The 57,257-nt window shown below is 68.0% G+C and carries 50 protein-coding genes and 1 pseudogene (1 of these 51 only partly in view); 14 read left to right on the top strand and 37 right to left on the bottom strand.

The window, feature by feature from the left end:
* From OR600_RS00530 to OR600_RS00515, 4 genes are all read right to left on the bottom strand, one after another.
* Positions 1–301, bottom strand: the beginning of a protein-coding gene (locus tag OR600_RS00530; RefSeq protein WP_135977957.1) for a transaldolase family protein. It extends 368 nt beyond the left edge of the window; the window shows 301 of its 669 coding nt (coding positions 1–301); it begins with the start codon at positions 299–301; its stop codon lies off the left edge, out of view.
* Positions 302–404: 103 nt separating this feature from the next.
* Positions 405–1,265, bottom strand: coding sequence for a radical SAM protein (locus OR600_RS00525; RefSeq protein WP_265590441.1), 861 nt, complete (start codon positions 1,263–1,265; stop codon positions 405–407).
* Positions 1,255–3,549, bottom strand: a complete 2,295-nt coding sequence (locus OR600_RS00520) for a formate C-acetyltransferase/glycerol dehydratase family glycyl radical enzyme (protein WP_265590440.1) — start codon at positions 3,547–3,549, stop codon at positions 1,255–1,257. Before OR600_RS00520 ends, OR600_RS00525 begins: the two co-directional genes overlap by 11 nt.
* Positions 3,550–3,725: 176 nt before the next feature.
* Complete coding sequence (locus OR600_RS00515; RefSeq protein ID WP_265590439.1) at positions 3,726–4,481, bottom strand: DeoR/GlpR family DNA-binding transcription regulator; 756 nt, start codon at positions 4,479–4,481, stop codon at positions 3,726–3,728.
* 331 nt (positions 4,482–4,812) lie between these two features.
* Between OR600_RS00515 and OR600_RS00510 the strand changes: the two genes are divergently transcribed.
* A complete protein-coding gene (locus OR600_RS00510) occupies positions 4,813–6,642 on the top strand; it encodes a magnesium transporter MgtE N-terminal domain-containing protein (RefSeq protein WP_265590438.1) in 1,830 nt (609 codons plus the stop codon).
* A gap of 81 nt (positions 6,643–6,723) precedes the next feature.
* A complete protein-coding gene (locus OR600_RS00505; RefSeq protein ID WP_135978065.1) occupies positions 6,724–7,941 on the top strand; it encodes an Nramp family divalent metal transporter in 1,218 nt (405 codons plus the stop codon).
* Positions 7,942–8,226: 285 nt separating this feature from the next.
* On the opposite strand, the gene OR600_RS00500 is transcribed toward OR600_RS00505, so the two are convergent.
* The 7 genes from OR600_RS00500 to OR600_RS00470 form a co-directional block, all read right to left on the bottom strand.
* Positions 8,227–8,895: a transaldolase family protein gene (locus tag OR600_RS00500; protein ID WP_135977952.1), complete on the bottom strand. Its 669-nt coding sequence runs from the start codon at positions 8,893–8,895 to the stop codon at positions 8,227–8,229.
* Between the two features lie 105 nt (positions 8,896–9,000).
* Positions 9,001–9,642 carry a deoxyribose-phosphate aldolase gene (gene deoC / locus OR600_RS00495; RefSeq protein ID WP_135977951.1) on the bottom strand — a complete coding sequence of 214 codons (642 nt, stop codon included), beginning with the start codon at positions 9,640–9,642 and terminating at the stop codon, positions 9,001–9,003.
* Between the two features lie 106 nt (positions 9,643–9,748).
* Positions 9,749–10,711: a transketolase family protein gene (locus OR600_RS00490; RefSeq protein ID WP_265590437.1), complete on the bottom strand. Its 963-nt coding sequence runs from the start codon at positions 10,709–10,711 to the stop codon at positions 9,749–9,751.
* Positions 10,711–11,562: a transketolase gene (locus OR600_RS00485; RefSeq protein WP_251173374.1), complete on the bottom strand. Its 852-nt coding sequence runs from the start codon at positions 11,560–11,562 to the stop codon at positions 10,711–10,713. The genes OR600_RS00490 and OR600_RS00485 overlap by 1 nt, the downstream gene beginning before the upstream one ends.
* Before the next feature lie 132 nt (positions 11,563–11,694).
* Positions 11,695–11,982 carry a PTS sugar transporter subunit IIB gene (locus OR600_RS00480; RefSeq protein WP_135977948.1) on the bottom strand — a complete coding sequence of 96 codons (288 nt, stop codon included), beginning with the start codon at positions 11,980–11,982 and terminating at the stop codon, positions 11,695–11,697.
* Positions 11,983–12,147: 165 nt separating this feature from the next.
* Complete coding sequence (ulaA, locus tag OR600_RS00475; protein WP_251164214.1) at positions 12,148–13,563, bottom strand: PTS ascorbate transporter subunit IIC; 1,416 nt, start codon at positions 13,561–13,563, stop codon at positions 12,148–12,150.
* A gap of 78 nt (positions 13,564–13,641) precedes the next feature.
* A complete protein-coding gene (locus OR600_RS00470) occupies positions 13,642–14,106 on the bottom strand; it encodes a PTS sugar transporter subunit IIA (protein WP_204406857.1) in 465 nt (154 codons plus the stop codon).
* Between the two features lie 243 nt (positions 14,107–14,349).
* On the opposite strand from OR600_RS00470, the gene OR600_RS00465 reads away from it, so the two are divergent.
* The 3 genes from OR600_RS00465 to OR600_RS00455 all read left to right on the top strand — a co-directional run bounded on the left by OR600_RS00465 (position 14,350) and on the right by OR600_RS00455 (position 16,233).
* Positions 14,350–15,141 (top strand): DeoR/GlpR family DNA-binding transcription regulator, encoded by a 792-nt coding sequence (locus OR600_RS00465; RefSeq protein WP_265590436.1) that lies wholly within the window; start codon positions 14,350–14,352, stop codon positions 15,139–15,141.
* Positions 15,142–15,310: 169 nt separating this feature from the next.
* Positions 15,311–15,718: a hypothetical protein gene (locus OR600_RS00460; protein ID WP_265590435.1), complete on the top strand. Its 408-nt coding sequence runs from the start codon at positions 15,311–15,313 to the stop codon at positions 15,716–15,718.
* Positions 15,719–15,813: 95 nt separating this feature from the next.
* A complete protein-coding gene (locus tag OR600_RS00455) occupies positions 15,814–16,233 on the top strand; it encodes a hypothetical protein (RefSeq protein ID WP_265590434.1) in 420 nt (139 codons plus the stop codon).
* Positions 16,234–16,404: 171 nt separating this feature from the next.
* On the opposite strand, the gene OR600_RS00450 is transcribed toward OR600_RS00455, so the two are convergent.
* Positions 16,405–16,947: an ArsR/SmtB family transcription factor gene (locus OR600_RS00450; protein ID WP_204406855.1), complete on the bottom strand. Its 543-nt coding sequence runs from the start codon at positions 16,945–16,947 to the stop codon at positions 16,405–16,407.
* Here OR600_RS00450 and OR600_RS00445 point away from each other — a divergent pair.
* Positions 16,946–18,253 (top strand): MFS transporter, encoded by a 1,308-nt coding sequence (locus OR600_RS00445; RefSeq protein WP_309295231.1) that lies wholly within the window; start codon positions 16,946–16,948, stop codon positions 18,251–18,253. The genes OR600_RS00450 and OR600_RS00445 overlap by 2 nt on opposite strands.
* Positions 18,254–18,341: 88 nt before the next feature.
* Here the strand turns inward: OR600_RS00445 and OR600_RS00440 are convergent, their stop codons facing one another.
* From OR600_RS00440 to OR600_RS00425, 4 genes are all read right to left on the bottom strand, one after another.
* Complete coding sequence (locus OR600_RS00440) at positions 18,342–18,779, bottom strand: HIT family protein (RefSeq protein WP_135977941.1); 438 nt, start codon at positions 18,777–18,779, stop codon at positions 18,342–18,344.
* Positions 18,780–18,858: 79 nt separating this feature from the next.
* Entirely contained in the window at positions 18,859–20,121 is a 1,263-nt protein-coding gene (locus OR600_RS00435) for an MFS transporter (protein WP_265590433.1), read from the bottom strand.
* Positions 20,122–20,136: 15 nt separating this feature from the next.
* A complete protein-coding gene (locus OR600_RS00430; protein WP_135977939.1) occupies positions 20,137–21,087 on the bottom strand; it encodes a C-terminal binding protein in 951 nt (316 codons plus the stop codon).
* A 38-nt stretch (positions 21,088–21,125) separates the two neighbouring features.
* On the bottom strand, positions 21,126–21,887 hold the full coding sequence (locus OR600_RS00425) for an SDR family NAD(P)-dependent oxidoreductase (RefSeq protein WP_135977938.1): 762 nt from the start codon (positions 21,885–21,887) through the stop codon (positions 21,126–21,128).
* Between the two features lie 367 nt (positions 21,888–22,254).
* On the opposite strand from OR600_RS00425, the gene OR600_RS00420 reads away from it, so the two are divergent.
* Together OR600_RS00420 and eda are read left to right on the top strand one after the other, a co-directional pair.
* Positions 22,255–23,220 carry a sugar kinase gene (locus OR600_RS00420; protein WP_265590432.1) on the top strand — a complete coding sequence of 322 codons (966 nt, stop codon included), beginning with the start codon at positions 22,255–22,257 and terminating at the stop codon, positions 23,218–23,220.
* A gap of 2 nt (positions 23,221–23,222) precedes the next feature.
* The gene (gene eda, locus OR600_RS00415; protein ID WP_265590431.1) at positions 23,223–23,870 is read left to right on the top strand and encodes a bifunctional 4-hydroxy-2-oxoglutarate aldolase/2-dehydro-3-deoxy-phosphogluconate aldolase; all 648 of its coding nucleotides are present in this window, start codon (positions 23,223–23,225) and stop codon (positions 23,868–23,870) included.
* 231 nt (positions 23,871–24,101) lie between these two features.
* On the opposite strand, the gene OR600_RS00410 is transcribed toward eda, so the two are convergent.
* The 7 genes from OR600_RS00410 to OR600_RS00380 form a co-directional block, all read right to left on the bottom strand.
* Positions 24,102–24,833, bottom strand: a complete 732-nt coding sequence (locus tag OR600_RS00410) for a GntR family transcriptional regulator (protein WP_135977935.1) — start codon at positions 24,831–24,833, stop codon at positions 24,102–24,104.
* 7 nt (positions 24,834–24,840) lie between these two features.
* A complete protein-coding gene (locus OR600_RS00405) occupies positions 24,841–26,403 on the bottom strand; it encodes a polysaccharide deacetylase family protein (protein ID WP_265590429.1) in 1,563 nt (520 codons plus the stop codon).
* Between the two features lie 55 nt (positions 26,404–26,458).
* The gene (locus tag OR600_RS00400; protein ID WP_135977934.1) at positions 26,459–27,466 is read right to left on the bottom strand and encodes a PRC-barrel domain-containing protein; all 1,008 of its coding nucleotides are present in this window, start codon (positions 27,464–27,466) and stop codon (positions 26,459–26,461) included.
* Positions 27,467–27,648: 182 nt separating this feature from the next.
* Complete coding sequence (locus OR600_RS00395) at positions 27,649–28,074, bottom strand: YtxH domain-containing protein (RefSeq protein WP_135977933.1); 426 nt, start codon at positions 28,072–28,074, stop codon at positions 27,649–27,651.
* Between the two features lie 153 nt (positions 28,075–28,227).
* A complete protein-coding gene (locus tag OR600_RS00390) occupies positions 28,228–28,830 on the bottom strand; it encodes a cyanophycin synthetase family protein (RefSeq protein WP_135977932.1) in 603 nt (200 codons plus the stop codon).
* A gap of 190 nt (positions 28,831–29,020) precedes the next feature.
* On the bottom strand, positions 29,021–30,718 hold the full coding sequence (pgi, locus tag OR600_RS00385; RefSeq protein WP_135977931.1) for a glucose-6-phosphate isomerase: 1,698 nt from the start codon (positions 30,716–30,718) through the stop codon (positions 29,021–29,023).
* A gap of 134 nt (positions 30,719–30,852) precedes the next feature.
* A complete protein-coding gene (locus OR600_RS00380) occupies positions 30,853–31,407 on the bottom strand; it encodes a hypothetical protein (RefSeq protein WP_135977930.1) in 555 nt (184 codons plus the stop codon).
* A gap of 160 nt (positions 31,408–31,567) precedes the next feature.
* On the opposite strand from OR600_RS00380, the gene trxA reads away from it, so the two are divergent.
* A complete protein-coding gene (trxA, locus tag OR600_RS00375; protein WP_135977929.1) occupies positions 31,568–31,888 on the top strand; it encodes a thioredoxin in 321 nt (106 codons plus the stop codon).
* A gap of 174 nt (positions 31,889–32,062) precedes the next feature.
* Positions 32,063–32,875 carry a phosphatase PAP2 family protein gene (locus OR600_RS00370; protein ID WP_251164209.1) on the top strand — a complete coding sequence of 271 codons (813 nt, stop codon included), beginning with the start codon at positions 32,063–32,065 and terminating at the stop codon, positions 32,873–32,875.
* Between the two features lie 51 nt (positions 32,876–32,926).
* Here OR600_RS00370 and OR600_RS00365 read toward each other — a convergent pair whose 3' ends face one another.
* The 6 genes from OR600_RS00365 to OR600_RS00340 all read right to left on the bottom strand — a co-directional run bounded on the left by OR600_RS00365 (position 32,927) and on the right by OR600_RS00340 (position 40,128).
* Positions 32,927–33,550 carry a metallophosphoesterase family protein gene (locus OR600_RS00365; RefSeq protein WP_204407603.1) on the bottom strand — a complete coding sequence of 208 codons (624 nt, stop codon included), beginning with the start codon at positions 33,548–33,550 and terminating at the stop codon, positions 32,927–32,929.
* 27 nt (positions 33,551–33,577) lie between these two features.
* Positions 33,578–34,300 (bottom strand): LytR/AlgR family response regulator transcription factor, encoded by a 723-nt coding sequence (locus tag OR600_RS00360; RefSeq protein ID WP_265590428.1) that lies wholly within the window; start codon positions 34,298–34,300, stop codon positions 33,578–33,580.
* 51 nt (positions 34,301–34,351) lie between these two features.
* A complete protein-coding gene (locus OR600_RS00355) occupies positions 34,352–35,746 on the bottom strand; it encodes a histidine kinase (RefSeq protein WP_135977926.1) in 1,395 nt (464 codons plus the stop codon).
* Positions 35,746–37,020 carry a glycosyltransferase gene (locus tag OR600_RS00350; protein ID WP_265590427.1) on the bottom strand — a complete coding sequence of 425 codons (1,275 nt, stop codon included), beginning with the start codon at positions 37,018–37,020 and terminating at the stop codon, positions 35,746–35,748. The genes OR600_RS00355 and OR600_RS00350 overlap by 1 nt, the downstream gene beginning before the upstream one ends.
* Positions 37,017–37,610, bottom strand: a complete 594-nt coding sequence (locus OR600_RS00345) for a QueT transporter family protein (protein ID WP_168354020.1) — start codon at positions 37,608–37,610, stop codon at positions 37,017–37,019. The genes OR600_RS00350 and OR600_RS00345 overlap by 4 nt, the downstream gene beginning before the upstream one ends.
* A gap of 280 nt (positions 37,611–37,890) precedes the next feature.
* On the bottom strand, positions 37,891–40,128 hold the full coding sequence (locus OR600_RS00340; protein WP_265590426.1) for a C69 family dipeptidase: 2,238 nt from the start codon (positions 40,126–40,128) through the stop codon (positions 37,891–37,893).
* A 362-nt stretch (positions 40,129–40,490) separates the two neighbouring features.
* Here OR600_RS00340 and OR600_RS00335 point away from each other — a divergent pair, with 362 nt between their 5' ends.
* Positions 40,491–42,089: a C69 family dipeptidase gene (locus tag OR600_RS00335; RefSeq protein ID WP_265590425.1), complete on the top strand. Its 1,599-nt coding sequence runs from the start codon at positions 40,491–40,493 to the stop codon at positions 42,087–42,089.
* A gap of 255 nt (positions 42,090–42,344) precedes the next feature.
* Here the strand turns inward: OR600_RS00335 and OR600_RS00330 are convergent, their stop codons facing one another.
* Together OR600_RS00330 and OR600_RS00325 are read right to left on the bottom strand one after the other, a co-directional pair.
* Positions 42,345–43,295: a class I mannose-6-phosphate isomerase gene (locus tag OR600_RS00330; protein WP_204407259.1), complete on the bottom strand. Its 951-nt coding sequence runs from the start codon at positions 43,293–43,295 to the stop codon at positions 42,345–42,347.
* A gap of 42 nt (positions 43,296–43,337) precedes the next feature.
* Positions 43,338–44,057 (bottom strand): GntR family transcriptional regulator, encoded by a 720-nt coding sequence (locus OR600_RS00325; protein ID WP_251164205.1) that lies wholly within the window; start codon positions 44,055–44,057, stop codon positions 43,338–43,340.
* 124 nt (positions 44,058–44,181) lie between these two features.
* Here OR600_RS00325 and deoC (OR600_RS00320) point away from each other — a divergent pair.
* The 3 genes and pseudogenes from deoC (OR600_RS00320) to OR600_RS00310 all read left to right on the top strand — a co-directional run.
* Positions 44,182–44,856, top strand: a pseudogene (gene deoC / locus OR600_RS00320) (deoxyribose-phosphate aldolase); the annotation flags it as partial.
* 114 nt (positions 44,857–44,970) lie between these two features.
* A complete protein-coding gene (locus OR600_RS00315; RefSeq protein WP_265590424.1) occupies positions 44,971–45,876 on the top strand; it encodes a YitT family protein in 906 nt (301 codons plus the stop codon).
* A 113-nt stretch (positions 45,877–45,989) separates the two neighbouring features.
* Positions 45,990–46,169 carry a hypothetical protein gene (locus OR600_RS00310; RefSeq protein ID WP_204828952.1) on the top strand — a complete coding sequence of 60 codons (180 nt, stop codon included), beginning with the start codon at positions 45,990–45,992 and terminating at the stop codon, positions 46,167–46,169.
* Positions 46,170–46,298: 129 nt separating this feature from the next.
* Here OR600_RS00310 and nifJ read toward each other — a convergent pair whose 3' ends face one another.
* The 6 genes from nifJ to ptcA all read right to left on the bottom strand — a co-directional run bounded on the left by nifJ (position 46,299) and on the right by ptcA (position 56,936).
* Entirely contained in the window at positions 46,299–49,868 is a 3,570-nt protein-coding gene (gene nifJ / locus OR600_RS00305; RefSeq protein WP_251164204.1) for a pyruvate:ferredoxin (flavodoxin) oxidoreductase, read from the bottom strand.
* 369 nt (positions 49,869–50,237) lie between these two features.
* Positions 50,238–51,569: a PTS sugar transporter subunit IIA gene (locus OR600_RS00300; protein ID WP_265590423.1), complete on the bottom strand. Its 1,332-nt coding sequence runs from the start codon at positions 51,567–51,569 to the stop codon at positions 50,238–50,240.
* An 85-nt stretch (positions 51,570–51,654) separates the two neighbouring features.
* A complete protein-coding gene (locus OR600_RS00295; protein ID WP_265590422.1) occupies positions 51,655–53,052 on the bottom strand; it encodes an APC family permease in 1,398 nt (465 codons plus the stop codon).
* 86 nt (positions 53,053–53,138) lie between these two features.
* Positions 53,139–54,281 carry an agmatine deiminase gene (aguA, locus tag OR600_RS00290; protein ID WP_204406328.1) on the bottom strand — a complete coding sequence of 381 codons (1,143 nt, stop codon included), beginning with the start codon at positions 54,279–54,281 and terminating at the stop codon, positions 53,139–53,141.
* 55 nt (positions 54,282–54,336) lie between these two features.
* Positions 54,337–55,776 (bottom strand): APC family permease, encoded by a 1,440-nt coding sequence (locus OR600_RS00285; RefSeq protein WP_135977913.1) that lies wholly within the window; start codon positions 55,774–55,776, stop codon positions 54,337–54,339.
* 74 nt (positions 55,777–55,850) lie between these two features.
* Entirely contained in the window at positions 55,851–56,936 is a 1,086-nt protein-coding gene (gene ptcA / locus OR600_RS00280; protein WP_204406329.1) for a putrescine carbamoyltransferase, read from the bottom strand.
* Between the last annotated feature and the right edge of the window lie 321 nt (positions 56,937–57,257).

The raw sequence follows: 57,257 nt of genomic DNA, 5'->3' as shown, positions 1-57,257 counted from the left end.
TGCAGGCCTTGATGGCGCGCATGCCCTCGTGGGTCACCGGGATCTTGACGTAGGTGTTCTCGGGGCGCAGGGCGCAGATGTAGCGGGCCTCGGCCATGATGCCGTCGAAGTCCGTGGATACCACCTGGATGAACAGCTTCTGCTCGGGCGCCAGCACCTCGAGCATGCCGTCGCGGACCTCCTCGAAGGTCTTACCGCTCCGGGTGATGATGGTGGGGTTGGTGGTCACGCCGTCGACGGTGTAGACCTCGTTGAGCTCGCGGATGGCGTCGATGTCGGCGGTGTCGAGGATGAGTTCCATGGTCTTCCCTTTCTGGTCCCGGCCTGGGTTTTCTACACTGGCCTTATGATAGCTGTTTACGAACGAAACGATTATATGCTACGAACAGATATATATACCAGCCTCACTCCCCACGGACGCGGGCGTCCAGGCCGCGGGCGCGGGCCTCGTCGACCACCCAGGCGACGTCGGCCTCGGAGAGCTGTGAGACGTTCCCCATGGCGTAGTCGAGCCCCAGGGAGTCGTACTTGGCGCTGCCGAGCTGGTGGAACGGCAGCACGTCCACGCGGGTGAGACCGGCGGCCCCCACAGCGTCGAGGTTGGCGGCCACGTTCTCCGGGGAGTCCGTGTGGCCGGGGACGATGGGCATCCGGGCCACGACGTCGGCGCCGAGCCCCCGGAGGTGCGCCAGGTTGCGGTCGCGCACCTCCGGGTCGATGCGGCAGACCCCGACGGAGCGGTCGCGGTCGGCCACCTTGAAGTCCACGAGCCAGCGGTCGCACACGGCGGCCAGCCCCGCGGGGTCCGCCATGGGCAGGGCCAGGGTGGTCTCGACGGCGGTCCCGAGGCCCTCGGCCTTGGCCCGCCCGAGGAGCGCCCGCACGAAGGGCTGCCAGAGCAGCGCCTCGCCGCCGGAGACCGTGAGCCCTCCCCCGCTCTCCTCGTAGAAGGCCGCGTCGCGCAGCACCCGGTCCATGACGTCGTCCACGGAGAGCTCCTCGCCGAGGAGCGTCTTGGCGCCGGTGGGGCAGTCCTCGGGCGCCATGGCGCAGAGGCCGCCCGGCTCGCGGCGGGAGCACCCCATGCACAGCCGCTCCTTGAAGGAGACCTCCGGGGCGGCCGAGAGGTTCTCGGGGTTGCAGCACCATGGGCACGTGAAGGGGCAGCCCTTGAGGAACACGGTGGTGCGGATGCCGCCGCCGTCGTGGAGCGAGTAGCGCTGCACGTTGGTGACGCAGGCCGTCTGCCCGGCCCTAGAGGACATGCTCGCTCCGGTTGATGATGTCGTCCTGGATGCCGCGGGCGAGCTCCACGAACATGGCCGAGTAGCCGGCCACGCGCACCACGAGGTCCCCGTGGTCCTCGGGGTGCTCCTGGGCGTCGAGGAGCGTGGCCCTGTCCACCACGTTGAACTGGATGTGCTGGACCTTGAGGCGGTTGAAGGCGCGCAGGTAGGCGCAGAGCCTCTCGACGCCGTCGTCGCCGGCCAGCGTGGCGGGCGAGAACTTGACGTTCAGGAGGCTGCCGTTGGAGTCGAGGGTGTTGTCGAGCTTGGCCACGGAGCGCAGCGACGCGGTGGGGCCCTCCTTGTCGCGGCCCACCATGGGCGAGAGACCGCCGTCGGCCAGCTGCTCGTGGGCGCAACGGCCGTCGGGGGTGGCGCCGCAGGCCTCGCCCAGCGGGATGTGGGCCGAGACGGTGTAGCTGCCGGGCTGGAAGCGGCCGCCGCGGGGGTTGTCGTACCGCACGACCTCGTGGCCGTAGTGGGAGAGCAGGCGCTCGCCGATGAGGTCGACCTCGTCGACATCGTTGCCGTACTTGGCGAAGCGGTTGACGAAGCGCTGGCGCCAGACCTCGTCGCCCTCGCCGGACCAGTCGCGGTCGAGCATGGCGTAGAGATCGCCCCAGGAGAGCAGGCCCTGCTCGATGACGGCCTGCTTCATGACCAGCAGGGAGTCGGCCAGGTTGGCGGTGCCCACGCCCTGCACGCCGGAGGGGTTGTAGCGCGCGCCGCCGGCGGTGATGTCGGCGCCCTTCTCCATGGCGTCGCGGACGGCGCAGGACAAAAGCGGGGTGGGGCTGGTCTCTCGGTGGGCGAGGTCGCAGACGTTGCACCCCTCCACCATGAGGGCCACGTAGCGGTCGATGACGGCCTCCACGGCGGAGACGAGCCCCTCGAAGGTGTCGAAGCCCTCCGGGTGCTCGGCCAGGGCGATCTCCATGCAGCGCACCATGTTGAACATCGAGATGTCGTGCAGGCCGTACATGCGGCCGGGGATGGACAGCTCCACGCAGCCCACCACGCCGTAGTCGCGGGCGTCCTCGAGGGAGACGCCGCGGTTGACGAACGACAGGATGTTGGCGTCGTCGGAGAAGACCTGCGGCATGCCGTCGCCCAGACGGATCACCTCGGCGGCGGTGCGGAGCAGGCGCGCCGGGGTGGTGGAGTGGATGCGCAGTGAGAGGTTGGGCTGGGGCAGGCGGGTGTCGTTCTGTACGTCCAACAGCAGCTCGGAGAGCTCGTTGGAGCAGTCGCGGCCGGTCTCGTCGACGCCGCCTACCACGATGTTGAAGCCGGAGGGGAAGCCGGCGAAGAACTTGGCGCTCTCGGTGCTGCGCACGAACACGACGGTGTTGCACTTGAGGTAGAAGTCCTGGATGAGCTCGCGGATGAACGCGGGGTCGGCGCCGGCGTCCCGGGAGGCGCGGTAGAGGGGCCAGAGGTACTGGTCCACGCGGCCCAGCGAGATGGAGCTGGCGTTGGACTCGTGCTCGAATACGAGCTCGGCGAGCCACAGCGCCTGCAGGCCCTCGTAGAAGTCGCGGGCCGGGCCCTCGGCCAGGTGGTCGAGCATGGCGGCCATGCGGGAAAGTTCCCCGGCTCGGGCGGGCCCGGCCGTGGCGGCCAGGGCCCGGCAGGCCTCGGCGTAGCGGCGGATGTAGGCCACGGTGCCCTCGAGCACAATCACGGCCGCCTGGTAGAACCCGTTCCCCGGATCGGCGGCCAGGTGCCCGCGGGCCTCGGCGAGGAGCGCGCCCCAGCCGCGGGTGATGACGGCCTCGAAGTCAGGGATGATGTGGCCCTGGCCCTTGTCGGTCTGGGCCACGGCGAACACGCGGGTCCTCTGGGCCTCGACCACCTCGGCGGGCACATGGGCGCGGTACCAGTCGTTGAGGCTGCGGCCACACCAGAAGGGATAGAGGACGTCGCGGTAGTAGGCCTTGTCCTCCTCGGTGATGGAGAAGCGGTCCTGCGGGCGGGTGCCGAACTCGTCGAGCTCGTCGAGGATCCAGTAGGGGCTCATCTCGGGCGAGACCACGCCGGCGCGGGGCACGCGGGTGCGGTTGCCGGCGAGCAGGTCGTGGTCGTCGATCACGACCTCATGGTTCTCCAGCAGATGGACGAGGGCGCGGGCGCGGCGCAGGATGGCGGGCTGGCCCTCGGTCTCGCCGTAGCTCTCCATATAGAGGGTGGCGCGCTCGAGGTCGATGGGGCGCTCCTGTGCGAAGAGACTGTCCTTGATGGCCTGGGTGCGCTGGGTGAGCATGGCGTCCTCCCTGATGGGGTTATTACTTGCTATTACTTTATCCTATTCTGTCGTGGTATCTACAAGAACAAGACAGACTGAATGACTCCACAGCACCTCCACCGATGGAGGCCCATCTGGGGGCCGGGTCGGCGCCGCGGGCCCCGGCCCGGCAACGGGCCCGCATCCGGCGCCGCTCAGAGCACCGTCGCCCCGGCCTCCTCCAGCGACTCCACCAGCGCCGGGGTCGCGGGGGCCGTGATCACCGCGGCGAAGTCGCGGACGTTGCCGTAGGCGTACGTGCCCCAGGCGCCGAACTTCTCGGCATCGGCCACCAGGTAGGCCTCGCGCGAGCGCTCGAGGGCGCACCGCTTCACGATGCCGTCGTCGGCGTCGAACGTGAGGACGTCGCCCGACGCCGCGTCCACGCCCAGCGCGGCGATGAACGCGCGGTCGAACCGCAGCGGCCCCAGCGCCTCCACGGTGCGCGCCCCCACGAAGCCGTTGAGCTCCCGGTTGACCGTGCCCCCGGTGCCCACGGCCGTGACCAGCGGATTCGCGGCGAGGATCTGGAGGATGTCGATCATGGTCGACACCACCTGGCAGCGGGTGTCCCCGGCCGCCAGGAGCTGCGCCAGGTAGTGGTTGGTGGACGAGACGTCGAGGAACACCGTGTCGCCGGGCTCGATGAGGCCGTAGGCCCGCTCGGCGATGGCGCGCTTGGCGTCCGCGTTGATGTCCACGCGGTTGAGCACCACACGCTCGAGGGGCGCCTCCGGGCGTATGGCACCGCCGTAGACCTTCTTGGCACGCCCCTCCTCCACCAGCTGCTTGAGGTCCTTGCGGATGCAGTCCTCGCTCACGTCGAAGCGCGCCGCGAGGTCGGCCACGGCCACGCGGCCCTGCTCGGCGATGAGGTCGGCGATGGCGTTCTGCCGCTCCTGGAGAAACACCGGGCACCCCCTTTGCCGTTGTTCACGTATTGTTTTGTCCGACTTTATCGTATTTGGACCGCAGCGACCCGGACTCCCCGCAAACGGTGGGCCCGCGGCGGGAAAACCGGCCTCTGACCCGTGGCCGGGGCGGCTATACTACGAACCGTCTGCGCCGGCGACGGGCCGGCAGCCTCACTACATGAGAAGGGACATCGATGAAACCCCGACCTCGCAGTCGATGACCCCTCCCGCGTGACTCCGAGACCGTTCGGACACCGGGCGAGGGGTGTCCGGCCGCCCACGGGCGGCACCGTGACAGGGCGAGACCCTGGACCACGAAGGAGCACGCATGATCTACCTGTCCCAGATGCTGGGCCTTCCCGTCGTCGACTCCGAGGGCGAGCAGGTCGGCACCGTCAACGACCTGGGCATCGCCACCGGCGAGGTCTTCCCCCGGGTCACCTCCCTGGCCTTCGTGGGCCCGGGCAAGACGCCGTTCATGATCAGCTGGCGCAAGTACGTGGAGGACTTCGACGGCGACGCCGTGCGCCTCAAGGTGCCCGCCACCGACATCCGCTTCTCCTACCTGCAGCCCGAGGAGGTCCTCATCAACCGGGACCTCATGAACAAGCAGATCGTGGACACCCGCGGCCTGCGCGTGGTGCGCGTGAACGACCTCAAGCTCTCAGACTCCGGCTCGTCGCAGCTGCGCCTCCTCGGCGCCGAGGTGGGCGCCCGCGGCGTGCTGCGCGGCCTCTCCCCGCACCTGGAGTCGCTGGCGGTCAAGGTGGGGCGCGTCTTCGGCCACGAGCTCCCCGAGAAAATCATCGCCTGGAGCTACATGGACCTCCTTGACCGCGAGCTCTCCGACGTGCAGCTCAACGTGAGCCACAAGACCCTCGACGACATGCACCCCGCCGACATCGCCGACATCCTCGAGCAGCTCGACCCACGCCTCCGCGGCCAGGTCTTCGCGCAGCTCGACGACGTCCAGGCGGCCGAGGCCATGGCCGAGCTCGACGACGACGAGATGGCCGCCGAGATCATGGACGAGATGAACGCGGCCGACGCGTCCCGCATGCTCTCGGAGATGGACCCCGACGACGCCGCCGAGCTCGTGAGCGAGCTCGACTACGAGCGCGCCGAGACGCTCCTGCGCCTCATGGGCGTGAAGGAGGAGCGGGCCATCCGCCAGCTCCTGGGCTACCGGGAGGACACCGCCGGACGCATCATGACCTCGGAGTTCATCGACCTGAGGCCCTCCGCCACGGTGGCCGACGCCATTGGGGCCATCCGCACCGTGGACGAGGACGAGATCGAGACGGTCAACTACATCTACGTGACCGACGACGACCGCCGCCTCCTGGGCGTGCTGTCCCTGCGCACCCTGCTCATCGAGCCCATGGGCGCGACCCTCTCCTCCATCATGGAGACCGACGTCATCTGCGCCGACCCCGACGACGACCAGGAGGACGTGGCCGAGGCGATCTCCAAGTACAACCTGCTGGCCATCCCCGTGGTCACCGACGAGCGCCGCATCGTGGGCATCGTCACGGTGGACGACGCCCTCGACGTCCTCGAGGAGGAGCACGAGGAGGACCTGCAGCTCGCCGGCGGCCGCACCGACTCCGACCCCGACCGGCCCACCCACGACCTCCGGTGGCTCCTGGGTAGCCAGCTCTGGTTCTTCTTCTGGGTGGTGGGCGCCGCCGTGATGAGCGCCGTAGGAAGCGCCCTGGGCCTCGGCGCCGGCACCCTGGCCGCCGCGGTGGCCCTGCCGGTGTGCCTGCTCATGGCCGACGACATGGTGGGCTACGTGGTGGGCTTCTTCATCGAGTTCGACCCCGACGACGAGGGCGCCCCGTCCAGCGGCGCCTTCGTCGTGCGCGGCGTGGCCATCGCCTGCGTCTACCTCGCCCTCGTGGTGCTGGCCGCCGCCGGGTTCGCCGAGATCGTACCCGAGATGCCGGTCACCCAGGCCCTCGTCGACGGCTTCTGGGCCGCAGCGGCGGCGGCCCTGGTGAGCTACGTGTCGGCGCCGGCCTACCTCAAGGCCCTGCGCGTCAAGGACGGGCGCGGCGAGGACGTGTCGCGCCTCTCCCTGCGCATGGTGGCCCTCGCTGTGGCCATCGCGGTGTTCTGCGCCGTGGCCCTCGCCCTCCTCGGGATGCAGGGATAGCCCGTGGCGGCCCTCAAGCGGGATCGGACCCCGCAGAACCCCACCGGCCAGAGGCGCCCGGCACCGGCGGCCCCCAAGGCCATGCGCGTGGGCACCGTGCTCGCGGCCATGGGCCCGGGCCTCATCGCCGCCCTCTCCGGCACCGACGCCGGCGGCATCGCCACCTACTCCAACGCCGGCGCGCTCTTTGGCTTCGGCCAGCTCTGGACCGTGCCCATCATGGGGTTCCTCATGATCGTGGTCCAGGAGACCGCCGCCCGCATGGGCTGCGTCACCGGCAAGGGCTTCGCGAGCCTCATCCGGGAGCAGTTCGGCGTGCGCATGAGCGCGTTCGCCATGCTGGCGCTGCTCGTCTCCAACACCATGGTCACGCTGTCCGAGTTCGCCGGCATCGCGAGCGGCATGGCCCTCTTTGGCATCCCGGCGGCCGTGAGCGTGCCGACGGCGGCCATCGTCATCTGGCTGCTCACCATGAGCGGCAGCTACAAGCGCATCGAGAAGGTGCTGCTGGCCATCTGCTGCGTCTTCATCACCTATGTGATCGCCGGCTTCATGGTGGGCCCCGACTGGGGCGACGCCCTCAACGCCACCTTGGTGCCCCGGCTCCAGGCCACACCCGAGTACCTGAGCCTGCTCGTGGCCAACATCGGCACCACTATCGCGCCGTGGATGATCTTCCTCGCCCAGTCCAACGTGGTGGACAAGAACGTGGGGGCCGCCGAGATCCCGTTCCAGCGCATCGACACCGCCACCGGGGCCATCCTGGCCTCCGCCATCTCCTGGTTCATCATCATGGCCACCGGCGTGACCCTGCACCCGGCGGGCATCGCCGTGGACGACGCGGCCCAGGCGGCCCAGGCCCTGGTCCCCATCGCCGGCGCCTATGCAGAGAGGCTCTTCGGCCTGGGGCTCGTGGGGGCCTCGGTGCTCGCCGCCTCGGTGCTGCCCGGCATCACCTCGAGCGCCGTGTGCGAGGCCTTTGGCTGGGAGCACGGGGCCGACCGCACCTGGGGCGAGGCCCCGGCGTACCGCGGCATCATCACCGCCATCATCGCCCTCTCGGCCGGCGTGGTGCTCGTCCCCAACGTGGACCTCTTCGGCATCATGATGGCGGCCCAGGTGGTCAACGGCGTGCTGCTGCCGGTGCTCATGGTCTACATGGTGCGCATCGCCAGCGACCGGCGGATCATGGGCCGCTACGTCAACGGCCGCGTGTGGACGGCCATCACGTGGGCCACCATCGGCGTCATCGCGGCCCTCACCGTGGTGATGTTCGTGCTGCAGGCCCTGGGCTACTGAGTCCCCGTCCCAATGGTCGGACACTTTTGTCCCACATTGGCCGGTCGCCCCGGCCGGTCGCACCCCCAGGTGCACCGGGCGGTCCCGCGGCCCTTCGCCCCCTCAGCACCTGAACACGGTTGAGGGCGCCTCTCTCCGCGCCTGAACGCACCTGAGGGCGGATTCCGCCTCCCTGAACGTCGATGAGGGCGACTCCGGCACGTTTCCGCGCTGGAAGTCGCCCTCAATCGCATTCAGGTGCCGATGGGGGGGTGCCGGAGGGCGGCAACGATAAGGGGTAGCGCCCTACTCCGCGGCGGACACCTTGGCCCAGTCGGCCTCGAAGGCGGCCAGACCGGCGTCGGTCAGCGGGTGGTGCAGGCACTTCTCCATGGCGGCGAAGGGCACGGTGGCGATGTCGGCACCGAGGAGGGCGGCCTGGGTCACGTGGTTGGGGGTGCGCAGGCTCGCCGCGATGATCTCGGTGTGCTCGGGGCCGTAGTAGTTCTTGACGGCGGTCACGATGGCGGAGAGCTGGTCGATGCCGTCCTCGGCGATGTCGTCGAAGCGACCCACGAACGGAGAGACGTAGCGGGCACCGGCAGAGCAGGCCATGAGGGCCTGGGGCACGGTGAAGATGAGCGTCATGTTGACGTCGACGCCGTGCTTCTTGAGCTCCTTGGTGGCGGCAAGGCTCTCGGCGCAGATGGGCAGCTTCACCACGATGTTGGGGGCGAGGGCGGCCAGGCGCAGGCCCTCGGCCACCATCTCCTCGGTGGTGGTGGCGGTGGACTCGGCGGACACCGGCACGTCGGGACAGGCCTCGGCGATCTTGACCATGTGGGCCTCGAAGTCGGCGAGCTTGCCGCCGGTCTTGGCGTAGAGGGAGGGGTTGGTGGTCACGCCGGCGACGCAGCCCCAGCTGTAGGCGGTCTTGATCTGATCGAGGTCTGCGGTGTCGATGAAGAACTTCATGATGTGTCCCTTCTCGGAAGTGCCGGGTCACGACGTTGGTACCCAGCCTGATTGGTTGAAGAACCCACCCGGGTCGGCTGACGGCCGACCGGTCGTGACCGCGGGTTACCCCGCGACGATGGCGATGCCGGAGCTGGTGCCGATGCGGTCGGCGCCTGCCTCAACCATGGCGGCGGCCTCCTCGGCGGTGTGGATGCCGCCCGAGGCCTTGACCTTGCAGGCGTCGCCCACGGTGGCGCGCATGAGCGCCACGTCGCCCACGGTGGCGCCACCGGTGCCGAAACCGGTGCTCGTCTTCACGAACGCGGCCCCAGCCTCCACAGAGAGGCGGCAGGCGCGTGCGATCTGGGAGTCGTCGAGGTAGCAGGTCTCGAGGATGACCTTGACGCAGCGGCCCTGGGAGGCACGCACCACCGCGGCGATGTCCTCGCGCACGGCGTCGTCCGCGCCCTCGAGCAGCCAGCCCACGTTGAGGACCATGTCCACCTCGTCGGCGCCGTTGTCCACGGCCCACTTGGCCTCGTAGGCCTTGGGGTCGGTGGCCATGGCGCCCAGGGGGAAGCCCACCACGCAGCAGGTCTTTACGGGGGTGCCGGCGAGGCGCTCGGCCACCATGGGCACCCAGCAGGTGTTCACGCACACCGAGGCGAAGCCGTGCTCGACGGCCTCGTCGCAGAGGCGGGCAACGTCGTCGCGGGTGGCGGTGGCCTTGAGGACGGTGTGGTCGATCAACGCGTTCAGGTTCACGGGACCTACCCCTTTCCACAGTTGGTGTCAGTGGTTATCAGTACTTGAATAGGCGAAGTGACAGATGGGCCAGGCACCTCTGTCACGCGTGTCGCGCGGCGGGCGGCTAGGCCAGCGCCTCGGCGACCGTGGCCGCGAGGGCGTCGGCGGTCAGGCCGTACTCCTCCTGCAGGAAGGAGGCGGGGCCCACCTGGCCGAAGCGCTCCTCCACGCCGTGGCGCACGAGCGGCACGGCGATGGCGCGCTCCGCCATGACCTCGGCCACGGCAGAGCCCAGGCCGCCGATGACGTTGTGGTTCTCAAAGGCCACCACGGCCTTCTTGCCGGCGGCCTCGGAGACGAGCAGGTCCACATCCAGCGGCTTGATGCAGAACATGTCCACCACCTCGACGGAGACGCCCTTCTCAGCCAGGGCCTCGGCGGCGTCCAGCGCGTCGGAGACCAGCTGGCCGGCGGTCACCACGAGGATGTCGGTGCCCTCGCGCACCACGTTGCCGCGGCCGATCTCGAAGGTGGAGCCGGGGGCGTAGACGTCGCGGACGGTCTTGCGGTTGCCGCGCACGTAGTGCACACCGGTGCCCAGGCCGGCGAACTCCCGCACGATCCAGGCCATCTGGGTGGCGTCGGCGGCGTCGGCCACCACGGCCCCGGGGATGGTGCGCATGAGCGCCACGTCCTCGTAGGTGGTGTGGGTGCCGCCGTTGGTGGCCACGGTGAAGCCGGGGTCGGAGCCGTAGATGTTGAGGGTGTTGCCGGCATAGGCGCCGGAGAGGAACACCTGGTCGAAGGCGCGGCGCGTGGCGAAGGGCCCGAAGGTGTGGCAGAACGGCACGAAGCCCTCGGAGGACATGCCGGCGGCGATGCCCATCATGTCGGCCTCGGCGATGCCGCACTGCACGAAGCGGTCGGGGTTGGTCTTGGCGATCTTGGTGAAGCCGCTGGCGCCGCCGAGGTCGGCCTCGAGGGCCACCACGTCGTCGCGCTCGGCCATGAGCTCCTGGAGGGTGGAGACCACCACGGCGCGGAGCTCGGTCCCCATCTGGGAACGGTCCTTGGCGAGGGTGAACATCAGGCTCGGCTCCCTTCGATAACGGCCTCGAGCTCGGCGATGGCGGCCTCGGCGGCCGCCTTGGCCTCGGCGTTGAACTTCACGGAGTGGTTGTCCATCAGCTGCTCGAAGTAGGGGACGCCGGCGCCCTTGACGGTGTCCATGACGATGGCCACGGCGCTGTCCTCGGTGTGCTTGGCGCAGGTGATGGCGGCGTCCAGGGCCACGACGTCCTGGCCGTTCACGCGCTGGGTGGCAAAGCCGAAGGCCCGCATCTTCCCGGCGATGTCGAAGGGGTTCATGACGTCGGCGGTGTAGCCGTCGAGCTGCTTCTTGTTGTCGTCGATGATGACGATGCAGCGGTTGAGGCGGTTGTGGGCAATGAACTGGAACGCCTCCCAGCACTGGCCCTCGTTGAGCTCGCCGTCTCCCACGATGAGGTAGGTGTAGGCGTCGGAGCCCTTGAGGCGGTTGGCGTAGGCGATGCCCGCGGCGGTGGAGCAGCCCTGGCCGAGAGACCCGGTGGTCATGTCCACACCCGGGGTCTTGAGGCGGTCGGGGTGGCTCGGCAGGTCGGTGTGGCCCTGGTTGAGCGTGAGCAGCATGTCACGACCGAAGAACCCGCTCTCGGCGAGGGCCGCATACCAGGCGGGGCCGGCGTGACCCTTGGAGAGGACCACGCGGTCGCGGCCCTCCCAGCGGGGGTTCTCGGGGTCGTAGGCCAGGACCTTGCCGTAGAGCAGGGCCATGAGGTCGGCTATGGAGAAGGACCCTCCCAGATGGCCGGACCCCAGGGGAAGCAGCATCTCGAGCACGTCGCGGCGGATCTTGGCCGCGAGGGTGGTCACGCGCTCCAACTCTTCTGCCTGCATCGTATCTCCTTTCTTTAGATAGCAAAGGCGGGCGGTCCTGGAGGGCCGCCCGCCTGGGGCTCTCATCAGGTAGTCGCGGCCCAGATCAGGGGCCGCACTGATCCTGCGTTGTGGTCGGTGGGGCGCCCGCGCCTACTCGGCGTCGAACTTCGCCTTGAGCTTGTCGCGCAGCTCGTTCTTGTCGACGATGTTCACGAGGACGACCTTCTGCTCCTCGGGGATGTCGTTGACGAAGTTCTCGAGGTCGCGGCCGATGACGAAGAGGTCGGCGGCACCGGGCTGGACGTCGGAGATGGTGGTGTGGTCCACCGTGACGTCGGTGCGGCCGAGCTCGGCCAGGACGTCGTCGATGTTCATCTGGACCATCAGACTGGAGCCGAGGCCGGAGCCGCAGGCGCACATGATCTTGGAGATAGCCATGGTGGTGACTTCCTTTCCATTGCTTGCGCCCTGGGGCGCCGGGTTGTAGGTACGGGTTCCATCGTGGAACTTTGATGCGTCCACGGTGTGGAGAAATCGGCGGGGGCGCCTTCCGGGCCGGTGAGGCTCAGGGCGCCCCCGCCGGGAGTGCACGGGCAAGGAGCCTTACTTGGCCTCCTCGGCCTTCTTGGGCGCCACGAAGTTGTAGACGATGGGCGCCAGGTAGCAGACCACGCAGATGATGAGCAGCGGCATGCCGGGGACAATCTGGGCGAGGTTGCCGAAGGCGATGCCCAGGATGGAGAAGTCGAAGTCGGAGAAGGTGGCGCTAGTGAAGCCGAGGGCGGTGAAGACGGGCATGCACAGAGCCGGCAGGAAGGTGATCAGCAGGCCGTGCACGAAGGAGCCGGCCACGCAGCCCTTGATGCCGCCGCGGGCGTTGCCGAAGACGCCGGCAGTGGCGCCGCAGAAGAAGTGGGGGACGACGCCGGGGAGGATCAGAGCGACGGGCACCAGGGAGGCGTTGATGGCGCCGAGGATCACGAGGCCCACGATGCCGGCCACGAAGGAGACCAGGAAGCCGATGATGACGGCGTTGGGGGCATAGGGGAACGCGACGGGGCAGTCGATGGCGGGCACGGCGCCGGGCACGAGCTTGGTGGCGATGCCCTTGAAGGCGGGGACGATCTCGCCCACGACGAGACGCACGCCGGAGAGGATGATGTACACGCCGCCGGCGAAGGCCATGCCGGAAGTGAGGGCCCAGACGAGCCAGTTGGTGTGGGTCTCGGTGCCCACGTTGAGGAGATCGTTCAGGTACTGGAACTGGGTGGGGTCGGCGTCGAGGATGCCGCGGCCCACGGCCACACCGGTGACGACGATGAAGAACACCATCATGGTGATGGAGATGGAGACCACGGTGTCACGCAGGAAGGTGAGTCGCTTGGGGAAGTTGATGTCCTCGGTGGAGGTGCCGCCCTCGAAGAACTTGCCCACCCAGCCGGAGATGGCGTAGCCGATGCCGCCAAAGTGGCCGAGGGCGATGGCGTCGGTGCCGGTGACCTTGCGGAAGGTGAACTGGCAGAAGAACGGCGAGAGCACCATGATCAGGCCGAGCACGCAGCCGCCGGCCACGTAGAGGCCCCAGCCCTCGAGGCCGCCGATGGAGAGCACGACGGCGAGCATGCAGGCCATGTACAGGGTGTGGTGGCCGGTGAGGAAGATGTAGGGCATGCGGGAGAAGCGGGCGAGCACGATGTTGAGCACCATGCCCAGGCACATGATGATGGCCGTGGCCTGACCGAAGTCCTTGAGGGCCATGGACACGACGGCCTCGTTGTTGGGGACGACGCCCTGCATGTTGAAGGCGTAGTTGAAGACCTCGCCGAAGGCGAGCAGGGAGCCGCTCTGGAGGTAGGCGGCGCCGGCGGAGAGCACCAGGAAGCCCACGATGGTCTTGATGGTGCCGCTCACGACGTCCTCGACGGGCTTCTTCTGAAGCACGAGGCCGATGAGCGAGAGGAGGCCGACGAGGATCGCCGGAGTGGACAGGATGTTGACGAAGAAGTCGAGCACTGCCATCATCCGTCTCCTTTCTTGTCGCGTTGGTTCCTTACACGTTTCCTATGGCTGCCGGCCCGGAGGCCGGATGATGCCCTGTCAGGCAGACGCCTCAGCGTCGTCGACGAACAGGCGGTAGGCCTCGTCGGCGTCGGCGGCGCAGGCCACGGCCTCGATGGTGGCCGGGTCGGAGAACATCGTGGCGAGCTCGCGCATGACCTCGATGTGGGAGTTGGAGTCGGTGGCGGCCAGCGTCACCAGAACGCGCACGCCGGGACCCTCGGGCTTGAAGAAGACCGGCTCGCGCATGACCGTGACGGCCAGCTGGGTCTTGAGGGCGCCCTGCTCGGGACGGGCGTGGAGAAGGGCGAGGTCGGGGCAAATCACGAAGTACGGGCCGAACTCGGCGGCGTTGTCGATGATGCCCTGGATGTAGCGGTCCTCCACGAAGCCACCGTCCACCAGGGGGGTGACGGCCACCTTCACGGCCTCCTCCCAGGAGTCTGCCCCCTCCCAGATCTGGACGTTCTCGCGCTTGAGCATGGACTCGATAGCGTTGGCCATGGCGCCCCTTTCCTCTTCAGACAACTTAATGATGCTTGGACAGCCCTGACAATGACAGGACTTCCTAGATTTTTCCTGTTTCTTCCGGTTTTCTCCCGCGAACGGTTGGTATTTGACGATGAACGGTAGATGAATCAGGAAGAAGCTGGAAAAAACGGCATGCAGAGACTAAATTGAGTCTCGAAACAGTCTGCTTTTCCCGGTTTCTCACCCCAACCCGCCGCCAACCGCCTGAGGAGCCCCGTGTTTCCCAAAGAGCGCCGCCGCGCCATGGCCGCATACATCGACGCCGAGGGCCACGCCACCGTGGAGGAGCTGGCCCAGCGGTTCTCCGTCTCGGTGGATAGCATCCGCAAGGACCTCAAGGTCCTGGCGGCGGAGGGGCTCTGCCGCCGCGAGTACGGCGGCGCCACCCGGATCGACCGGCCCGAGCCCGAGCCCGCCAGCGAGGCGGCCCTGCTCCACGGGGCCCTCGACCTCGCCGAGGAGGACTCCGCCGAGCACAGTCGCAGGGCCGTGGCCGCCCGCGCCTACATGGAGATCGCCGACGGCGACGCCATCTTCCTGGACGTCTCCAAGACCTGCCTCTACATCGCCGAGCTTCTGGCCGCGGGCGACAAGCGCTGCATCGTGACCACCAACATGATCGACATCCCCACGGTCCTGGCCAAGAACCCCAAGGTAACGGCCTTGGCCACCGGCGGGTACCTCTCCCCCGACATGCGCGGCTTCACCGGCCCCACCACCATCAGCCTGCTCGAGCCGCTCCTCTTTGAGAAGGCCTTCGTCTCGTGCTCGAGCATCTCGCTGCAAAAGCACGCCGTCATGGCCGACGTCATGGACGACGGCCTGGTGAAGCAGCGCGCCATAGAGAACACCACCTACAGGTTCCTGCTGGCCGAGGACTGGAAGTTCTCCAACCGGGCCGGCTACCGCTTTGCCTCCATCGGGGACTTCACGGCCGTGGTCACCAACGAGAGCGACGTGGCGGTGCTGGGCCAGATCGCCTCCATGGGGATCCCCACGCTCTGCTAGGGGTGGGCGGGACGCCGCGCTCCTGCCGCGACTCCGCTGCCGCCATCGCCGCTATCCCGCTGTCCCCGGGCCTGCCACTGCGCGTGCCCCCCTGCGCCAACTCATGTAGAGTGAAATAGAGCACGTGACAGATGGCACCGTCCCCCGTCACACGAAAGAGGGAGGCAACGTGGTGGCCATTTCCCGGCGGCACCTCATGGCAATTGCCGGCCTGTTGGCTGGCGGCGCCCTAGCCTCATGCGGGCAGGGCGCCCAAACCGAGACAGCGCGCTCGCCGAACGCGGGCGACGGCGACGCCTCCCAGGCGCAGACCGGCGGCGAGGGTGCAGCGGCCGGAACATCCGAGGGCGAGGCGGTCTTCTCGCAAAGGGAAGGAGAGCAGCTCCTCGTGATCGCCAAGGTGCTCGACAGCCCCCGGCTCGTGGTTGGCTCCTACGTGCTCGTGACGTTTCGCAATGCCGTAGCTGACGCAACCGTATCGCCCGGCACCCTCATCACCTGGATGAGCACCCTCGCACCCGAAACCCTGGGCTACATATCTGCGTGGGACCTGCGCGTCAAACCGACAAGCGAGTAACTCCCCGCGCCTGAAAGCCGTTGAGGGCGCCCTCAACGGCTTTCAGGCACGGGGGCAGACCCCGGGCTATCGCACGGAGGAGGGAGACTGCACCCATGGCATCGTTTTCCAAGAAGCGCCTTCTTGTCGCAGCCGGCCTTGTGATCCTCCTGATGCTTGCGCTCTTCTCGCCACCGCCCAGCTGCTCGTCCAGCCCGAGCATCGACAGCATGGTCAAGATTGCATCCACCGGCGAGGTCGTAATGAAGGGCGTGCAGGACGAAAAGTACCTGGTAGTTGCGAGAGTGCTGGACAGCCACTCCCTCAACAAAGGCATCTGCGTGCTCGTGACATTCAAAACCGACGAGCCGTCAGTTCAAGACGTCATGGCGACCCTGGAGAAGGGCGACATCATCACATGGACACACCTCTATCCCTCGGACACCTCCGGTTACGTAAGCGGCTGGGAGCTCGCCAAAGGCTACGACGAAGCCGGGGCGCTGCTCGGCACGCCCTTGGAACGCTTTGACAGCTAGAGCCTCGGCAGCAAGCGATAGCCCAACAACAAGCGGCGAGACCATCGGATGGGACCTGCGCGTTGAGCCAACGAGCGAGTAACCCGCTCCCGTCATGCCCCCTGCGCCTGATTGGGAGTGCCCTCAATCGCTTTCAGGCGCAGGGGGTGGGCGGGGCGCAGGTAGAGCGCCCTACGGGATCCAGCGGAACGCCCTCACCACAAGGGCGACCTGCCCACGCTCCTCTCCTTGGGCCGCAGCCGTCTTTTTGTTCGCCTCAATCCATCGCCGCACAAAGGACTCCAGCTCCTCCTTGAGCAAGGCAGCCTCATCAACTGTGAGGGCAAGAACCGTGTCCACCCCCACCTCGGCCTCGATCCAGGCGTCGGACAAGTTGTCTTTGCTTGCCAGATACCGGTCGTAGGCGTCTCCATAGGCGCTGTTTGCGGCCTGGAACAAAGAGGCCTCCTCGTGCCCTTCCAACCGGCTCTCCCCATCAACCGCTCGCCACCAGCTTTTTCTCTTATCGCCATCAGGGCGCTCGGCCCTCTCCACAAGCCCCCCGTCGACCAGGCAGCCAATGTGGTAACTCGCGCTTCCCGGAGCGATGGAGAGCGCCTTTGCCACATCGCCGACAGTGGCCTCCCCCGCGTTTCGCAAAAACGCCAGCACGCGCAACCGCTCCGCATTGCCGAGCGCCCTGAGTCGCAGATGGACGTCCCTCTTTCCTTCCATGGAGCCCCTCCGAGAAGTATATGTGCAACACATATTGTCTTTATTTGAAAGACACCCTACCATGAGGATACGGCACCCGAGAGAGACGCTCGCAAAAACCCGCACAAGGGAAAGACCGATGACCCTACCCAAGAACACGGCCCGATGGCTCGGGTCCTATGCGGTCGGACTGCTGGCGGACCAAGCCTATTACCTCAGCCTGTCGTGGTATGCGGCCGCATTGACCCCGGACCCGATGGTCGTGGGTACGGTCATGGGCATCGGCAGCCTCCCAAGAGCCCTGCTCCTGCTCCCCGGAGGAATGCTCGCAGACCGCTTTGGGACAAAAAGGGTCGCGACCATATCCAGCGCTCTCAAGGCGGCGGTGATTTTCATCGCGTGTCTTAGCGCAGCTCGCTCTGGCGCCGAGACCGTGACGGGCCTCGCGATGACCGCAGTCCTTGTCGGCGCCTTCGACGCGATCTTTCTTCCCGCCATCCAATCCATGCCGTGGGCAGTGGCGGAGCCCTCCCGGGTTCCCATGGTCCAGAAGCAGTTCTCGGTGGTGCAGCGGTGCGGCGTGGTGCTTGGCCCGGCACTTGCCGGCCTTATGCTCGCCCAATGGCCCGTGGCGCTCGTATATGGGGCCATCGGCGCCTGCTTTGCGCTGTCCGCCGTCGCCTTGAACTCGGTGACGACCAGAACCGGACCCGACGACATCGACGCCCACCCTCAAAAGGGAACCCTGCGAACGCTCGTCGAACTCATGCAAAAAAGGCCGTGCCGAGCCATGCTCGCACTTGTGGCCGTATCCGAGCTCGTCTGCTCCGGGGCCTTCTCCACGGGCATAACGCTCCTCGTGGACTACCGTGGATGGGGGGCGGCGACCATGGGGTTGCTTGTGACGGCCTATGGCGCCGGGTCCGTGGCAGGGGCCGCCGCCTCCCTCACGTCGAGAGGCCGCCACCCCCTGGGCCTCGTTGTGGCGGCTTCCATGACGGTCATGGGGATCGCCCTCTGCCTCGTTGCCGCATCCCCCTCCGCCGAGCTGGCAGCCGCAGGGGTCGCCCTGTCGGGGGCCGCCGCCGGAGAAGCCTCCGCGTTTCTCACCGCCAGCTACCTCGGGTCGGTCGAATCGGGGGAAGGAGGTCGGTCCATGGCCGTCCTAAGCCTCGCCTCTTTTGGGACGGCCTCCCTGTCCTCGTTCCTCTGCGGGGCCATCGCCCAGGCGTGGGGTGCCGCCGCCGTCTTCACCGTGTTCGGGTTCGCCCTTGTCGCCATCGCGGTATGGGCCGCCCGCTGCGCCGCCCTTCGAATCCCCGTCTGACGGCAGGTGGGCCCGCGGCCCCGATCAAAGAAGGGGTGCCCCGTCACCAGGGGCACCCCTACGGCCGTGCTTCATGTCTCGGAGCGCCCTAGTCCTCCAGGGCGGCGAGGATCTTCTTGCCCAGCTCGTCGCACTCCTCGGGGGTGAGGGCCACGCGGCCGGGGTTCATGGCAAAGACGTCGCCCCACTCGTACTCGTCGTTCTCGTACTTGGGCACCAGGTGGAAGTGCAGGTGGTGCATCAGGTCGCCGTAGGCGCCGAAGTTGATCTTCTGCGGGGCGAAGGCCTTGTGGAGGGCGGCGGCCACGCGGCGGACGTCGGCCATGTAGGCCAGGGCCTCGTCCTCGGTGAGGTCGGAGATGTCGTCCACATGCTGCTTGGCGGCCACGATCACGCGGCCCGGGTGGCTCTGCTCCTTGAACAGGATGAGGTTGGAGTTCTCGAGCTCGGCCAGGGGGATGCCGTAGGCGTCCATGAGGCTGGGGTCGTCCCAGGCCATGCAGTAGGCGCACTTCTCGTCTTTCATGGGGACCTCCTTACGGGGTTGGTTGCGAGGGGTCGAACGTGGGCGGGACGGGGACGGCGGCACGGGGCCGGGGCCTCCCCTACTCCGCCCGGGCGCCGGCGTGGGCGGCCTTGAGGCGGGCCACCTTGGAGCGGTGGGCGTTGAGGACCAGGGCGTCCACCAGGCCCACGACGCCGAAGCAGGCCATGACCACGAGCACCGTGGCCAGGGAGCCCACGGCCTGGAGCAGCACGCCGGAGCCGATGGAGCCCACGAGGGCGGCGAAGATGCCGTAGGAGTTCACGACGGCCAGGTTCTCGGCGAAGTTGGCCTGGCCCCACACCTTGCGCACCACGAAGGCCATGGTGACGATGACCGCGCCCCAGGCGAGGCCGGTGACCAGGCATCCCGCCACCTGGACGGCGATGGAGCCGGCGACCTGGGCCGCCAGCATGATCAGCGCGCCGGCGATGGAGAGGCAGGCAGTGCCCACCATGAACGGGGCGCGGCCGATGCGGTCGAGCGGGGTGCCGCCGATGAGGCGCCCGAGGCCGCTGCCAATGTTGACGAAGCCGATGACGAAGGCGGCGGTCACGGCGTCGGCGCCCAGGCTCGTGGGAAACTCGCGGCCGATGCCGGTGGTGGCCATGCCCACGGCGCCGAGCAGGAACATCCACAGGTAGAAGAGGTAGAACGTGGGGTCGCGGAAGAGCCCCGACGTGGGCACGTCCTGGGTGCCGGCGGCGTTGCCGGCGTTGTCGCCCTCAGCCTTGGAGGCGGGCAGCGCGGCGGCCTCCTCGGGGGTGGGCATGTGGATCACGATGGAGCTCGCGAACACGAGGGCCGAGAAGATCACGGCCATGGCCACGAACACGATGCGCCAGTCGGTCACGGCGTAGAGCTGGGTGAGCACGGGGCCGAGGACGAAGCCGCCCAAGCCGTAACCCATGAGGCAGATGCCCTGGGCCATGCCGGTCTTGTCGGGGAACCAGGCCGTGACGGTGGGGACGATGACGTTGTAGACGAAGCCGATGCCCACCGAGGCCACGATGCCGTAGGTGAGCCACACCATCGGCAGGCTGGAGGCACCGTCGGCGAAGGCGGAGCCCACGAAGCCCACGAGCAGGAACGCGATGGCCACGGTCATGACGAACCGCACGTTATGGCGCTTGAGGAGCTTGCCGGCCACGAGGTTGCCCACGGTGAAGGCGATCATGGACAGGGCGAAGATGGTGGTCATGCCCGAGACCGACCAATCGAACTGGGCCTTGAGCGGTGCCATGACCACGGAGTAGCCGTAGATGAGGCCGAGGAACAGCAGGGTCACCGTGCCCACGACCAGGATGGGGATGCGCTTGCGCATGGGTCCTCCTCGGGGTTAGTCCAGGTGGTTGACGGGGTAGCGGATGGGCTCGCCGCAGGCGAAGGCCACGGCCTCCTCGGCCACCTTGGTGTTGAGCTCGTCGGCGGCCTCCTCGGAGTACCAGGCCATGTGGGGCGTGACGAGGAGGTTCTCGTGGGCGAACAGGGGGTTGCCCGGGGCCGCGGGCTCGTTCTCCATGCAGTCGAGGGCGGCGCCGGCGATCTGCCCCTCGGTGAGGGCCACCTCGAGGTCGGCCTCGTTGACGATGCCGCCGCGGGCCACGTTGATGAGGTAGGCGGTGTCCTTCATGCGGGCGAAGGCGTCCTTGTTGAACATGTCCATGGCGTGCTCGGGCGGGCAGTGCACGGAGATGACGTCGGAGCGGCCCATGAGGTCGTCGAGGTCCACCTGCTCCACGAAGGAGAACTCCTCGCCGGGGGTGAAGTAGGGGTCGTAGCCGATCACCTTCATGCCCAGAGCGTGGGCGCGCTTGGCGAACTCGCGGCCGATGCGGCCGAGGCCAATGACGCCGCAGGTGAGCTCGGAGAGGCGGTGCACGGGCACCGAGCGGGTGTAGTCCCAGCCCTCGGTCTTGGTACGGTCGTTCATGAGGACCACCTTGCGCAGGAGGGCCATCATGAGGGCGATGGCCTGGTCGGCCACCTCGTTCATGCCGTAGTCGGGCACGTTCTCCACCTGCACGCCGTGCTCGGTGCAGGCCTCGACGTCCACGTTGTTGACGCCCACGCCGTAGCGCACCACGAGCTTGAGGTTGGGCAGGGCCTCCACGACGCGGCGCGTGATGGGGGCGTACTGGTTGAGGAAGATCTCGCCGTCGGCGCAGCGCTCGATGACGTCGTCCTCGGTGGCGCACTGCTCGAGGCGGAAGGGCACGTCGGCCTCCTCCAGGATGCGGCGCTCGGTGTCGATGTCGGCGTGATCGTTGTCGGTGATGATGACCTGCATGGTCCAGGGGCTCCTTCCGGGGGCTTGTTCAGGGGGGCCTACTTGACGAGGTAGCCGCCGTCGACGGGGATGACCGCGCCGTTGAGGTAGTCGGAGGCGGCGGAGGCCAGGAAGATCGCGGCGCCCTTCATGTCGTCGCCGGTGCCCCAGCGGTGGGCCGGGATGCGGTCGGTGATCTCCTTGTAGCGGGGGTTCTCGGGGTCGGTGAGGGCGGCGTTCATGTCGGTGGCCATGTACCCGGGGGCGATGGCGTTGACATTGATGCCCTTGGAGGCCCACTCGTTGCAGAGGGCCTTGGTGAGCTGCGCGACGGCGCCCTTGGAGGCGGCGTAGGCCGGGACGGTGAAGCCGCCGAAGAAGGAGAGCATGGAGGCGAGGTTGATGATCTTGCCGTGACCCTGGGCGATGAAGGTGTTGCCGGCCAGCTGGCAGAGCTCGAACGTGGCGTTGAGGTTCACGTTGATGACCCAGTCCCAGTCCTCGAAGGGGAACTCCTCGGAGGGGTGGCGGGACTGCACGCCGGCGCAGTTGACGAGGATGTCGAGGCCGTCCATGGCAGCCACGGCCTCGTCGTAGGCCTCCTTGCACGCCACGCGGTCGCCGATGTCCACGATGATGCCGCGGCAGTCGAAGCCCTTCTTGCAGAACTCGTCGGCCACGGTCTTGGCGGACTCGCCGGTGCCGAAGATGGTGACGGAGGCGCCGGCCTCCATGAGGCCCTCGGCGATGCCGCGGCCGAGACCGCGGGTGCCTCCGGTGACGATGGCCTTCTTGCCGGTGAGGTCGAAAAGGGAAGTCATCTGTTCCTCCTCTGGGGTCGCGGGCCTGTGTCGGCCAGGCCCGGTGTCTGGTTATATATTTCTATGCATGTCCCCTTAGGTGTGGTTCAGACGGCAGACGGTATATTTCCCTCCGTGGACGGTAGTTCGAGCTCTTTTTCAATATCATTTATAGATGCTGGACAGTTCCTAGCATCTACGTCATTTCAACTGTGGTTTTATGGGCTTCTCAGCTCGCTTCTTTTCAGGTTGTTCTCACGCGATAACGTTCACAGAAAAATGAGGGGCCTTTGGCAAAAAACCGCGATTCTCGTCCCCATCGCTCCCCATGAGTGGAAATATATAAGCGCTGAGCCCAGAGGGGCACCTATGCGAAAGGAGTCGCACCATGTCCGACAAGGTCCTGCTCGTGGGTGAGCCCATGGGCCTGTTCATCGCCGACAACCCCGGCCCGCTCGACTCGGTGGGCAGCTACACGTTTGCCGTGGCCGGGGCCGAGTTCAACGTTGCCGTGGGCCTCACCCGCCTGGGGCACGAGGCGGCCTTCCTCACCAAGCTCGGCCCCGACCCCTTCGGGGCCCGCATCGTCAAGTCCATGGACGAGATCGGCATCGACACCAAGATGGTGATCAAGACCGACGAGCGCAACACGGGCTTCATGCTCAAGAGCCAGGTGACCGAGGGCGACCCCGAGATCTACTACTTCCGCGCAGGCTCCGCCGCCAGCACCCTCTCCCCCGAGGACCTCGCCGGCATCGACCTGTCCGAGTGCGCCATGGTGCACCTCACCGGCATCCTGCCGGCCCTCTCCGACCTCTGCCGCGCCGCCACCCTCGACCTCATGGGCAAGGCCCGAGACGCCGGCGTGACCGTGTCGTTCGACTGCAACCTGCGCCCGCAGCTCTGGCCCGACACTCGGACCATGGTCGAGACCACCAACACTCTGGCGGCGCTGTCCGACATCTTCCTGCCCGGCATCAACGAGTGCGAGGTGCTCCTCGGCACCCGCGACGAGCGCGAGGCCGCGGCCCGCTACCTCGAGGCCGGCTCCAAGCTCGTGGTGGTGAAACTGGGGGCCGACGGCGCCTACTACGCCTGCGAGGACGGGCGCGAGGGCTATGTGCCCGGCTTCCAGGTAGACGAGATCGTGGACACCGTGGGCGCCGGCGACGGCTTCGCGGCCGGCGTCATCTCGGCCCTGCTCGAGGGCCAGGACGTTGAGCAGGCCGTCACGCGCGGCTGCGCCATCGGCGCCATCCAGCTCACCAGCCGCGGCGACAACGAGGGGCTGCCCACCCGCGAGCAGCTCGACGCCTTCATGGCCGACCCGGCCCACACCCCCGTCAAGGAGTAAGCATGTACAAGGACAACCCCGCAGTCACCGCCGTGCTCGACCGGTTCGAGCAGATCGGCATCATCCCCGTCATCACCATCGACAACCCGGAGTTCGCCGTGCCCCTGGGCCGCGCCCTCGTGGCCGGCGGACTGCCCGCGGCCGAGGTCACGTTCCGCACGCCCTGCGCCGCCGAGTGCATCCGCCGCATGGCAGAGGAGGTGCCCGACCTGCTCGTGGGCGCCGGCACCGTCATCGACGTGCCCACCACCGAGGCCGCCGTGGAGACCGGCGCCAAGTTCATCGTGAGCCCGGGCATCGCCGAGGACTCCGTGCGCTGGTGCGTGCGCCACGAGGTCCCCGTGGTTCCGGGCCTCGCCACCCCGAGCGAGGTCGTGCGCGCCATCGACCTGGGCGTGGACCATGTGAAGCTCTTCCCCGCCTCCGTGGTGGGCGGCACCGCCATGCTGCACGCCATGAACGGCCCCTTCCCCGGCGTCAAGTTCATGTGCACCGGCGGCGTGAAGCCGGGCAACGCCCACGAGTACCTGGACGCCCCCAACGTCTTCTGCGTGGGCGGCACCTGGGTGGCCCCGGCCGACGTGGTGGCCGCCGGCGACTTCGCCACCGTGGAGCGCCTGGTGCGCGAGGCGGCGGCCCTGGTGCGGTAGGCGCTCGCTGCCGGGAACGACGCGCCACGGCGGCGTGTGACACCCGAGGTGTCCGACCAACGGGACGAAGGTTCGACATCTCCCAGGTGGAGCAACGGGGTCACAGCTCAGGCCGCGGCGCCCGCATCATAAGGAGGCATCTGAGAACGGGGGTGTGTATCGCCAGATACACACCCCCGTTCGAATTGCCTCCGCCGATGCGGGCGCCGCGGCCCCGGGAAACGAAGGCCCCTAGGCGAAGTAGTCGGGGTGGTCCGCCGTCAGGCGGTCGATGAAGCGGCGATAACCCTTGAGATGGGCGTCCACCATGTCGTAGATATCCACCACGGGCACGTCGCCGGTCTCGAGGATGTCGAGGAGGAAGTCGTGCTCCCCCACCATGAGGTGCTCGTAGCCCAGGACCAGGCCCATGTAGCGCACACGGTCGAACTGCGCCGACACCATGCGGTTGGCCTCCCACACCAGCTCGTTACCGGTGTGGGTGTAGAGCAGGTGGTGGAACTCGTCGTCCACGGTCACCACGTCGCGCGGGTTGGCGCCCAGGCGGGCCATCTCCGCCTGCCGGGCGATGTTGGCCTCGTAGTCGGCATGCTGCCCAGGCGTGAGCCGGCCCTGCAGCTTGGCGATGAGCAGGGGTTCCACCGCCGTGCGGGCGAAGCGCCCCTGGGCGTGGACGTCCATGTCGATGAGGGAGACGAACGTGGCCCGCTTGGGCGCCACGAAGACCAGGTGCGCCTCGACGAGCCGCTTGACCGCCTCGTGCACCGGCGTCCGGGAGACCCCCATGCGCGCGGCGAGGTCCGGTTCCCGCAGGATGGAGCCCGGCGGCATGTACAGCATCTGGATGTTGTGGAGCAGCACCCGGTAGCACCAGTCGGCCGCCTGCTCCCGCGGCTCGCGGTCGAGCAGGTGCATGCACGAGGCGGCGTCGATGCTCGCCTCTATGCGCTGAGCGATACCCACGGGGCCCCTAGGCGTCGCCGAGCTCGGTGGGCCACACGCAGCCCTCGGGCACCGTGGCGTCGCCGGTGGCAATGTCCTCGGGCACGTTGGGGTCGCTGGCCAGGAGCTCGTCGACGGTCACGAGCTTGTAGCCGTCGGCCTGGAGGCGCTGGATGATGGTGGGCAGGGCCTCCACGTCCTGGTCGCGGTTCCCGCCGCCGTCGTGCATGAGGATGATGGACCCCGGCGTGATGTTGACCAGCGAGTTGTCCACGATGGTGGAGGCGCCGGGCCGCTTCCAGTCGAGGGAGTCCTGGTTCCAGAGCACCGAGAGGCTCATGAGCCCGCCGCTCTCCAGCCAGGTGCGCTCCTTGAAGTCGCCGTAGGGCGGGCGGATGACCGTGGTCTTGACGCCCGTGGCCTTCTCGATCTCGTCGAACGTGGCCTTGAGCTCGGACTGGAGCTTCTCGGCGCCCAGGGTGGGCAGCTGCTGGTGCGTCTGGGTGTGGCTGGCCAGCTGGCAGCCGGCGTCGACGATGGCCTTGGCCTGGTCGGGGTAGTTGGCGATGTTCTCGCCGAGGTTGAAGAAGGTGGCCTTGGCGTCGTACTGCTTGAGGATGTCCAGGTACTTCTGGGTGTACTCGGAGGGGCCGTCGTCGAAGGTGAGGGCCACGAGCTTCTCGCCGTCCTTGGGCTCCACGTTGCGGACGGTGATGACGCAGTTCTGGACCTCCTGGATGACGTCGCCCTGGGCGGTCTCGCCGGAGATGGAGCCGGTGCGCATCTCCACCTTGCCCACCTGGCCCCACTGGCTCACGTAGCTCACGGCGCCCCAGGTGCCGTCCATGACGAGCTTGGGCTGCTCCTCCTGCACCTGGGTGGTGTAGGGCTCGGTGGTGTCGGTGCCGTCGCCCAGCTCGATGGTCTCGCCGCCCTGGATGCGGTAGGCGCGGGCGTCGTCCACGGAAAGGTCGCTGTCGCCCACCTTGGCCGAGAAGGGGTTGCCCTCGCCCTGCTTGAGCACCTCGCCCTTGACGCTGAGCATGTCGCCGGGGGTGTAGGAGAGGCCCTTGTCGGCCATGAGCTGCTTGATGGTGGTGCCCACCTTCACGGTGGCGTCGGACCCGTTGAGGCTGAACGTGACGCTGCGGTTGAGCCACGAGACGAGCGCCATGGCGCCGATGAGCGCGAACACCAGCACGATCACGAGGATGGCGCGGTTGCGCTTCTTGGGATCGAGGCGGCGGCGGCCCGAGCCGGGCTGCTCGCGCACGGGCTTGAAGCCGAGGTCGGTGTGGCCGATGGGGGCGTCGCTCGAGAGCACGGGGTTGGGCTCAGGGGCGCGGTAGCCGGTCTGGGCGCCGGCGGAGGCCTCCGCGGGCGGGATGTAGGGGTTCTCGGCCGCGGGGCGGGTGACGGGCTCCGAGGCCGCGGCGGCCTGCGCCTTGCCGGCGGCGGCCCCGGCGGGGTGGGTGGCCTTCCCCTGCCCGGCCGACGCGGCGTGGGCAGGCGCGGGGGCGTCGCTGCGACGCGATGCCTTGCGGGCCATGTGACTCGCCACGCGCCGGTCGTTGTCTTTGCTGTGCTTCATGGTGCGCACCGTTTCCGATCCCGTGGCCTCACGCCACGTCTATGGCGTAGGCCCGCTACTTGCTGGCCTCTTCGAACTCCTTGAGAAAGGACTTGAACATCCCCTGGGTCTTGCCGAGCTGGCGTCCCACGGCCTTGGCGGCCCGGGCGGCGGTGTCGTTCCCGGCGGACCCGGATCCGGGCTCCTCCTTGGGGGCCGGGCCGGCCCCTGCGGCCTCGGGGGCGTCCCCCGTGCCCGCAGGGGCGTAGAGCGGCGGCTCGCCGGCCTCGCCGGGCACGGCCTTGGGCTCGGCGGGGGCCTCCACGCGCACGGCCTCGGCGGCCGCGCTGGGAAGCGGGTCGTCGGAGCCGTCGTCGGCCATGGCCTCGGCGATGGAGCGCCTGGCCGAGCCCAGGGCGCGGCCGAGGGCGAACGAGCCCTTGTCTACGGCCTTGCCCGCCGCGGCGCCGGCCTTGCTCGCGGCCTCCTTGCCGGCGATCCTGGCATGGGCGAGGCCCTCCCCCGCCTTGGCGGCCAGGCCGCCGGTGAGCGCGAGGTCGGCGGCCTCGTCGGCCACCACCATGAAGCCCTTGGAGTACCCCACGAGCATGGCGCCCGGCACCGGCACCGAGCCCACCATGGAGGCGGCCACGGCGCCGTCGGTCACGTAGACCGTGTCCACCGCACCGGTGCCGTAGTCAAACTGCACATCGGTCACGTAACCGAGCTGGCGGCCCGAGCGGGTGGCGACGTCCATGCCGCCCCAGATGATGCAGCGGTCGAGGTCCAGGCCCCGCACCTCGGCGGCGCCGTCGCCCGTGCCGGCCTCGTCCACGAGCATGCCGCCCTCGAACGTGCCCACGGCGTCGAGCGCCACGAACAGGTCGTCGCGCTTGACCATGCCGGCCACGTCGGGGCGCTTGACCATGAGGCCCACCACGGAGGTGCCCTCCGGGGAGAAGACGAGGTTGTGCACCTTGCCGATGCGCTTGGGGGGAGCCGGGGTGCCGTCCGCCTTGGTGCGTCTGCCATCGGGGCGGGGCACGAACACCTTCTGGCCCACGAGCTGCTCCATGGTTAGCATCAACAATCCCATCGTTCGAGCCGTTGCGACTAGGGCCATCATAACCCGGCCGGACGCTATGCGCGACACTGCCACCATGGCGTTCCGGCAAGAAAAACCCCGCCGGGCCCACAGGTCCGGCGGGGTGTCTCGGACATGCCCGGTCGCCCGGCACCCTCGGGCCGGGCACCCTTGGGGCGTCCTTAGGCCTCGACGTTCTCCACCTTGACGTCGGCGGCAGCGGCCTCGGCCCTCTCGGCGGCGTCGTCGGCCTTGCTGGCCACCGTGTTGATGGCGTCCTGCACGTTGGCAGAGGCCTGGTTCACGGAGTCGGACAGGGTGGAGCGGAGCTGGTCAACACGCTCGCGGGCCAGGTCCACCTTGGCGCGGAGCTCGTCGGTCTTGGCGTTGACCGTGGGGGTCACGGAGTTGATCTTGCTGGCCACCTGATTGGCGCCCTTCTCGTAGGCGTCGACCGCCTTGTCCCACACGTCGCTCATGGAGTCCGCGGCCATGGCGCGGGTCTCCTCGCCGGAACGGGGGGCCAGAAGCAGGCCGGCCACCGCACCGATGCCGGCGCCGATGACCGCGCCGAAGACGAACCCGAGACCACCGTTAGCGTTGCTCATGACACTTCCTCCTTTGGCGCCCGAGCGCCTTCCGAATGCTGCTTCGAGGGCACAGAGGCCCGTGTTCGAGTTGGTGCTATACCCCAGTTTAGGCGCGGTTTACCGGAAGACGGCCAGGGCCGCGCGTTTCCCCGACAATAAACAGCCGGGACGTCAGGCGAGGGGCCCCTCGGCCTCCTCCGCCACGGCGTCTGGGACGGCGTCGCCCCCGGCGGGCTCACCCTCGGGCTCGGGGTCGCCCTCGGCGTCCTCGGCGGGCCCCGCCCCGTCGCCGGCCGTGGCGTAGGCGGCCTGCACGAGCTGGGCCAGACCCTCCACGATGGCGTCCACATCGGGCTCGGTGGCGGGGTTGGCCCCCGCGAAGGCCCACTGGAGGATCCACGCGGCGCTCGAGAGGGCGCCGGTCACCAGCACGTCGTCGGGGCACGGGAACGAGACCTCCCAGGTACGCCCGTCGTCCGTGGCGCGGGTGCGGCCGCAGGCGATGTCGCCCGCCATGTTCGTGCGGGCGAGGAGCTCCACCGTCACGTGCTCGAGCAGGTGGGCGAGCTCGGTGTCGCCCATGACGTCCTGGAAGGTGGGGGCGGCGTCGCCGAGGCAGGCGTGGGACGCGACCTGGGGCATGAGCCAGTAGACATGGGCCGTGGCCTCGACGTCCTCGCTCGTCATGAGGGGTGCGCCCTCGGCGACGCGCACCGTGGCCGTGAGGTCTTTGGGTCCGACGACCACCTTCTGGATGTCGATGAGCTGTGCCACGGGGCCTCCTTGGTCGACTGCGCGCCGGGTCCGGCGCTCCCGGATTCCTCCCATTCTACCCGCCACGGCCGGCGACCCGCCCGGTGCGGGATGGTTCCCACCGCGGCCCCACGGCCCCCTGCACAAAAGGACCCCGCCGCAGGGAGGTGCGGCGGGGTCCCGAGGTTGCTGCGGTGCCCGGGGCAGGCCCCTACCAGGTGCGGTTCTCGCGGTAGAACTCGATGAGGCTCCGGGTGGAGGCGTCCTGCTCGGCGAGGGCCGCATCGGACTCCGAGAGGGCCGGGGTGATCTGCTTGGCGAGCTGCTTGCCCAGCTCGACGCCCCACTGGTCGTAGGAGTCGATGCCCCAGACGGTGCCCTCGACGAAGGTGATGTGCTCATAGAGCGCGATGAGCTCGCCCAGGGAGAAGGGCGTGAGGGCCACGCCGAAGATGGACGTGGAGGGACGGTTGCCCTCGAAGACGCGGGCGGGCACGATCTCTTCGGGCGTGCCCTCGGCGCGCACCTCGTCGGCCGTCTTGCCGAAGGCCAGGGCCTTGGTCTGGGCCAGGAAGTTGCCGAGGAAGAGCTCCTGGACGTCCTGCTCTCCGTCGCGGGTGGGGTTGGGCGTGTTGACGAAGGCGATGAAGTCGGCCGGGATCATCGAGGTGCCCTGGTGCAGCAGCTGGTAGAAGGCGTGCTGGCCGTTGGTGCCGGGCTCGCCCCAGAAGACCTCGCCGGTGTGGCAGTCCACAGGCGTGCCGTCCCAGCGCACGGACTTGCCGTTGGACTCCATGGTGAGCTGCTGAAGGTAGGCCGGGAAGCGGGAGAGGTACTGGTTGTAGGGCAGCACGGCGTGGCTGTAGCTCTTGAAGAAGTCCACGTACCACACGTTGATGAGGCCCATGAGCGCGACGGCGTTCTCCTCGAGGGGCGTGTGGGCGAAGTAGTGGTCCATGGCGTGCATGCCGGCCAGGAAGTCCTGGAAGCGCTCGGGGCCGAGCGCCACGGCGAGGACGGTGCCCACGGCGGAGTCAACGGAGTAGCGGCCGCCGACCCAGTTCCAGAAGCCGAAGGCGTTCTTGGGGTCGATGCCGAACTCCTCCACCAACTCGAGGTTGGTGGAGACGGCCACGAAGTGGCGCGACACCGCCTCCTTGGCGGCGTCCTCGGAGCCGTCGATGGCGCCGGCGTCGCGCAGGGCCTCGAGCAGCCACGTGCGGGCCTCGCGGGCGTTGGTGATGGTCTCGAGGGTGGTGAAGGTCTTGGAGACCACGATGAACAGCGTGGTCTCGGGGTCGAGGCCGCGGGTCTTCTCGGCCATGTCGTTGGGGTCGATGTTGCTCACGAAACGGGCGGTGAGACCGGCGTCGGCATAGACCTTGAGGGCCTCGTAGGCCATGGCCGGGCCGAGGTCGGATCCGCCGATGCCGATGTTCACCACGGTCTCGATGGGGCGGCCGGTGACGCCGGTCCAGGCACCGGAGCGCACCTTGTCGGCGAAGTCGTAGATGGAGGCGAGGGTCTCGTGGACGTCGGCCACGACGTCCTGGCCGTCCACCACGAAGGAGCCGGACTGCTCCTTGGGGCGGCGCAGGGCGGTGTGGAGCACGGCACGGTCCTCGGTGGTGTTGATGTGCTCGCCGCAGACCATGGAGCGGAAGCGCCCCTCGAGGTCGACAGCGCGGCCGAGCTTGACGAGGAGGTCGAGGGTCTCCCCGGTCACAAGGTTCTTGGAGAGGTCGAACCGCAGGTCCTCGACATCGAAGGTCATGGACGCCACGCGGCCGGGGTCGTCGGCGAACCATCTCTTGAGGGAGACGCCCTCCTCCTGGAGGCGGTCGAAGTGTTCCTGGAGGGCGGCCCACTCGGGGATCTCGGTGACGTCGACGGGCTTGGGCAAGGCCATGGCTGTTCCCTTCTCTTCGCGGGTCGCAGGGCCCCCGCGCAATCATTTTCTTCAGCCTACTCCAAAGGTGGAGCGCCGGACGGCCTGTGGGTACTCATATGCTTTTTACAAAGCCACGGGCCTCGGGCCGGGCCTCAGAACGGCTGGTCGAGCGGGGGGAGCTGCTTGAGGCGCTCCCACATGACGCGCTTGCGGCCGGGGTCGTCGAGGGCGGCCTCGAAACCGCCGAGGGCCATGACGCGCATGCCCCGGGTATGCACCGGCCAACCCGGGCTGAGCATGGCCTCCTCGATGGAGGCGAGGCCCACGAGGTCGGCGGCCAGGGCGTCGCGTACCGCCGCACATGCCGCCTCGTCGAGCACCACCACGGTGAGCGGGGAGAGGGTCGAGACCACGAGGTTCATGAGCCCCGCCGTCACCGCGGCGCCCGTGCGGTCCCACGCGGCCGCCGCGCACCAGTCCTCCGGGGCGTAGCCCAGGGCCGCGAGGGCGCTCCTCAGCGCCGTGCCGTCGGGGCCGGACAGGAGCGGTCCGCCGGAGCGCTCGGCCGGGCCGGGTTCGCCCTTGACGAGCAGGACGCTCGAGTAGGCGTTGCCCGCCAACACAGCGCCGGCGGCCTCGAGGGCCGCGAGCTCCTCGCGCGCCTTGGCCCCGTATTGGGAGCGAACCTTGCCCCGGGTGTCTTCCATGGCCCCTCCTCGCCCCGTGCCGGCCGCCGATTCGTGGAGAGCCGGAGATGGGCCGGCGTCCCCGGCACGTCCACGGTATCGCAAGAGGGCGGTACGGGGTAGACACCCCAAGAACACAGCGCGACGGGCCCGGGGGCCCGTCCTTACCGAGGAGGTTGTCATGGCAGCCAAAGAGCTCAACGCCGCGAACTTCGACGAGACCATCAACAACGCCCAGAAGCCCGTCCTCGTGGACTTCTGGGCCAGCTGGTGCGGCCCCTGCCGCATGCTCTCCCCCATCGTCGAGGACCTCGCCGACCAGATGGCCGACGTCCTGGACGTTTGCAAGGTGAACGTCGAGGAGAACCAGGACCTGGCCGTGCGCTTCCAGGTCATGTCCATCCCCACGCTCATCCTGTTCAAGGACGGCAAGCCGGTGCACACCATGGTGGGCGCCCAGCCCCGCGACGTCCTCGCCCAGGAGATCGCCAAGTACCTGTAAGGCCCGCGCCCCATAGAGGCCGAGGCGCCCCGCCGGCGGCGGGGCGCCTTTTTCATGGCCCGGCACCGGTGGGAGATGACATCTCTGAAAGACAGGGGAAACCCCGGGGCCACCCGGGGGCCACAGGGCCATAATCACCACGATCCGGAACGGCACGCAAGGAAGGAGCCACCGTTGCCCCAGAGCCACCGCACCCCGTGGACCGCCAGGTTCGCCAGGCTGTGCCGCAACCACTGGCGCACCATCGTGGTGTGCCTCGCCCTCATCGTCCTCATCGCCATCCTGGAGGAAGTGCTCTTCTCGGACATCGTGCGCATGGACCAGCTGGCCTACTGGCTCGTGGTGCTCCACATGCGCACCGACTGGCTCACGCCCGTCATGACCAGCGTCACCAACCTGGCCGCGCCGGTCCCGCTGCTGGTGATGCTGGTCATCGTGGCGGCCTTCGCCCCGGGGCGGCGCCCCGGCTGGTGCTGCGCCCTCAACCTCGTGCTCGTGGTGGCCCTGAACGAGCTGCTCAAGTACATCGTGCACCGGCCCCGCCCCGACGGCTTCCGCCTCATCTCCGAGGTGGGCTACAGCTTCCCGAGCGGCCACTCCATGGTGTCCATGGCGTTCTTCGGGCTCTTGGTGTGGATGATCTGGCGCTACGAGCGCGACCGCACCATGCGCGTGCTCTGGAGCCTGTTCTTTGGCGCCGTCATCTTCATGGTGGGCTTCTCCCGTATCTACCTGGGTGTCCACTACGCGAGCGACGTGGTGGCCGGCTTCTGCGTCTCGCTCGTGTGGCTGGCGTTCTACACCCGCGTCGTGGCCCCGCTCTTCCTGCCCAAGCCCGCCAACCCGCGCCACAGCTCGGCCTTGACCGCGCGCATCGCACCCGAGAAGGCCACACGCCCCGACCCCGCCATGGACACAGCCATGTGGAACACCACGCCCGACGTGCCACCCGCGCCAAAGCACCGGCGCACGGAGAGGGGCCGCTGAGCGGGCTGCCCGCCCGGCGGCCCCTCGGGTCCGTCGTGTTCCTGCAGCCGCCTACACCCCCATGAAGAACCAGGGGCTCGACGCCTGGGCCTCGCTCAGGGGGAGCTGGATGACCTGGGGGTCCTCCACGAGGCCGTCGCGCACCCAGAGCCTTGCCATGGTGGGGCCCAGGCTCGTGCGGGGCAGCGTGGGGCTGCCGGGGTTGATGAGCCACGCGCCGGGCTCGTCGTCCACGGCCTGGGGCCGGGAGAGCAGCTCCGAGCCGTCTTGGAGCGCCGTGACGTTCACGTGGTCGCCCACGGTGCGGCCGCATCGGCGGCGGAGCACCTGGCCGCCCTCGGGCGAGCGCTCGATGGAGGGACGGTGGGTGTGACCGAAGACGCAGACGTCGGCCGCAGCCGGCGTGAGCTTGTCTCGGTAGTGGGCCACCTCGAAGCGGACCCCGTCCACCGAGAAGCGCATCTTGCGCTTGATGTCGGGACCGTACTGGCCCGTGCAGTCGTTGTTGCCCAGGCACAGGTGCACCGTGGCGATGGATTTGAGCAGGGCGTAGTCGGAGGACGACGTGATGTCGCCGGCATGGACGATGACGTCGGCCCCCGCGAGCTCATGACGCAGCTCGTCGGTGATCAGGCCGTGGGTGTCGCTGACGATGTCGACGCGGATCTCGCGCAAGGGGGTGCCTCCTTCTCGGTGCCGGTCCTAGATGCCCAGGGCGCGCTTGAGCTGGACCACACGGCGGCGCGAGACGGAGATCTTCTTGTCGGGGATGCCGTCGAGACCCAGCTGCAGGGTACCGCTGGACACCACCTCGACGTCCTCCACGTGCTCGAGGTTGACGATGTAGCCCCGGTGCACGCGGAAGAACCCGTGGGGGGCCAGGCGGTTCTCGAGCTGGGCGAGGGAGATGGTGGAGAGGAACCGGTCGTTGTCGGTGTAGATGCAGGAGTAGTCGTCCTTGGCCTCGATGTAGCGGATCTGGTCCACCGGGACGAGCACCTTGCGGCCGCCCTTCTCGACGGGGATGCGCTCCTGGGGGGTGTGGGAGGCGGGGGCGGCCGGGACGGCGCGGGCTTCCACCTTGTCGAGAGCCGTGCCCAAGCGCTCGGTCTCCACGGGCTTCATGAGGTAGTCCACGGCATCGACGTCGAAGGCGTTGACGGCGTACTCGCTGTAGGCGGTGACGAACACCACCGCGGGCGGGTTCTTGAGCTTGTGGAGGGCCTCCGCCAGCTGCATGCCGGTGGTCTTGGGCATGGAGATGTCCAGGAACAGGACGTCGGGACGGTTCTCGATGATCTTCTCCACGGCCTCGCGGGCACTGGCGGCCTCGTCGATGCCGTCGACGCGCCCGGTCTCCTCCAAGATGTAGCGGAGCTCGGAACGGGCCGGGGCCTCGTCGTCTACGATCATCGCACTGAGCATGGAATCACCTCGCGGTACAAGGGGCAGGGTCTCCGCCCCCGAGTTTAGGGGTTATTGCACCCCGTTGCCAATTCCGGCGGCCTCCGGGACGTCGGCGCCGTCGGGATCGGGACCCTCCACCGCGGCGAGGCGCAGCGTGACGACGGTGCCCTCGTCGGGGCGGCTCACGATGTCCACGCCCGAGCCCACGCCGAAGAAGCGCTCCAGCCGCTCCGCGACGTTGCGCAGGGCGATGCCGGTACCCTTCTCCTCGGTGGAGAAGCCCTCGGCCTTGGCGAGCATGGCGTCCACGGCCGCCTGCTCCATGCCCACCCCGTCGTCGGCCACGGCGATGAGCACGTCGCCGTCCTCGCGGGTGACGTGGATGTCGATGTGCAGCACCCCCTCCTCGCGCATGGCGTGACGCACCGCGTTCTCCACGATGGGCTGGACGATGAAGGCGGGCACCATCACGGCCCGGCAGTCGGGGTCGACGTGCTCCACCTCCACGATGCGGTCCTCGCCGAACCGGGCGTGCTCGAACGTGAGGTAGCGGCGTGTCTGCTCGATCTCGCGCCCGAGCGGGATGAGGGAGTCGGAATTCTCCAGCGTCTGCCGGTAGAACGTGGCGAACTCCCTGAGCAGCGAGCGGGCCCGCATGGGGTCGGTGCGCGTGAAGGCGGCGATGGTGTTGAGGGTGTTGAACAGGAAATGCGGGTTGATCTGGGCCTGGAGCGCCTTGACCTCGGCCTGGGCCGTGAGCTGGGCCTGGCGCTCCAGCTCGTAGAAGGACAGCTGGGTGCCCAGCAGCTCGCCGAAGCCCTCGGCAACGGCGTACTGGGTGTGATCGATGTCCTTGTAGTCGCGGTAGTAGAACTTGAGGGTGCCGATGGTCTGGTCTCGCACCGAGAGGGGCACCACGATGCCGGCCGGCATGAAGCCCATGAGGCGCAGGCGGCTGCCGGCGTCGAGGTTGGCCATGGCGTCCTCGTCGATGCGCCGCACGAGCGAGAAGGTCTGCATGCGGCCGCTGGCCAGCACGTCGCGGGTGGCCTGGGTGGAGATGAGACTGCCCGGCGGGAAGTCCTCCTCGTACTCACCCACGTAGGCCACGACACGCTCGTGGTCGGTGATGGCCACGGCCATGGCGCAGGTCTCGGGGAGCAGGAGCTGGCACACGGCGCGGCATCCCTCCATGGTGAGGCCCCCGCGCAGATACTCGAGGGTGGTTGACGCCGTGCGCAAGGTGCGCTCGGTGGCCTGGGAGCGCAGAGAGTCGGGCGCGCCTGAGGCGCCGGCGCCGGCGAAGATCACCACGACGATGCCCACGCCCGAGATAGCCGCCACCACAGGCTCGCCCTTGGCGAGGCCCCACACCAGGAGGATCAGCATGGTGAACACGCAGAGGGCGAGGATGATGGTGATGAAGTTGTCCAGGTAGTGGTGCTGGCCGTCGCGTCGCGCCATCAGGAGGGCGCCCCCTCGCCGGCACCAACCGGGCCTGTGGCGGCCGCGGTGGAGGGGCCGTCGCCGACATAGGGGTTGTAGGCCGCCACGCCGGGGGGCGTGGCGTGGTCCACGAGCCACGCCGCGAGGTCGCGCTCGCCCCACAGGCGCTGGACGATGGCGGGCCACCACGACATGAACGAGAGGTACGAGCGGGCGTTGCGCTCGGCGTTCTGGAGGGCCTCCCGGTAGCCGGAAGCCCAGACGGCCAGGTACTCGGCATGGTCGCGGGTACCGACGGCGCGTCGCAGGGCGGTGCTGCGGATGCGGCGGTTGAGGTCATCGGAGACCCACGGCCCCGGGTAGGGCATGAGCGACTCCGGGGTGACCTGACTGAGGTCCTGCTTGGTGGCCGCATGGGCCAGCTTGGCGCGCTCGTAGAGCCACCGGAAGACGTTCTGTTTGAAGCGGTTGGCCGGCCGCGGCGTCGACGGCGGCAGGTGGCGCACGCACCATTTGTTGTCGAACCACATGTCCATGCCGTAGAGCCGCAGGCTGAAGAGGTAGTCCATGTCCTCGCCGCGGGTGATGTAGGGGTCGAAGGCCACCTGAGAGAAGGCCTCGGCGTGGATGGCCATGCACCCGCCGCAGGCGAAGTTGGAGCGCGAGATGCGCGTGCCCTCCTGGGCCGCCCTCATCCAGCGGTTGAAGCCGATGTTCTTGTCCCAGTCGCGGTCGTACCAAGGGAGCCTCTCGTTGGCGAGGCAGGACCCCTCGGCGTCGACGAAGAAACCGCTCTTGGCCGCCACCGGGAGGTTCTGGCGGGTGAGCTGACCCAGGCCGTAGACCGCCTCCACGAGGAAGTCGGGGCCGAGGGCCACCTCGTCATCGTCGAGAAAGACCACGACGTCGTGGGCGAGGATGGCGGCCACCATGAGGCCGAGGTTGCGGATGGCTCCGTAGCCGCGCAGGCTCACGGTCTCGCCGCTCAGGCGGGGCGCGGCGGCGATGACGGCGTTCTGCACCGTACGGGCCTCGGGCGCACCCACCACGAGCGGCGTGAGGTTGGGGTGCTCGGCACAGATGGCGTCCACGCGCGCACGGGCGGCCTCCGCGGCCTCGGGCGGGGCCACAAGCAGGACCACGGTCCGCATGACGCCGCGCACCTGCTCCAGGGACTCCAGGCAGCGTGCGAGCTCGGGCTCGGGGGCGTCCACGGGGGTGGCGTGGTCGTAGGTGCCCACGACCTCCTCGGAGGTGGTCCAGTAGCTCGGGATGACGATGACGGGGTTCACCGGGTTCCTCCCATCGGGCGCGGGTCGGTGCCGCCGGCGAGCATGGCCGGAAGCGGCGTGCGCTCAAGGGCACGATACAGGGGCAGGCCCAGGGCATACATCACCACGGCCTCGCCCACACCGGTGCACACCAGGCCAAAGAGGTACATGGCCGGCCACGCCCCTTCGAGCGAGATCGAGGTGAACGGAACGGTATAGAAGCCCAGCCCCGCCAAAAGCAGAGGCAGGTACGCGGGAACGATAAGGCCATTGGCCACCACAGGGCCGAGCACCGCGACGGAAGGGTGCGCCCGCCATCGCCACATGACCCAGGCGCCGATGGCCGTGGCTGCCGAGCCGAAGACCACGTCGAGAAGCCCGAGGGTGCCCGTGCCGCCCAGCACGATGTTGGCGCCGTTGGCCACGGCGCAGCCCAAGGCGAGGCCCGGTATGGCGTCGGGGGTGAAGAGCGCCAGGACGCAGAGGGCCTCGGAGAGGCGCAGCTGCACCGGCCCCCAGGCAAGGCCGCCCATGAACATCAGGCAGAACAACGTAGCCGCCCCATAGAGGGCGGCGATCATGGCTATGCGGGCCATGGTGGACGGACTCATGGCTGCTTTGTCTTTTGAACCCATGGAGCCCCTTTCGCAGCGCGGCCTGGCGAGCCGGTTTCAACCTCCTGTTTTCCTTTCCATAGTAGCCGCTGAAAAACCCGTCGCTCTCACAAAAGCTGGACCCTCCCGCCCCTTCCCTCCCTCTCTCTTCTTTCTCGCCTGAAAGCGATTGAGGGTACCCTCAATCGCTTTCAGGCGCAGATGGTGACGAGGTGAGGTAAGGGGGCGGGAGAGCCCAGCTTCGTCTTACGTCAGGGCAGGCGATGTGCCGGCCGGCCTACCGGGTGCGGTCCCACGCGCCCGAGCCGTCCACATGGTAGCGGCCGACCCACGTGTCGGCGGCCATGGAGCCGTCGCCGTTGAGGTAGTACCACTTACCGCCGGTCTGCAGCCAGCCGACGCCCATGGAGCCCTCGGGACCCCAGGCAGAGCCGGACCTGCGCAGCCAGTACCACTTGCCGCCGGTCTGCAGCCAGCCGGAGCCCATGGAGCCCTCAGGACCGTAGGCAGAGCCGGACTTGCGCAGCCAGTACCACTGACCGTCCTTCTGCAGCCAGCCGGATCCCATGGAGCCCTTGGGGCCGTAGGCGTTGTCGTCGTCGCGCAGCCAGTACCAGTGGCCGCCGTCGAGGAGCCAGCCGCTCTTCATGGCGCCGTCGCCGGCATTGCCAAAGTGGTACCACTTGCCGTCGATGGACTGCCAGCCGGTGTGCATGTAGCCGTCCTCGTCAAAGTGATAACGGCTGCCGTCAACGTCCTTCCACTCGTTGGAGAGGGTGTTGCCGTCCTCGTCCACAAGCTGCCAGCCCTTGGCGTCCTTCTTCCAAGCGTAGACAGGCTCCACCACAGGGTCCTCGCCGAGAGTGAGCTCGGCATAGCCCAGAGGCGTCACGAGGGCGTCGTTCTTGGCGTCGTAGTCGGAGGGCGCAAAGGGCTTGGAGCGGTCGGTGTTGAGCCACTCGCGGGCCTCCTGCAGCACCTTGTAGCAGCGCTCCCAAGTCTTCTCGGCGGCCTTGTCGGCGGCACGGGTGGCAAGCGCCTCGCGGGCCTCGGCGCCTTGGGTCTTGAGGAGCTCGGCCTCCACGAGGTCGTTGTCGGCGATGAGGGCCTTCTGGAGGACGTCAAGGTAGGAGCGCATGACAGGCGCCAGATCGGCACGGTTGGCGTTGGCCAGGGTGTTGATGTCCATCATCACGTAGGGCAGGTACTGGTCCCACTCGCCGGCGGCGCGGGCCGTGGCCACGGAGTCGTTGTTGTAGCGGTCGCCCTGGTGCACGGTGCTGAGCTCCTGGGTGCCGTAGCGCCAGTTGACCTCGGTGACAAGGGCGCCGAAGGACGGGATGGCCACGGAGTACTCGTCGCGGTTGAGGGCGAGCCACTCCACGGTGCCCACCTGGGGGTCGGTGTTGCGCTTGATCTCAAAGATGTGGCTCTCGAGGGAGTCCTGGCGCCCCACGCCGGTGACCGTGGTGGCGACACCATCCTTGAGGCCGGTGACGTTGTCGGCCCGGGCGGCCAGGGAGCGGATCATGTCGAAGGTGGTCCAGTCACTGCGGCCCGGGGTGAAGAAGAGGGAGCCGTCGGTGACGCCGGTGATGCGGCCCTGGTCGTCGACGGTGTACTTATCCTCAGAGAGCGGGGCGTCGAAGTAGGCGCGGCCGATGACATAGCGGGAGAACTGGCCGTTGCCCTCGTTGGTGCGGCTGTAGGAGCGGGCGATGTCGGGGGTGTCGTCGTCGAACTTCTTGAGGAAGCTGCCGTCCTCGGCCGTCTTCACGAGGTTCTCGGAGTGGATGCACTTCTCCTCGTCGTCGAGGTCCACCTTGTACCAGAGGCTGCCCATGTTGGGGTTGACGCTGGCCTGGTCCTCCGGCAGCTGGAAGGCCACCCACTGGTGACCGGAGACCACGTCGAGCAGCCAGCTCTCGGTGTTGTCGGAGATGATGATCTGGTCGCAGCTGCAGGCGCCGTGCTCGTCCACGAGCTTGCCGAGGAGCTCCACGGCCTCGCGGGCGGTCTTGGACTGGCCCAGGGCGATGGAGACGTAGTTGTACTCGCCGATGCCGGAGTCGACGTTGGGGTCGACGGCCTTGACCTCGGTGCTGGGATAGATACTCAGCGTGGCCGAGCAGGAGACGCCCCACTCATTGACGCCGGCGGCGGAGTAGGCGTTGTCAAAACCCTCCCAGCCGTTGTTGCCGTGGTCGCGCACGTAGGTGTAGCGGTAGGTGTCGGTGGGAGCCTTCCATTGGAAGTTGTCGCCCTCGGCGCCGCCACCGTTCTCGTTGGACTGGTAGACAAAGCCGGCCTCATGGCGCGGCTCGACGCCGAAGATCTTGACGGCGCGGGTGTAGGAGTCCTCGGCACGCCCGGCGTACCAGGTGTTCTCCTCGGCCGTGAGCGTGTCGGGCATCCACACCTGGGTGCATGCCAGCGCGTTCACGGGCACGGCCATGACGGTGGCGGCCGCAAAGGCCAGGCCGGTCATGGCCCTCTTGAACCATCGGGTCTTCATAGGCTCTCCCCTTCTCTCGCGGGCCAGGTCGGGCCCGTTCCTCATGGGATACGGGCGACTTTCGGTTCATCCACAACCTGAAAGATGTCTGTATCCCTTTATGCATACTATCAGAGGACCCAACCCCGCGCCGAAATTCTGCGTGAACGGCGCCTATTTATCCGCGAATGGTCCCCTCTAAAACATTGCTCTGCGAATATAAACCGCCGACAATTGCATACAACGAGCTACTGTCCCTTGCTTTTGTCCTGCCTGGGCAGCACGCCGTCACCGGCCTATGCATTGCCGACGTCCCGTCCCGCGGCGGGTATAGACCCCGCCAAACCCGTCGGCGGCCCCGGCCGCCAGGAGAGGAGGGCCCCATGGCCTGCACCACCCTGCTCGTAGGAAAGGGAGCCACCTACGATGGCTCCACCATGATCGCCCGCAACGAGGACGACGGCGACGGCTCGTTCTGCGCCAAGAAGATGGTGGTGGTGGAGCCGGCCGACCAGCCGCGCACCTACCGCTGCGTCATCTCGCACCTCACCATCAACCTGCCGGAGAACCCCTTGCGCTACACGGCGATGCCCAACGTCGACCCCGTCGAGGGTGTGTGGGCCGAGGCCGGCGTCAACAGCGTCAACGTGGGCATGAGCGCCACCGAGACCATCACCACCAACTCCCGGGTGCTAGGGGCCGACCCCCTGGTGGCCTATCGCCCCGCCACGGGCACCGAAGGGCAGCCCGGCTATGCGCCCGAGCAGGCAGGCGGCATCGGCGAAGAGGACCTCGTCACCATCTGCCTGCCCTACATCACGAGCGCCAGGCAGGGTGTGGAGCGCCTGGGGGCCCTGCACGAGAGATACGGCACCTACGAGTCCAACGGCATCGCCGTGAGCGACCCCGACGAGGTCTGGTACTTCGAGACCGTGGGCGGCCACCACTGGATCGCCCGCCGCGTGCCCGACGACGCCTACGTGACCCAGCCCAACCAGCTGGGTATCGACCGCCTAGACCTCGTGGACGCCCTCGGCGAAGGCAAGGACTACCGCTGCAGCGCCGACCTCGCCGACTTTATTGTGGACAACAACCTCTACCTGGGGATGCCCAAGGAGTCTGTGGCTAAGACCGTGCTCGGGGCCGCCGCTGCCGCCGTGGGCATGGCAGGGGCCTCCTCAGACGAGCGCCTGCGCGGCCTTCCCCGCGTCATCGACCCGCGTCCGATCTTTGGCAGCCACGACTACGCCGACCACGTGTACAACACGCCGCGCGCCTGGTACATGCAGCGCTACCTCAACCCGTCCGACTCCTACGACGGCCCCGACGCCGCCTACCGCCCCGACAGCGACGACCTGCCCTGGTGCCGCATTCCCGAGCGCAAGGTGACCGTGGAGGACGTCAAGACCGTGCTCTCGAGCCACTACCAGGACACCGTCTACGACCCCTACGGCACCCTCGGCACCAAGGAGCAGGGCAAGCTCTACCGGCCCATCGGCATCAACCGCAACAACGAGACCTCTCTCATCCAGATTCGCCCCTCGGTGGCCGCCAGCCACCGCGCCGTGCAGTGGGTGGCCATGGGCGACATGACCTACTCCACCTTCATCCCGATGTTCACCAACGTGAACGCGGTGCCGGACTACCTCGCCGTGACCCCGCGGGTGACCACCGAGACCTTCTACTGGGAGATGCGCGTGCTGGCCGCCCTGGCCGACGCGCAGTTCGGCAGCAACTGGAACACCGTGGCCGCCTACCAGGAGGCCACCCTGGGCCAGGGCCACGCCCAGGTGGCGGCCGCCGACAAGGCCGTGGACGCCCTAGGCAGCGACGCAGACGAGGCCTCGGTGCAGGCCGAGCTCGAGAAGGCCAACCAGGCCACCTGCGACCTCATCCAGAAGGCCACCGACGAGGTGCTCGGCAAGGTGCTCTTCACCACGAGCGTGAACATGCGCGACTGCTTCAACATGAACGACCGATAAGTGCCTGCAGGCCCTTCGCGACCTGGGGTCCGCGGGCCCGCATCGTCGGGCCCAGTTCGAGCGGCCCCGTGCATCTGCCTACGCACGGGGCCGCTCTCAGATTCGCCCTTCGATGCGGGCCCGCGGACATGCGTTGTGGGTCAGGCAGACCTACCTGCTTACGACGGAATCTCGCGCCCCGCTTTGCGTCAACGGTCGCGACTCGGGTCCCCCTCGTCCTGCGGGCGCAGAGAAGAGGTCCGGAGAGGGGAGGGCTTATGCTCCCACCGCGCAGAAGAGGCGCATGGGACCTGTAAGGCTTACGGGACCCGTCGCCGCCGGGACGAAGGCGCTTTCAAACGTTGCCAGCTCGGCCGTGCCCCCTTTCCACGAGGCGGTGCCGTAGCCCTCCACCACCATCACCGCCGCGGGGCGTCCTTGCGGGTCCCAAGTCAGGCCGCGGGAGACGTCGAGCACAAGCGCCTCGTAGCCGTCGGCCGACACCGACGCCCGCATGCCAGACCCCAGCCCCGTGCCGCACCCTACGACCTGGGGGCGACTCGTGGGATCGACCACGGCGAGGCCCTGCTCCACATGAAGCTCGCGAGGGGCGCCCGAGGCGTCGGTGCGCCCATAGTCGAAGAAGCGGTACGTGACGTCGGAGTCGGACCCCAGCTCGGCCGCGAGCACGCCGGCGCCCAGGGCATGCAGCGTTCCGGCAGGCACGTGCACCACATCGCCCGCGGACACGGGCACGCGCACGAGCAGCGCGTCCAAGCTGCCGTCTTCCACGGCGGCCTTCAATTCCTCCACAGAAGAGGCGCTCGTGCCGGCCACAATGGTGGCGCCGGGCTCGGCCTCCACCACGTACCAAGTCTCCGTCTTGCCGTGGTCGCCCTCGTGGGTGCGCGCATAGTCCTCCTGCGGGTGCACCTGCACCGAAAGCGCCTCCGCGGCATCGAGAAAGGCTCCGCGCACCATGGCGTGGCCGCCCAGGCATCCTGCGGGGTCGGCGTCCACCACGGCCCCAAGCCCCACGCCGGCCCACGGCCCCACGACGACGCGGCTCTCGCCATGGGGATGACGGCTCACCTCCCAGCTGGTGCCCACAGGGCCCTCGATTCCACGGGCGGCGGCCACGCGGGCGGCGCCCCAAACGGTGCGCACGAGACAGGGCTCCTGCACCAGAACGCCGCGCGGGACAGGGCGGTTCACGTCTGCGGTCATGGGCGTCTCCTTGTCTTGGACCAAAGCCCGGCCTGCCGGGCCTCAGTCTTCGGTGGTAAGGGTTACGGTGAACGTGTTGACGTCTCCCCGATAGAGCGCCACGGAGTACTCGACGGCCTGACCGGTCTTGGCACGCCCTACGCTCTTGAAGAGAAAGCACGGCTGCCCCTCGTCTATGGCAAGAAGCTCTGCCTCCACCGGGTCCGGCAGCGCCGCCTCGAGCACGCGGCGCACAGTCTCCACCGGCAGCCCGCTCTCGGCAAAGACGTCGTAGAGCCCCTCGCGCTCAAAGTCGTGGCCGAGAAGCCCGGGGAATACCGACGTTGGCACCCAGGTGCGCAGCAGCACCGCCGGCTCCTCGTCCAGATAGCGCAGGCGCATGAGCGACGCCACGGGGTCCCCCTCCCCAATGCCCAAGGCCTCGGCCACCTCCGGGGAGGCCCCTTGGATGCGGGCTTGCAGCACCCGCGTGGCAGGAATGGCCCCCTGCGCCTCCACGTCGGCCCCGTAGCTCATCAAGGCGTCCATGAAGCGCTGCTCCACTTTGCGCCGCCGCACCACCGTGCCGCGCCGACGGCGCTTTTCCACGTAGCCGGCATCGGCCAGAAGCTGGATGGCCTGTCGCAAGGTGGGTCGGCTCACGCCGTAGGCCTCGGCCAGCTCCGGCTCTGCGGGGAGAAGGGAGCCCGGCGGGTACGTGCCGTCACACATACGGGCGAGCAGGTCGTCTCGAATCTCTTGGTATCGCGGAGTCTGACTCACGAGGAAAACTGCACTTTCATGTCATAGGTTAATCTTCTCAGGCAATTCTACCCCAGAATCCCCTTGATGTTACTTACTTATTCTGTAATATGTCTAGTAAAGGCAGACCACAGACCAAAGGGGAGCTATGAGCCGCTACGACGCCATGATCGACCACACCAACCTCCGTGCCGACGCCTGCGATCAAGATATGGAGACCCTCTGCCAAGAGGCCCGCGACCACGGGTTTGCCATGGTGGCCGTCAACTCCGTGCAGTCGGCGCTCTGCTCCGCGCTGCTAGCCGGCACCGGGGTGCATACCGGCGCCGCCATCGGCTTTCCCTTGGGACAGACCACCATCGCTGTCAAGGTCTTTGAGACCCGCGACGCCATCGCCAACGGTGCGGACGAGATCGACTACGTGGTCAACCTCACCGCCGTCAAGAACGGCCAGTGGGACCTCGTGAAGCGCGAGATGACCGAGATTGTGGGCGCCTGCCGCGAGAGGGGCGTCATCGTCAAGGTCATCTTTGAGAACTGCTACCTCACCGACGACGAGAAGATCCGCCTATGCGAGATTGCCTCCGAGGTGCGCCCCGACTTCATCAAGACCAGCACGGGCTTCGGCACCGGCGGCGCCACCTTCGAGGATGTGGCCCTCATGCGCGAGAACGTGGACCCCGCCGTGAAGGTCAAGGCCGCCGGCGGCATCCGCGACGCGGAGACCTTCCTCAAAATGGTGGAGCTCGGGGCCGAGCGCATCGGCACCTCCGCCGGCGTGGCCATCATGGCAGAGCTCGCCGAGCAGGGCCTCGCCTAGGGCGACCGTTTGACAAGACCGGTCGTCCGACCCATCCTTCAAGCCGGCAGCACACCCGCTTGAAGGGCGGACCCGGTGACACCCGACCAGAGACCCAAGGCCTATGTACCGCCCATGAGAAGCGCCGCCCCCGCCGTGCTCGACGAGGGGCGGCGCGCCCAGTCGCGCCGGGAGAGGCCCAGCCTCTCCCGCACGGCCGTCTTCGTGAACCTGGGACTCATCCTCACGGCCCTGGGCATCGTGATCTTCAAGGCCCCCAACCACTTCGCCCTCGGGGGCACCTCGGGCGTGGCCATCATCCTGTCCACGCTCTTCCCCACCCTCGACGTGGGCGCGTTCATGTGGATCCTCAACGTGGCCCTCGTGGTGGCCGGCCTCGTGTTCCTCGACGTGCGCACCATGGGCTGGACCATCTTCGCGTCGTTCGCGCTGTCGTTCTACGTCTCGCTCTTCGAGTGGGTCTGGCCGGTCGTGGACCCGCTCACCTCCAACAAGCTCCTCGAGCTCTGCTTCGCCGTAATGCTGCCCGCCGCCGGTAGCGCCCTCGTGTTCAACGTAGACGCATCCACCGGCGGCACCGACATCCTGGCGATGATCCTCAAGGCCCACACCAGCCTCCAGATCGGCCGCGCGCTCCTCGTGGTGGACGGCCTCATCGTCGCGTTCTCCGTGGGCCTCTACGGCGCCGAGACGGGCATGCTCTGCATCCTGGGCCTGCTCGCCAAGACCATGATCGTGGACGACGCCATCGAGGGCTTCAACCAGTCCAAGGTGTGCACCGTGGTCACGCAGCACCCCGAGGAGATCGAGGCGTTCCTGGTGGACGAGCTGCACCGCACCTCCACCATGTGCGACGCCCGCGGAGGCTTCTCCGGCATGGCCCTCACCGAGGTCACCTGCGTGCTCACGCGCTCCGAGGCCGTGAGGCTGCGCAACCACCTGCACCTCACCCAACCAGGCACCTTCATGACCATCGTGAGCACCTCCGAAATCGTGGGCCGCGGGTTCCGCAACGTCTAAGGCTCCATGCCGTTGCCGTGGCGACGTCCCGCGCGACCGCTCCCCCGCCCCCGGCCGGGTATGTACCTCCCCACGGAGACACGGCGCCGCGGCGCCCCGACAGAGGAGGAACCATGGACCTGGAGAAGAAGGCTGCCGAGATGGAGGCCAACGCGGCCGACCCGACGATCGTGGAAGACGCCCAGTCCGTGGCGGAGGAGGTCGAGGGGGTCGGCGTGTCCCTGGCCACCGACCCCGACGAGCCCGCCGACAAGGGCTTCGTCCCCCAGAGCCAGGTGGAGCTCGAGGGCTAGCCTCCCGCACCGCCCGCGGCCCATGGCCGCCAGCACGGGCCGTCCTCACCGTCGCCGACCCACAGAAAAGGGGCCGCACCTCCTCGGGTGCGGCCCCTTTCTCAAAGACCTTGGGGTGTGGGGACAGGCCTACTCGGCCTTGCCCTCCTCGTCGTACATGTCCTTGAGCTTGACCAGGTGGTCGTAGCGGTCCATGGCGGCCTGCTCGTTCTCGGCAAAGAGCTCGGAGGCGCGGTCAGGGAAGAAGCGACGCAGCGAGGCGTAGCGGTTCTCGTTCTCCAGGAACTCCTGGTAGCCGCCCTTGGGCGCCTTGGAGTCGAGGGTGAACCGCTTGCCGGCGGGGGCGGCGGGGTTGAAGCGGAAGAGGTTCCAGTAGCCGCAGTCCACGGCGCGCTTCTGCTCCTCCTGACAGTGGAGCATGCCGCCCTTCTTGATGGAGTGCATCTCGCAGGGGCTGTAGCCGATGATGAGGGACGGGCCGTCGTAGGCCTCGGCCTCGGCAAGGGCCTTGAGCAGCTGGGAGGGGTTGGCACCCATGGCCACCTGGGCCACGTAGACGTAGCCGTAGCTCATCATCATCTCGGCGAGCGGCTTCTTCTTGATGCCCTTGCCCTCGGCGGCGAACTGCGCCACCTGGCCGAGGTTGGAGGCCTTGGAGGCCTGGCCGCCGGTGTTGGAGTAGACCTCGGTGTCGAAGACGAAGACGTTCACGTTCTTGCCGGAGGCCAGCACGTGGTCGAGGCCGCCGAAGCCGATGTCGTAGGCCCAGCCGTCGCCGCCGAAGATCCAGAAGGACTTCTTGGACAGGTAGCACTTGTTGGCGGCGACGTCCTCGGCGATGGGATTGTCGCTCTTGACGAGCGCGGCCGCGTAGTCGGCGGAAACCTGCTGGGAGACGCCGGTGGTGTCGCGGTTCTCGAGCCACGCGGTGGCGGCGTCCTTGAGACCCTCGGGCAGGTCCTCGACCTCGAGGAGCCTCTCGGTCTGGGCGACGAGGCGGTTCTGCTCGGCCTCGTAGCCGATGAGCAGACCCATGCCGTGCTCGGCGTTGTCCTCGAACAGGGAGTTGTTCCACGCGGGGCCGTGACCGGCGGCGTTGCAGGTGAACGGCGAGGTGGCCGCGGGGTTGCCCCAGATGGAGGAGCAGCCGGTGGCGTTGGAGATGAACATGCGGTCGCCGAAGAGCTGGGTCACCAGGCGGGCGTAGCCGGTCTCGGCGCAGCCGGCGCAGGAGCCGGAGAACTCGAGCATGGGCATGGAGAACTGGCTGCCGCGGGTGTTCTTGTCGCTGAAGAGCTCACGCTTCTCGGAGACCTCGTTGACCGCGTAGTCCCACACGGGCACCTGCGCGGCCTCCTCGGCCTGCGGCACCATGGTGAGGGCGCCGCCGTCCTGCTGGGTGGACTTGGGGCAGGCGGAGAGGCAGTTGTAGCAGCCCATGCAGTCCAGCGGGGACACAGCCACGGTGAAGGTGTAGCCGGTGCCCTTGGGGACCTTGAGATCGAGGGTCTTCATGGCCTCGGGTGCGTTGGCGGCCTCCTCGGGGTCCATGACGATGGGACGGATGGCAGCGTGGGGGCACACGTAGGCGCAGTTGTTGCACTGGATGCAGAGCTCGGGGTTCCAGCGCGGGACCATGACGGCGGTGCCGCGCTTCTCGTAGGCAGAAGCGCCGAGCTCGAAGGCGCCGTCCACGTGGTCCATGAAGGCGCTCACGGGCAGGCTGTCGCCGTCCATGCGGTTGATGGGGCCGAGGAGTTCGCGCACCTGCTTGACGATGGCCTCGCGACCCTTGAGGTCGTCCTCCTCCGGGACGTCGGTGGCATCCGCCCAGTCGGCGGGAACCTCGAACTTGCGGAACGCGGTGGCGCCGGCGTCGATGGCCTTGTGGTTGGCCGCGACCACGGCGTCGCCCTTCTTGGAGTAAGACTTGGTGGCGGCGTCCTTCATGTACTGGAGGGCCTCCTCGGCGGGCAGGATGTCGGCCAGCGCGAAGAAGGCGGACTGGAGCACGGTGTTGGTGCGCTTGCCCATGCCCACCTGCTCGGCGAGGTCGATGGCGTCGATGAGGTACACGTTGACGTTGTTCTTGGCGATGTAGCGCTTGGCCTCGGCCGGCAGGTGCTCGGCGAACTCCTCGTCGGACCACTGACAGTTGACCAGGAAGGTGCCGCCCGGCTTGACGTCGCGCACCATCTTGAAGCCCTTGATGATGTAGCTGGGGTTGTGGCAGGCCACGAAGTCGGCCTTGGTCACATAGTAGGGCGAGCGGATGGGAGAGTCGCCGAAGCGCAGGTGGCTCACGGTCACGCCGCCGGTCTTCTTGGAGTCGTACTGGAAATACGCCTGGACGTACTTGTCGGTGTGGTCGCCGATGATCTTGATCGAGTTCTTGTTGGCGCCCACGGTGCCGTCGCCGCCGAGGCCCCAGAACTTGCACTCGATGGTGCCGGGGGCCGCGGTGCCGGGGGCGTTGGGGTCCATGGGGAGCGACAGGTTGGTGACGTCGTCCACGATGCCGATGGTGAACTCGCGCTTGGGCTCGTCCTTCTTGAGCTCCTCGTAGACCGAGAAGGCCGCCGCGGGGGGCTCGTCCTTGGAACCGAGGCCGTAGCGGCCACCGATGACGGTGAGGCCCTCGATGCCGGCCTCGGCCAGGGAGGTGATCACGTCCTGGTAGAGGGGCTCGCCGATGGAGCCGGGCTCCTTGGTACGGTCGAGCACGGCGATGGACTTCACCGTGTCGGGAAGCGCGGCGGCGAAGTCCTCCACGGACCACGGGCGGTACAGGCGGACCTTGACGAGGCCGACCTTCTCGCCGTGGGCGTTGAGGTAGTCGATGACCTCCTCGAGGGTGTCGCAGAAGGAGCCCATGCAGACGACCACGCGGTCGGCGTCGGGGGCGCCGTAGTAGTCGAACAGGTGGTAGCTGGTGCCGAGCTTCTCGTTGATCTTGTCCATGTAGCCCTGGACGATCTGCGGCAGCGCGTTGTAGGCGCCGTTGCAGGCCTCGCGGTGCTGGAAGAAGATGTCGCCGTTCTCATGGGAGCCGCGGGCGGTGGGGTGCTCGGGGTTGAGGGCGTGGTCGCGGAAGGCCTGGACGGCGTCCATGTCGACCATGTCCTTGAGGTCCTCGAAGTCCCACACGGCGACCTTCTGGATCTCGTGGGAGGTACGGAAGCCGTCGAAGAAGTTCAGGAACGGCACGCCGCCCTCGATGGCGGCCAGGTGGGCCACCGGCGAGAGGTCCATGACCTCCTGGACGTTGCCCTCGGCGAGCATGGCGTAGCCGGTCTGGCGGCAGGCCATGACGTCGGAGTGGTCACCGAAGATGTTGAGCGCCTGGGTGGCGACGGTGCGCGCGCTCACGTGGAGCACGTTGGGCAGGCCCTCGCCGGCCATCTTGTACATGTTGGGAATCATCAGGAGCAGGCCCTGGGAGGCGGTGTAGCTCGTGGTGAGCGCACCGGCGCCGAGGGAGCCGTGGACGGCGCCCGCGGCACCGGCCTCCGACTCCATCTCCTGGATCTTCACCGGGGTGCCGAAGATGTTCTTCAGGCCCTGGGCGGCCCATTGGTCGACGTGGTCGGCCATGGGGCTCGACGGCGTGATCGGGTAGATGCTCGCCACCTCGGTGTAGGCATACGAGACCCAGGCTGCGGCCTCGTTGCCGTCCATTGACTTGAACTTCCTTGCCATACCCTCTCCTTCTGAAGCGTTGCGGGCCGCCCCGTCAAGGCGGCCCTGTACCGGGGCTTTCCCCGGGAGATCCCTTGGTGCCGGAAGCCCGGAGGCACCGGCCCCGACCCCGTGGTCCCGTGGCTGGGACGACAGAGGCTGCTCGGGTGCCGACGCACCGTTGCCCTTGATTATCGCTCAATCTCAACAGAAATATGAGAGATTCGGCACCCTGTATGACCGTTTCGCCGTGGTCGATGCGTTTCCGCTGTTGGAACACCTCCCGACCCGATGTGGAGGAGTGGGGTGCAACCGATTCCACGGCGCCGCCAGTCCCCCATGGGGCCGTGGACGGTAAAAGATATATCAAATTCCCAGCGACGGGCGCCCCTAGGGAAGCTGCCTCCGGGGCGTCGAGAGCCCGCGGGCGAGGGCGTCGAACACACGCTCACCGAGGAGGGCGGCCACGGCGTCGTGGTCCGTGAGGAAGGCGGAGAGACGGCCGAACAGCCCCTCGAAACGCTCGCCGTCGCCCTCGCCGAACCCGAACAGGAACACGGCCTCGGCCCGCTCGCCCGACTCGTCCCAGAGCACGGGCTCGTCGAGTAGGCCCACGGCCACGAACGTGCGGGGACACATGCGCCCCATGGGGTGCGGGAGGGCGACGCCCCCGCCGAAGGCCGTGGACGCCGCCTCCTCGCGGTTCCACACGGCACCCTCGAACCCGGCATCGACGTAACCGGCCGCCCGGGCCGCCTCGCAGAGGGCGTGGAGCGCCTCGGCCTTGGTGCCCGCGGACAAGTGCCCGAAGAACAGCCCCTCGGGGAAGAACGGCAGGAGGTCCACGTCACCCTCGTCGGAGAGCAGGCCGCGCACGCGGTCGGCCTCGGAGTCGTTGAAGAAGTAGCTGATGGTCACCGTGGGCACCGGCAGCTGGGCGTCAACGGGCACGGTGGTGAAGACGTAGTCCACGTGGGAGAGGTCGCGGAACAGCAGGTCGTCGCGGTCGCAGAGCTCCACGCGGCCCAACTGGGGGCCGAACTCGCTACGGATGCGGTGCTCGAGCATGCGGGCGCTTGTGTGGCCCGTGGCACACACTACCACGATGTTCTTGCGGGGCACGCGCTCGCGACCCCGCTCGAGGGCCAGGGCGAAGGCGAGGGCGATGTAGCCCAGCTCGTCGTCGGAGGGCTTGGAGCCGTAGGCCCCCTCGAGCACGCCGGAGGTCGAGGCCGCCATGGCGAAGGCCAGCGGGTAGCGGCTCTTGACGTCTCCCAGCAGCGGGTTCTCCACCGTCTCGCCGGACCGTAGGCGCTCGCCCAGGGGCTCCACGTGGCGGGCGAGGTTCATGCGCAGCTCGAGGTCGTCGGAGAACCCGTGGGAGAAGGCCTCCTCGGCGGCCTCCACCATGGAGCCCGCCACCTCCCAGGCCCTTCCGGAAAGCTCGAGGGGGAGGTCGTGCCCCTCCTCCTCCACGGCCTGGGCGGCGTCGACAGGGCCGTCCGCGATGAGGGCGCGCAGCCGGGCGCCGTCGACGACCTCGACGCGCAGGTGGCCGCGGGACAGCACGACCTCGGCGGCACCGGCGAGGTCGTAGTTGGCGCGCTTGCGGTAGTCGCGCACCGTGCGGTCGCTCACGGAGAACCGCTCGGCCACCTCGTCGACGGTGGCGCCGGGGTGGGCCATGACGTAGGCCGTGAAGGCCTTGAGCCGCTCGTCCACGCCGCCACTCCTCTCTCCCCCGCCGACACGCCACCCCCATTGTAGGCAATGGCCGGAAAACCGACGGTTATGGCGGGTGCCGGGCTCAGGCGCCCGGCGCCGGCGTCCCCGCGCCGGCGGCACGCCCCCGGGACCCGCCCCGGCGACATGCCAGCCGCACAGCCTCTCCGGCCGCGAGCAATACGACCGTACCGGCGAGCAGCGGGAACTTGGCCGCCTCGTCGGGCCCGGGCCCGAGCGGCACCACCGTGGCCGCCACGGCGAGCACGATCTCGACCATGGGGGCCGCCAGCACCGCGGCGAGGGCGCGGCCGCCAAACGGCGCGCGGAACACGCGCTCGGTGGGGTCGGTGCGCCGCAGCCGGGCGAAGGCCGGGAACATGGGCAGGTAGCTCAGGAGCAGGAACACGACGTTCATGGAGAAGAACACCCAGAAGACCTCGGAGTCCTCGCCGAGGGGCACCTGGAGCAGGAGCACCAGGCTCGCCACGACGCCCGTCATGAGGGCGCTGCCGTCGGGCATGGAGGTGGCGGCCGACCTCCGGGCGAAGGGCCGGGGCATGTTGCCGTCCTCGGCGGCGCGGCAGGCCACGGAGTTGATGCCGAACGACCAGCTCACCATGTTGGCGAAGAGCGTGACGAGGAACGCGGCGCCCACCACCCACACGAGGGGCGACGACCCGCCCACCATGGCGGTCACGGCATCCACGATGCCGGAGTCGAGGTTGAGCGCCTCGGCGGGCACGGCCGCGCCGATGCCCACACCGCACAGGATGTAGACGGCCGCGATGGTGACGCCGCCCACCACGATGGCCACGGGGATGTCACGGCGGGGGTTGTCCATGGACCCGGCGAAGGTGGCCACCACCTCGAAGCCCATGAAGTTGAACAGGATGATGGAGAGGTACGTGAGCGAGTCGGGGTTGGCGAGGTCGGGCAGGAAGGTCTCGGGCCCCATGGGGTTGGCGAACCCGTTCTCCGCCGCGAACCACACACCCACGCCGCCCACGACGAGCGTGATGAACACCTTGATGACCGCGCCGCCGTTGAGGATCCAGTCGGCGTCGCTCACGGGCGAGCATGCGGCCCACGTGACGCCCCAGACAAAGACGAGCTCCGCGCCTATGCGCGCCCAGAGCGGCAGCGCGACGCCCCAGACGCCCGCGAGCACGCTCGGGAAGATGCAGGCCACGCTCGCGATCCAGAGGGGGAAGTTCACCCAGTAGTACCAGGCGCACCGCGACCCCCAGGCGTCGCCCAGCCCCGAGCGCACCCAGTCGTAGAGGCCGCCCTCGGAGTCGAAGGTGCTGCCGAGCTCGGCCACCACCATGCCGTAGGGCAAAAGGAACGTGACGATGAGCACGCCCCACCAGAAGAACTGCACGTTGCCCATGGCCGACGCCGGCGCCACCGCCTCTATGGTGAACACCACGCAGATCACGGACAACACCACGTCTACCAACGAGAACCTCTTGGCCGGCATGGCGGCCTCCTCCCAAGGTATGGGGGACCCGCGCCGACGGGTAGACGCGGGTCCCTTGTCAGATGAGCCTCTCGGCAGGACCGCCGCTAGGCGACGCTCGGCTGCTGCTGGGTGATGCAGTGGATGTTGCCGCCGCCGTAGACGACCTCCCAGCTCTGGCAGCCCACGACCTCGCGGTCGGGGTAGATGGCCTGGAGCTGCTCGATGGCCAGGGCGTCGTTCTCGTCGCCGTACTGGGGCACGATGACGCCCTTGTTGGTCACGAGGTAGTTGAGGTAGCTGGCGATGAGCGGCTCGTCGGCCACACGGGGCTCGGCGTTCTCGTCGACGTCGATGGTGTCGCAGGCCTCCTGGGTCATGTACAGAGGCTTCTTGGGCAGGCAGAGGGTGTGCACCTTGAGGGTGCGGCCGCGGGCGTCGGTGGTGGCGGCGAGGATGGCCTGGGCGGCCTTGGCCTCCTTGTAGAAGGGGTAGTCCTCGTCGTCGGTGTCGATAACCACGACCTCGCCGGGGCGCACGAAGCAGGCCACGTCGTCGATGTGGCCGTTGGTCTCCTCGGGGTCGATGCCGTCCTTGACCCAGATGACCTTCTCGACGCCCAGGTACGCGCGGAGCTTCTCCTCGCACCACGCGCGCAGCTCCTCGCTCCAGGGCTCGAGGCCGTTGACGGAAGCGGAACGGCCCGGGGAGAGCAGGCACATGTCGGTGGTGAGGCAGGTGCCCTCGCCGTCCACGTGGATGGAGCCGCCCTCGAGGATGAACTCCTCGGGACGGTAGCGGTCGCACCCCACGATGCCCGCCATCTTGGACGCGATCTCGTCGTCCTTGTCCCACGGGAAGTAGAGGCCGTCGTAGAGGCCGCCGTAGGCGTTGAAGTGCCAGTCAACGGCGCGCAGCTCGCCGGCGCCGTTGACCACGAAGGTGGCGCCGGTGTCGCGGATCCAGGCGTCATCGGAGGTGAGCTCGACGACCTGGACGTTGTCAACGCCGTCGAACACGGCCTGGGCGTTCTTGAAGTCGGGCTCGTTCACGCAGACGTAGACCGGGGTGAAGCGGGCGATGGTGCGGGCGATCTGGGCGTACTGGGCCTGGGCCGGCTTGGCGCCGAAGCTCCAGGTGTCGGTGCGGCGGGGCCAGAGCATCCAGACACGGTCCTGGGGCTCGAACTCGGCGGGCATGTGGAAGCCGTCGGCGGCGGGATTGGAGACGGACTCGGGGATGACCTTCATGGTGGGGCTCCTTTCGGTGGGTCAGGCGGGTCGGGAACCGTCGGGGTCGACGGGGTTACTGGTGGTCCTCGCCGTGCTCGGCCTCGTCGGCCAGGCGCTCCGCGGCGAGCTCGGGGGTGAGGCCTGCGAACTCCTCGGCGCGGCCGCGGGCGGAGACGATGCGCACGACCTCGCCCAGGGCCACGAAGATGAGCACGCCCACGAGCATCGGGACCTTGGAGAGCTCGTCGGCCGAACCGTTGAGCGGGACGATGGTGGCGACGATGGACAGCACCAGCTCGATGGCGGGCACCGCGAGGGCCACCTTCATGGCCGCGCCCTTGAACGGGAAGGTGAAGACGCGCGGGCGGTCGGGGTCAACGGAGCGGAGCTTGAGGAAGGCCGGGAACATCGGGATGTAGCTGATGAGCAGGAAGACGACGTTCATCGAGAAGAGCATCCAGAAGATCTGGTCGGAGATGAAGTCGACAGGGATGAGCTGCAGCATGAGGGCGAGGCTCGCCACGACGCCGTTGACCACGTTGGCGCCGTTGGGCATCTCGGTCTTCTTGGACTCGATGCCGAACACCTTGGGCATGTTGCCGTGCTTGGCGGCGTAGTCGGCCACGAAGTTCACACCGAACGACCAGCTGGCCATGTTGGCGAAGAGCGTCACCAGGAACACGATGCAGATGACGGCGAAGAGCGGGGAGTCGCCCACCATGGTCTGGACGGCGAGGATCATGCCGAAGTCGGGGTCGATATCGGCGGTGGGGATGGCGGCGCCGATGCCGAAGCCGCAGAACAGGTAGATGGCACCGATGGCGAGACCGCCGAGGATGATGGCCTTGGGGATGTCCTTCTCCGGGTTCTTCATGGAGTCGGCGAAGGTGGTGACCACCTCGAAACCCATGAAGTTGAACAGGATGATGGACAGGAACGTCAGGGCGCTCACGTTGGTGAGGTCGGGCAGGAACGTGGCCGGGCTCATGTCGTTGGCGAAGCCGTTGGCCGTGGCGTACCAGATACCCAGGCATCCCACCACCACGGCGATGGCCACCTTGAGGATGGCGCCGCCGTTGAGCACCCACGCGGAGTCGGAGACATTGGACGTGGCCATGAGCACGACGATCCACACGAAGGCCAGCTCGATGGCCAGCTTGCCGAGCACCGTGAACTCCATGCCGGTCACGAATCCGATGATGTCGGGGAAGAGCGTGGCGCACGAGGCGATCCACAGGGGGAAGTTGATCCAGTAGTACCAGGCGACGCGAGAGCCCCACCTGTCTCCCAGGGCGTCTCGGACCCAGTCGTAGAGGCCGCCGTCGGAGTCGTAGGTGGTGCCGAGCTCAGCCACCACCATGCCGTAGGGCAAAAGGAACGTGACGATCAGGAAGATCCACCAGAAGAACTGGGCATTGCCGATGGCGGCCGCGGGGGCGGCGGCCTCGGCCACGAAGACGACGCAGATCACGGAGAGGATCACGTCGAGGAACGAGAACTTCTTGCCGGCCACGGCGCTCCTCCTTTCTCTTGAGGAAGGAAGGGGCCCGGCCGCGGAGGCAGGGCGGCCGGGCCCCGGGGATGGGCCTACTCGACGGAGGAGGCGGGAAGGTCCATGGCCTCGAGGGCGCCGACGAGCTGCTGCTTGGCGGCGTCGACCTCGTCGGTCACGACGTTCCAGGGGCAGAAGGTGACGAGCAGGCCGCGGATGGAGTGCTTGCGGTTCTCGGCCTCGACCCAGCAGAGGGAGCGCTCGGGGTCGTCCATGACCTCGTCGGTGACCTCCTCGCCGCGAGTGGCGGGCAGGCAGTGCATGAACTTGGAGTCGGGGCCGGCCAGGTTCATCATGTCCATGGTCACCTGGTAAGTAGGATAGAAGACGTCCATGTAGGAGGCGCCGTCCACCTGCTCGTCGTAGAGGCCGTACCAGACGTCGGTGTAGACGAAGTCAGCGCCCTTGATGCACTCGGGGTCGTCGGAAACGGTGATGGCGCCGCCGGAGACCTTGCAGTTCTCCTCGCCGATAGCCATGAGCTGCTTGCCAAAGGCAGCGCGCTCCTCATCGGTGCCTACATGCAGGGCACCGTCGGGAATTTGATGCCCCTTCGGCCCGAACTGCACGAAGTCCATGCCCATCTTCGAGCAGATGAACATGAGCGATACGCAGGTCTGGGTGGCGTCGCCGATGAAGGCAAACTTACAGTCCTCGATCTTCTTACCGGCGGGCAGGTTCTCGATCATGGTCATGAGGTCGCCGAGCTCCTGGGTGGGATGGTTGAACTCGCTCATGCCGTTGATGACGGGGGCCGCGGAGTACTTCGCCAAGCTCACTACATCCTTATGACGATTGACGCGGGCCATGAGGATGTCCACGAGGGAGCCCATGACCCGGGCCGTGTCCTCCACCGACTCGTGGCCGCCGAGCTGGATGGTGCCGGGGCCGTAGAACTGGGCGTGGCCGCCGAGGTCGGTCATGGCCGTCTCGAAGGAGATGCGGGTGCGGGTGGACACCTGCTGGAAGATCATGCCCAGGGTCTTGTCCTGGAGCAGGTGGGGGTAGTAGCCGTTCTTGATGCACTTCTTGAGGGCGATGGAGAGGTCCACGATCTTGAGGATCTGCTCCTTGGTGAGCTCGTTGGAGTCGATGTAGTCCTTGGGGAACCCTGCGGCCATGGCGTGCTCCTTCTCTGCTAGAAGTAGGGCGGGTCCTTGGCGCCCGCCATCTATCCATGGCCCGACTATGCGGTCTGATATGCGAATCCGTCGAGGTTATTTGGGGTTTAGAGGCCGTTGGCGGAAATCAACCCAAGATAAACCCCGGGCACGCCGCTCGCCGACCTAGGTTTAGGTCCTGTTCAGCCGCACAGACCGACGGTTGACCATGCGTTAGACTCGAAACCGAACCCGCAGCGGGAAGGGGGCGCCTGTGGACGGTTTTTTCTTTGCCTACACCTTGGCCGTGCTCGCGGTGTGCCTCGTCTCCACGGTCCTGCA

The sequence above is a fragment of the Granulimonas faecalis genome (assembly GCF_022834715.1).
Classification (GTDB): domain Bacteria; phylum Actinomycetota; class Coriobacteriia; order Coriobacteriales; family Atopobiaceae; genus Granulimonas; species Granulimonas faecalis.
This window is presented reverse-complemented; position numbering and strand designations above follow the sequence as displayed.

Bases quoted from the DNA above. Each gene is read 5' to 3' on its own strand.
- OR600_RS00440 (WP_135977941.1), bottom strand. From the start codon at position 18,779: ATGAAAGACGAGAAGTGCGCCTACTGCATGGCCTGGGACGACCCCAGC.
- OR600_RS00510 (WP_265590438.1), top strand. From the start codon at position 4,813: ATGATCTACCTGTCCCAGATGCTGGGCCTTCCCGTCGTCGACTCCGAG.
- OR600_RS00500 (WP_135977952.1), bottom strand. From the start codon at position 8,895: ATGAAGTTCTTCATCGACACCGCAGACCTCGATCAGATCAAGACCGCC.
- pgi (WP_135977931.1), bottom strand. From the start codon at position 30,718: ATGGCCTTGCCCAAGCCCGTCGACGTCACCGAGATCCCCGAGTGGGCC.
- OR600_RS00435 (WP_265590433.1), bottom strand. From the start codon at position 20,121: ATGCGCAAGCGCATCCCCATCCTGGTCGTGGGCACGGTGACCCTGCTG.
- OR600_RS00315 (WP_265590424.1), top strand. From the start codon at position 44,971: ATGAGAAGCGCCGCCCCCGCCGTGCTCGACGAGGGGCGGCGCGCCCAG.
- OR600_RS00525 (WP_265590441.1), bottom strand. From the start codon at position 1,265: ATGTCCTCTAGGGCCGGGCAGACGGCCTGCGTCACCAACGTGCAGCGC.
- OR600_RS00430 (WP_135977939.1), bottom strand. From the start codon at position 21,087: ATGCAGGTCATCATCACCGACAACGATCACGCCGACATCGACACCGAG.
- OR600_RS00345 (WP_168354020.1), bottom strand. From the start codon at position 37,610: ATGAGTCCGTCCACCATGGCCCGCATAGCCATGATCGCCGCCCTCTAT.
- eda (WP_265590431.1), top strand. From the start codon at position 23,223: ATGTACAAGGACAACCCCGCAGTCACCGCCGTGCTCGACCGGTTCGAG.
- OR600_RS00400 (WP_135977934.1), bottom strand. From the start codon at position 27,466: ATGCTAACCATGGAGCAGCTCGTGGGCCAGAAGGTGTTCGTGCCCCGC.
- OR600_RS00520 (WP_265590440.1), bottom strand. From the start codon at position 3,549: ATGCTCACCCAGCGCACCCAGGCCATCAAGGACAGTCTCTTCGCACAG.
- nifJ (WP_251164204.1), bottom strand. From the start codon at position 49,868: ATGGCAAGGAAGTTCAAGTCAATGGACGGCAACGAGGCCGCAGCCTGG.
- OR600_RS00450 (WP_204406855.1), bottom strand. From the start codon at position 16,947: ATGGAAGGAAAGAGGGACGTCCATCTGCGACTCAGGGCGCTCGGCAAT.
- OR600_RS00470 (WP_204406857.1), bottom strand. From the start codon at position 14,106: ATGGCCAACGCTATCGAGTCCATGCTCAAGCGCGAGAACGTCCAGATC.
- OR600_RS00330 (WP_204407259.1), bottom strand. From the start codon at position 43,295: ATGACCGCAGACGTGAACCGCCCTGTCCCGCGCGGCGTTCTGGTGCAG.
- OR600_RS00355 (WP_135977926.1), bottom strand. From the start codon at position 35,746: ATGGCGCGACGCGACGGCCAGCACCACTACCTGGACAACTTCATCACC.
- OR600_RS00425 (WP_135977938.1), bottom strand. From the start codon at position 21,887: ATGACTTCCCTTTTCGACCTCACCGGCAAGAAGGCCATCGTCACCGGA.
- OR600_RS00455 (WP_265590434.1), top strand. From the start codon at position 15,814: ATGGCATCGTTTTCCAAGAAGCGCCTTCTTGTCGCAGCCGGCCTTGTG.
- OR600_RS00480 (WP_135977948.1), bottom strand. From the start codon at position 11,982: ATGGCTATCTCCAAGATCATGTGCGCCTGCGGCTCCGGCCTCGGCTCC.
- OR600_RS00490 (WP_265590437.1), bottom strand. From the start codon at position 10,711: ATGTTCACCCTCGCCAAGGACCGTTCCCAGATGGGGACCGAGCTCCGC.
- OR600_RS00360 (WP_265590428.1), bottom strand. From the start codon at position 34,300: ATGCTCAGTGCGATGATCGTAGACGACGAGGCCCCGGCCCGTTCCGAG.
- OR600_RS00405 (WP_265590429.1), bottom strand. From the start codon at position 26,403: ATGAAGCACAGCAAAGACAACGACCGGCGCGTGGCGAGTCACATGGCC.
- OR600_RS00380 (WP_135977930.1), bottom strand. From the start codon at position 31,407: ATGGAAGACACCCGGGGCAAGGTTCGCTCCCAATACGGGGCCAAGGCG.
- ulaA (WP_251164214.1), bottom strand. From the start codon at position 13,563: ATGGCAGTGCTCGACTTCTTCGTCAACATCCTGTCCACTCCGGCGATC.
- OR600_RS00395 (WP_135977933.1), bottom strand. From the start codon at position 28,074: ATGAGCAACGCTAACGGTGGTCTCGGGTTCGTCTTCGGCGCGGTCATC.
- OR600_RS00340 (WP_265590426.1), bottom strand. From the start codon at position 40,128: ATGAAGACCCGATGGTTCAAGAGGGCCATGACCGGCCTGGCCTTTGCG.
- OR600_RS00445 (WP_309295231.1), top strand. From the start codon at position 16,946: ATGGAGCCCCTCCGAGAAGTATATGTGCAACACATATTGTCTTTATTT.
- trxA (WP_135977929.1), top strand. From the start codon at position 31,568: ATGGCAGCCAAAGAGCTCAACGCCGCGAACTTCGACGAGACCATCAAC.
- OR600_RS00335 (WP_265590425.1), top strand. From the start codon at position 40,491: ATGGCCTGCACCACCCTGCTCGTAGGAAAGGGAGCCACCTACGATGGC.
- OR600_RS00485 (WP_251173374.1), bottom strand. From the start codon at position 11,562: ATGCAGGCAGAAGAGTTGGAGCGCGTGACCACCCTCGCGGCCAAGATC.
- OR600_RS00505 (WP_135978065.1), top strand. From the start codon at position 6,724: ATGCGCGTGGGCACCGTGCTCGCGGCCATGGGCCCGGGCCTCATCGCC.
- aguA (WP_204406328.1), bottom strand. From the start codon at position 54,281: ATGAAGGTCATCCCCGAGTCCGTCTCCAATCCCGCCGCCGACGGCTTC.
- OR600_RS00310 (WP_204828952.1), top strand. From the start codon at position 45,990: ATGGACCTGGAGAAGAAGGCTGCCGAGATGGAGGCCAACGCGGCCGAC.
- ptcA (WP_204406329.1), bottom strand. From the start codon at position 56,936: ATGGCCGCAGGGTTCCCCAAGGACTACATCGACTCCAACGAGCTCACC.
- OR600_RS00295 (WP_265590422.1), bottom strand. From the start codon at position 53,052: ATGCCGGCCAAGAGGTTCTCGTTGGTAGACGTGGTGTTGTCCGTGATC.
- OR600_RS00420 (WP_265590432.1), top strand. From the start codon at position 22,255: ATGTCCGACAAGGTCCTGCTCGTGGGTGAGCCCATGGGCCTGTTCATC.